Here is a 57,671-nt window from a genome sequence, read left to right as displayed (position 1 = left end):
GAAGTAGTCGGGGCAGATTTATTGACTATTTTGCCAATGGCATACCATGTCAATGGCTCGGTACGTGGCAAACTTGCGGTAACGGAAGAAGATTTGTCATGGCTCAGTGATCGTTATGATTTTTATGTAGGACATGTAAAGGAACAAATTCAAAATTTTGTTTTGCCACAAGGCACTGGGGCTGCAACTGCGCTTCACTTATGTCGGAGTGAGGCAAAAAAATCGTACCGTGTGCTACACAAAGTGTCAGAGGAAAGGGAAGTACCGGCCATTCTTTTCGACTACTTAGGATTACTAGCTAATGTATTTTTTGTTATGGCTGTTTACATGAATCAACAGGCTGGAATCGCTGAAATCCCGTTTATTAGCAAATCATATCCAATGAAGAAAAAGAAGGAGAATGAATAAAGTGAAAAAACTATTAAAAATCCAATGGCTTACTGTGTTAATGCTTGCGCTTGTATTGACAGGATGCGGCACAGCAGATAAAGCGAAAAATGACGATACATCTAAATCAGACCAACAAGTTGAGCAAAGTGGCTATAAAGTTAAGGATGATCGCGCTGTAGAAGTAGCATTTGATGCAGTACCGAAAACTGTTGTGTCATTACAACCAAGTAACACAGAAATTTTATTTGCACTAGGTGTTGGCGATAAAGTTGTCGGAGCTACAGAATATGATACGTACCCAGAAGAAGCAAAAAACATCGAACGTGTGTCAGATTCAGTGACATTTAATAGCGAACGAATTGTAGCCTTAAAGCCAGATGTTGTCATTGCGTACTCTACAGGAAATGAAGAGACACTAGATGCACTAAAAGGTCTTGAAGATGCAGGTGTGAAAGTATTTGTTATTCAATCAGCTGCATCATTTGAAGATGTTTATGGAGATATTCAACAACTTGCTGAAGTGATGGGTGTACAAGATAAAGGCGAGCAATTAAACAAAGAGATTAAAGCGAAAATTGCTGATGTTCAAGCAAAAGTAAAAAGTGTAGAAACACCAAAAAATGTTTACTTAGAAATTAGCCCAAAACCTGATATTTATACAACAGCAGCTGGTACTTTCCAACAGGAAATTTTAAATGCTGCAAATGTCAACAATGTATTTGGTGACCAAACAGGATGGGTAAAGGTTGCAGAGGAAGATGTTATTGCGAAAAATCCTCAAGTTATTTTAACAACTGTCAACTATGTAAAAGACCCAGTAGGGGAAATTCTAGGACGTGATGGATGGAATACGATTACAGCTATTCAAGATAAAGCAGTAAGTGCTATTGATACAGATATTTCAAATCGTCCAGGACCTCGTATCGGGGAAGCTGTTGAAATGGTAGCAAAAGCTGTATATCCTGAGTTATTTAAATAAGGATAAACGGTAAAAACCTTTTATATTAGCTTTAGGCAAAAGAGAAAAGAGGCTGGGACATAACCTTAAAATCTTAAATAGAGGTACATTGGTTTTGATAAATTTTTGCTAAGAAAATATATAGAACATATTTACTATTATTTCTTTTGCAATGAATAATAAATTAGAAGGGTTCCCTAGTTGTTGGTAGCGGAGGTGGTGACTCTAGCGGAAAAAGCACATTATGTTAGACGCAACAGACCGCGCGTAGCGAGGGTTGCGGCTTACGGTGTGCCCGCAGAAAGCACCGCCGAAGCGGACAATACCGGCGCAGCAAAAAAGTGTTAGATTGACTGCCATCGATCTAACACTTTTTCTCTTTTGTCCCATTATCTGTTTTTGCTATGCCGTTGTTGCCTGCTGGCATTTCTTCCTTTGTAGAAAGTATTTGCCTTAGCGGACAATAGCGTTATTCATGTTTTAAAATAAATATAGTTGAATAAATAAGGCATTGGATAATTGGTATTATCTTTGTTTGTTCTATAAAATAGAAGTAGAAATGATTGCTAACATAAGGGAGGCGTAGTGGATGACACAGTTTGACATGAAAGTTATTCCGTTTGAGGCAGTCTTGAATTTCCGCGACATGGGTGGCTATAAGACGAGGGATGGTCGTATCGTAAAGAATGGCTTGCTATATCGTTCAGCTGCACTTGGTAAGATGACACAAGCGGATAAGGTGCGCTTTGAAACATTAGGGGTAAAAACAATTTTTGATTACCGAGATGAACACGAGGCACGAAATAACCCTAATCCAACATTCAAGGATGCAAAGTATATTCAAATTCCTGCAAAGGGAAATCATGCGTTTGAGATGCCAACAAATACTGGTGGTCACAATTTTTATAAAGTTGTAAGTCCTGAGATGTTTCGAGATTTTTATGCACAAATGCCATTTAACAATATATCATTTAAAAAATTAATGGCAACAATCCAAAATCCAGATAATCTAGGTCTAGTTCATCATTGTGCAGTAGGCAAAGATCGAACAGGTATTGGAGGAGCTCTTATTTTGCTAGCATTAGATGTGCCAGAGGAAACCATTATGCAAGACTATTTAGAAACAAATATTTACTTACGCCCAATGGTAGAACGCATGGCACAGGCAATCCAAGATACTTTTAATGATCATGAATTACAGCAGTTTCACGCACTAATGTCAGCTCGCGAGGATTATTTGCAAGCCGCCTTTGATGCTATGGATAGTAAATACGGTTCAAAAAACGTATTTTTAGAGCAAGAATTTGGCTTAACAACAGAAAAACGACAGCAATTACAAGAATATTGCTTATGTTAATAAGACACCCTTTCACGCCATGCAGTGAGAGGGATTTTTTTGTAGCTATTCAATTATTTTTGTATTACCTATCCTATACAACAAGCCAATCTGTGATAAGATACAATAGATTTTTATGTAATGGATAGAGAGAAGTGAAGTAGTTGGGACATGCGATGAGAGAGAAACATTCGACCGACCAGTTTAGTTTATTTCATTTAACATGGCCGATCTTTTTGGAAGTTTTTTTATTTATGTTAATGGGATTAGCCGATACATTGATGTTAAGTGCTTTGTCGGATAATGCAGTTTCAGGTGTTGGTGCTGCCAATCAATATATTCATATTGCGATATTAATACTTGAAGTGGTGGGCAATGGTGCTGCAATTGTTGTATCGCAATATTTAGGTTCGAAACGCTATTTAGAGGCTACAAAAATTTCGGCATTAGCAGTTACGATGAACATAATTGTTGGGCTTATTATGAGTATGATTTTTTTCTTCGGCTCAAGCCATTTAATGACGATGATGAATTTAAAGGGCGATGTTTTGCAATATGCGCAAAGCTATTTAGTCATTATAGGTAGTTTTATTTTTTTACAGGCTATTATTAATGCGTTAGCAGCCATTATTCGTGTCCATGGTTGGACGAAACAGACCATGTACGTTTCGCTTGGAATGAATGTTATTCATGTCCTCTTAAATTACGGATTAATCTTTGGGAATTTTGGACTGCCACAATTGGGTGTTAAGGGCGCTGCGATTTCCTCCATTATTAGCAGGGGACTGGCGGTACTTGTTTTTTCGTGGCTGTTGTATCAGGTGATGGAGATACGTGTGAAAATAGAATACTATTTCACCTATTCAAAAGAATATGTCCGAAAAATTTTAAATATCGGTTTACCATCTGCTTTTGAGCAAGTGCTCTACCAATTTTGCCAAATTGTCTTCCTTTATTACGCAACCTATATAGGTGCTGAGACGCTTGCAGCAAGGCAATATGCCATGAATATTTCAATGTTTACATATTTATTTGCAGTTGCAATCGGTACAGGGACGGCGATTATTATAGGTCGATATGTGGGGGCAGGTAAAAAAGATGAGGCCTATCATCAATTATGGGTAAGCGTGCGCTCAGCTTTTATTTTCACGATACTTATGGTGAGTGTTGTTACAATTTTCCGTACGCAGTTCATGAGCCTATTTACAGATAATCCAGAGATTATCGCAATCGGCGGATCTGTTTTAGCATTAAGTATATTGTTAGAAACAGGTCGTACAATGAATATCGTCGTTATTAATTCATTACGTGCTTCAGGTGATGCAAGGTTTCCTGTTAAAATCGGATTTTTATCAATGGTATGTATGAGTTTGCCACTTGGCTACTTATTTGTATTTGTTTTAGATTGGGGATTAGTAGGAATTTGGTTAGCTATTTCAGCAGATGAATGGATGCGTGCTATTATCGTATACTTTAGGTGGAAAAGTAGAAAATGGGAGCGTTTTGCCATTGTTTCGCCAACAGAAAAAAGGAGGGAAATATAATGGGGGCCATTTCTAAACGAGCTGCAGGAGCGGCATTAATAAATGCAAATATTGAGCTATTTGCTTGTCCAATTTGTCAGGAGTCCATGCAAGTGTATGAGCAAGGGAGGTTGACATGTACAGCAAACCATTCTTTTGATATCGCCAAGCAAGGCTATGTCAATATGCTAACGCATGGAGCAACCTCTAAATATAGCAAGGATCTTTTTGAATCCCGTAAAAAGATAATTGATAGTGGGTTGTACGATCCTCTAGAGGAGAAAATAGCAGAATTAATAGGACAAGCAAAAACGGTGCTGGATACCGGCTGTGGAGAGGGTTCGCATTTAGCTCGCATACTGTCTGAAAGAGATAGTATCGGTGTAGGCATTGATATTGCAAAAGAGGGAATCCTTGCTGCTGCTCGCCATTACCCAGAGCAAATTTGGTGTGTAGGAGATTTAGCGAAAAGTCCCTTTGCTAAGCATAGCTTCGATGTCATATTAAATATTCTATCCCCAGCAAATTATGAAGAATTTAAACGGCTACTTACAACTGGAGGGTGCGTTGTAAAAGTGGTTCCGCAAAGTGGTTATTTGCAACAATTACGAGCGCAGCTTTACGCTGATTCGACTAAAGAAACGTACTCCAATGAGCAAACGGTCGAACGCTTTCGTGAATGTTTTACAAAGGTTACAGTAGAACGCATTACTTATACGGTTCCACTTGCTTCAATACTCGTACCAGCATTGCTAGAAATGACGCCGATGGGCTGGCACAAAGCACAGCAAGCAGAAGTGGATGTCAGTGAAATAACGATTGATGTTGATATCTTAATCGGTCAGGTATAAATCAGATCGATTTGACTTGGACAATTGCGGTATACAGCACTTTTCGATTACAATAGTAATAACTATTGAATAAGGTAGGAATAAAACAGTGTATAAATTTACGGCAAATCTTGTCAAATTAATATTAAAATTAACAGGTTCAAAGGCTCGTGTATATGATGCGCATAACTTACCAAAGGAAGGTGGGTTTATTATTGCGTGTACACATACAGGCTATGTGGATATATTAAATTTAGGTGTTGCGGTCATGCCTCGTGAAATTCACTTTATGGCGAAAAAGCAATTGTTTGATATCAAAGGGCTAGGATGGCTTATTAATCATTTAAATGCCTTTCCTGTTGATCGTGATAATCCCGGGCCAAGTGTAATCAAAATTCCCTCACAGTTGCTGAAAGAGGGAAAAATTGTTGGGATTTTCCCATCAGGTACTCGTAATTCAGAAGGAACAGATTTAAAGCAGGGTGCTATCACGATAGCACAACTGTCCAAAACTCAAATCGTTCCAGCCGCTTACGTTGGAGCGCGAAATGCTGGCGATGTCTTTAAACGAGGAAAGGGTTATCTCATCTATGGAGAGCCGTTTTATGTGACAGGGAAAGGAAAAGAAGGTCGTGAGGAATTTACACACCATCTTGAACATGAGTTAATTGCGTTAACAGAAGAATTGAATAAACGCATTGCAGCAGATAAAAAATAATACAGGAAGCACTCAGAATCTCGTTGATTTTGGGTGCTTTGTCGTAGGAGGCTCTTAACTCGATTTAGCTAAGGTCAAGTTGAATCAAGTTAAGAGCCCTGGCGGATGTCATAGATTTTTTAGAGGAGGTTTTCGAGCATGCTCGAAAAAAATCTGAACGCAATTACGCCAAGGCGTAATTGATTTTATGATTCATGTACTTTTTGTTTGCCTAGGGAATATTTGTCGCTCGCCAATGGCTGAGGCAGTCATGCGAGATTTAATAGAAAAAGCACAGTTGACCGACAAAATCGACGTAGATTCCGCTGCAACAAGCTCATGGCATATCGGTGAGCCACCCCACTGTGGAACACAAGACAAGTTACGAGAATATGGTATAGCGACAAAGGGAATGCAAGGAAGACAGCTACAAAAACATGATTTTAATCAATTTGATTATATTGTAGGAATGGATGAAAATAATGTACGTAATATTTTTACGATGCTAGGTAATCCAGATTCACCGAAGATTTTTTGTTTTTTAGATTTAACGGACCATCAAATGGATGTACCTGATCCATACTATACAGGTGATTTTCAGGAAACTTATGATCTAGTATTAGAGGGCTGTCAGGCATTATTAGAAAAAATTAAGTTTGACAACAAGTTATAGGCACTAGCTTCACGGTTATTTTTGTCTTAAAATGGTAAATATTATGTGATTTCCCCATGTGAAAAGATTACCTTAAACATTGGCATATCTAGCTTTGAAGGCATCAATATGTTATTATTTGCAGAGTAAAGATACGAAAAGTATTTAAATACCATTTGCAGATGTGTAAATGTGCATCTATGATTTTTATAAACTTTATTTTTGAAAGAGAGTGGAAACAATGGGTCGTAAGTGGAACAATATTAAAGAAAAGAAGGCGTCAAAAGACCAAAGCACAAGTCGTGTTAATGCAAAATTCGGTCGCGAAATTTATGTAGCAGCAAAATCAGGCGAACCAGATCCTGAATCAAATCGCGCTCTTAAAGTTGTTCTTGAACGTGCTAAAACTTACAGTGTTCCTAAACATATTATTGAAAAAGCGATCGAAAAAGCAAAAGGTGGCGGTGACGAAAACTTCGACGAATTACGCTACGAAGGTTTTGGACCGGCTGGCACAATGCTAATCGTGGATGCTTTAACAAACAATGTGAACCGTACTGCATCTGATGTACGTGCAGCATTTGGTAAAAACAACGGTAACATGGGCGTAAGTGGTTCTGTTGCGTATATGTTTGATTCAACAGCAGTTATTGGTTTAGAAGGTAAGACAGCAGATGAAGTACTTGAAATTTTAATGGAAGCAGATGTCGATGCTCGTGATATTCTTGAAGAAGAAGATACTGTTATCGTTTATGCTGAGCCAGATCAATTCTTTGCTGCACAAGAAGCGCTGAAGGCGGCAGGTGTTCAAGAATTTACCGTTGCAGAGCTTTCAATGCTTCCTCAAACAGAAGTGACATTAACAGGTGACGATATAGCAAAATTTGAAAAACTAATTGATGCTTTAGAAGATTTAGATGATGTACAAAACGTTTACCATAACGCAGATTTAGGTGAATAGTTTTTATTATCAGTCAGGCCAGTAGCAAACCTTTGCTACTGGTTTTTACTTGCTCCCGCAAAAAGCCTTCCAACTCTAAAAGAGTTTCGTCGCATAAAGATTAAGAACCAGTGGATAACATAGTTTTTAGAAAATGCTTTTTGCGTAGGCTTGGAAAATGGGCACATAAGCAAATGTGGAAATTTATTAAGGGGGAGAATTGTGCAAACCTTATTAGCAATCGTTATTTTTTTAGTGACGTTATTTTTAGTCATTGTGCAACCACGTAAATTATCTATTGGCTGGTCCGCCTGTATCAGTGCAGCATTTGCCTTAATGTTGGGCGTTGTAACATGGCATGATGTTGTGGCGGTAACTGACATTGTGTGGAATGCTACATTATCATTTATAGGCATTATTATTATTTCTCTGATTTTGGATGAAATCGGATTTTTTGAATGGGCTGCATTACATATGGCACGACTTGCAAGAGGTAGTGGCATTCGTTTATTCATCTATATAGGTTGCTTAGGAGCGATTGTTTCAGCACTATTTGCGAACGATGGTGCAGCATTGATATTAACGCCAATCGTATTAGCGATGGTAAGAAAGTTAAACTTAACAGAGCAAAAGGTTTTTCCGTTTATTATTGCAAGTGGATTTATAGCAGATACAACATCATTACCACTGGTGATTAGTAATTTAACAAATATTGTATCAGCGGATTTTTTTGATATTGGCTTTATAGAATATGCGGTGCATATGGTAGTGCCGAATATCGTTTCTTTAATAGCTAGTATACTCGTGCTATATGTTTTTTTCAGAAAGGCTATTCCGAAGCAGTACTCGATGGAGGCGGTGGTTCAACCAACTGTTGCCATTCGAGATAAAAAATTATTCCACATCTCGTGGTACGTTATAGCAATATTATTAATTGGGTTTTTATTTAGTGAATATTTTATTATTCCAGTGTCATTTACTTTATGTAGTGTTGCGATAATTTTTTTATGGTTGGCACAGAGAAGTAAAAACATTGATACGCAGAGGGTTATGAAAGGTGCCCCGTGGAGTATAGTGTTCTTTTCAATAGGAATGTACGTAGTCGTTTATGGTTTGAAAAATGTAGGGCTTACGGGGTTGTTAGCCGATGTGTTAGAACATGCCGTTCAGCAAGGCTTATTTGTAGCGACACTAACGATGGGATTTGTAGCAGCCATTTTGTCAGCAGTTATGAATAATTTGCCGACGGTGATGATAGATGCTTTAGCTATTGCTGAAACAAGTGCGACAGGAACAATCAAAGCAGGACTTATTTATGCTAATGTAATAGGCACAAACCTAGGGCCGAAAATAACACCGATTGGTTCCTTAGCTACATTGTTATGGCTTCATATATTGGCGCAAAAAGGCATTAAAATCAGTTGGGGTCAGTACTTTAAGATAGGTATTATCCTAACGATCCCGACACTGCTTGTTACATTACTCGCATTATGCGCTTGGCTAGCAATAATATTATAGTATTAAAGTCAAAATAGTTGAAAAAATAAATTTTTAGGTAATAATTAGTTATTATACTAGCAAAATGAAGAAGGAAAGTGTGCCAAAATATGAGCAGAGCAAATAAGTTAAGTAATAAAATTATTTTAATTTCATTAATGACATTAGTCGCTTTATTAATTGGTTTTATCGTCACGACGATTTACACAGCAAAATCATCTGTAAATAAAACAATGGGGTCACAGGCAGTAGCGGTAGCAGAAAACATTGCAAAACAGTTAAATGCGGATGATTATATTGAGCTTTCGAAAAAACCATCGGAGTCTAAACTTTACTGGGAGCTAAGAGAGCAATTAAACGATTTACGAGAAAAAAATGGCGTGCTTTATGCTTATACATTTGCGGTACCAAAGGAAGATCAGAAAGTAAGATTTTTAGTTGATGGTATGCCTAAAGATGACCAAGAAAATGCAGGTGCTATCAATTCGGAATCATCTTCTACTTACTATAAGGATCTTGAAAAAGTAATGGCTACAGGTAGCTATTATTCCGCAATATTACATAGTAGTGACTTTGGAGATTATTTATCGGGTACGGTGCCATTAAAAGATGAATCCGGTGCGATTGTTGCCTTTGTTGGTGTAGATATTGATGCAACACAAGTAAGTGGCGTAACGAATACGGTATTAACTTCAGTTTTACCAGCCCTTATTGCGATTATGTTCGTATTAACGGTGGTTGGAATGGTCATCATGTATCGTTATATTAACCGTTCATTAAAACCACTCAGTTCTTTAGGGGAAGCAGCTGAATACTTTGCACGTGGTGATATTGTTCAAGCAACGGAAGCAGTCGAGAAACTACAGTTTAAAGGTAAAAATGAAATTGCCGTTTTCGCCAATGCGTTTAAGGAATCGCTGATAAAATTAAAAGACACTTTCCAAACGATTCAACTTCGCACGGTTGCTTTACGAGAGGTTGTTGGCAAAATAGATGCTACTTCACAGCAGGTTGAAGCATCAAACTCAAAAATTGCAGACCGTATTATTGAAATTGCGGCAGGTAGTGAACAGCACCAGCAAAACAATAATGAGGTTTTGTTAACAATGAATGAAATGTCCATTGGCATCCAACGTTTAGCTGATACAACTTCCGAAATCGCTGAGTCTTCCAGTGCAATGACGGGATTAGTAGAGTCCAATGTAAACCATTCTCAAGAGGTTATTTCGCAAATCCAAAATGTTGAATCTTCTGTGTTGCGTACAGCAGGACATGTTGAAGAGATGGGCAATAAATTCCGTTCAATTGAAGATATGGTGCTAGTCATTACCAATATTGCCGATCAAACAAACCTACTTGCATTAAATGCTGCTATTGAAGCGGCGAGAGCTGGGGAAGCTGGAAAAGGCTTTGCAGTAGTAGCAGATGAAGTACGTAAGTTGGCTGAAATGTCTAAGACTTCTGCTGATGATATTCAAAAACATTTAGTAAGCTTTAAAGATATTACGGACCGTGCTCTTTCTGAAATGGCACAAAGTACGGAAGATGTGCAGGCGGGGAATGAAGCGGTGCAACAAATTGGTACAAGCCTTTCACAAATTTTACAATCGGTTGCAATGGTTAACAATAAAATTCAAGATGACTCTGCAGTAATCGAAGAAATGTCAGCCGGTTCAGAAGAAATCTTAGCGACGATAGAGCAAATGCAAAATATTGCGCAGCAAAGTGCCTTAGGTACGAAAGAAGTTGCAACTGCTTCAGATTTACAGGTGGCAATGGTTTCAGAATTAAATGAAGTAGTAGAAATTTTGGAACGCACATCTAAAGAGGTAATTGAAGCGATTAATACATTTAAATTATAAAGAATATCAAAAAACTATTTTTCTACGCATTGTATCCCTGTAGAAAGATAGTTTTTTTTCTGTGCGAAAAAATGTGTATATTAGCATATTTAAACGAAAAGGTGAGTATTCTACACATTTATTGTGAAATACATATTGTGTAAACTATAAAACCATTCCATAATATAGATTAATATTAATGCTTTAAATGAACGAAGTAAAAAGGGGTGTAAAGCATGAAATTTTTACGTTCAATACAGGGGAAATTAATTATCGTTTCAATGGCATTACTAATAGTGCCGAGCTTAATCATTGGTATAGTCAGTTATGGGAAAGCAAAGGATGGTATGGAAGGTTTAGGCGAACAAGTTATTCAAAATAGTGTTGAGTCTACTTTGCAATTAATCGAACTTGCAAATGAAAGTGTAGAAAAAGGTGACATCCCTTTGGAGGTTGCGCAGGAAAGAGTACGAGAAGCGCTGCTTGGTCCAAAGGATAGTGAGGGAAAACGACCAATTAATTATCCTGGTAATCTAGGAGAGTATGGTTATATCTATGTTTTAGACGACAAAGGAACATTAACTACACATCCTACTCGCGAAGGGGATAACTTGTGGGATGATCAAGATAGCAGTGGAAAGTATTTTATTCGTGATGTAACCGAGCGAGCATTACAAGGCGGTGGCTTTACGGAATATGAGTTTACACTTCCAGGTCAGGACGTATTAGCGGATAAAATCATCTATTCTGCAAAAGATCCACATTGGGGATGGATTGTCGCATCTGGTACATATATGCAAGATTTTAATAAGGAAGCTAATTCATTGTTATTGGTTATTGGTCTAACATTATTGGGTGCCATTATTATTGGTACCGTCATTGTAATTTTTGTGTCTAGACATTTGGCTTTACCAGTTAAAAACTTATCGAAGCGTGTCCATGAAGTGGCACAAGGTAATTTAACCGTTGAAATTGAAAACCTACAACGATCAGATGAAATTGGTCAATTGAATACTGGTTTTAATGATATGGTAGATCAATTAAAGACACTAATTACAGATGTTGAGGAGGCCATTGTCGAAATTCAATCGACTTCGTCCAATTTAACAGCCGTTGCAGAGGAAACAAATGCTTACGGTGATGAAATTGTCAAAGCGATTAATGAGGTATCAAGAGGGGCAGTGAAACAAGCATCAGACGCAGAGGATACAAATCGTACAGCGATTGCATTTGCACAGCAAATTGTAGAGCTACATGATAAAAATGAATTAATGTTGGATGCTTCTCAAAAAATGAAGCAGTCCAATGAAGAAGGGCTTGTGAATTTAAACAGTTTGAAACACAAATCACAAGAATCGTCTGCGCTTATTAACAGTGTTCAAACAGTGTTCAATAGCTTAATTGTTAAAGTAAGAGAAATTGAAGGTATTGTGGGCACAATCAATGAAATTTCCGATCAAACGAATCTTCTTGCATTAAATGCATCGATTGAAGCGGCGCGTGCTGGAGAGCATGGCAAAGGCTTTGCTGTAGTAGCGGAGGAAGTACGTAAGCTAGCAGATCAAACATCTGTTGCAACAGATTTGGTACGCACGACGTTACGAGGTATTGAAAGTGAAACGAACTTAGTAAATGATGAGATGCAAAAAACAAATATCATTGTCCGTGAGCAAAATAATTCAGTTAGTATGATGGAATCTTCATTTAATGAGATAGAAGCGTCTGTCGGAGAGATTATAGTAAATATTGGAGAGATGACGGCGGGCGTAGAATATTTAAATAGCTCTAAGGAAGATATTATGCAATCGATTGAAAGTATCGCGCTGATTAGTGAGAAAAATGCAGCTTCCTCAGAAGAAGTCACAGCATCAGTTGACGAGCAACAGAGAGCTATTCAGCTTATTAGCGAATCATCTAATGATTTAACAGACGAAATTTCAGCATTACAGGAATCTATTCAACGTTTTACAATAAGATAACCATTTAGAGGCTGGGACATAACTAAAAAAATTAAAGAAACGAGGAAAGCTGTTCATAAATTTTTGCTATATGGAGAACTAGCTAACTTAGCTATTCTTGCTTTTGCAATAAATAAAAATTTAGTAGGGTTCACTAGTAGTTAGTAGCGGAGGCGGTGACTCCTCCGGGACGCACGCAGCGTAAGACGCTGGCATTCCGCGCGTTAGCTAGGGTTGCGGCTTACGTGTGCTGAGCGGAAAGCACCGCCGAAGCGGACAACGGCGCAGCAAAAAATGTGTTAGATTGATGGCAGTCAATCTAACACATTTTCTCTTTTGTACAAGCATCTTTTTTATAGGCAAGACGTTGTTAGTATAAAGGGGTGTTGGATATGAAAAGGTGGATAGTGGGAGGCATCATAATTGTTGTTTGTATAGGTAGTGCTCTTTATATATGGTTAGGACAAGAAATGAAACGAGGCACACAGCCAGTTGCAGATGGAACAGCACCATATGTTATCGTGCTTGGAGCAAAAGTAAAGCCAGGTGGTGTGTTATCACTATCTTTAAAAAGTAGATTGGAAGAGGCTGTAACCTATCTCAATCAATACCCGCATGTTAAGGTAATCGTCTCGGGTGGACAGGGAACAGATGAGGATAGAACAGAGGCATCAGCAATGTTTACCTACCTAGAAGACAATGGCATTGAAGCTGAACGAATTTTAATGGAAGAGCAATCCACATCGACATATGAAAACTTATTATTTTCAAAAGAATTACTACCAGCAGGGACAAAGCAAATTACGATTGTCTCGAATGATTTCCATTTACAACGAGCGAAGTATTTAGCGAATAAGCTTGATTTAGAGGCAGATGTCGTTGTTGCCAAAACCCCAAAATCTGTGGAAGCGAAGTTAACACTACGGGAAAGAGCTGCATTATTAAAAACATATATCATTGGTCATTAATGATATATTTACTTTCTTTCCATTATATATTTGGCATATAATAGAAATATAATGACTAAACGACAGAAAGAGGGTACTTCTATGACAACGTTTAAAGATTATGTATACAGCCGTCCGAACGTGGAGGCGATGAAAGAGCAACAGTTAGCTTTAATCGAGCAATTTAAAGAAGCACAATCGGTTGAGGCACAAAGCGAACTAATTGAAAAATTAAATGAACTGAGTAATGAATATGCGACAATGGCAAACCTCGTCTACATTCGAGCATCGATTGATACCCACGATTCATTTTACCAAGAAGAACGTGATTATTTTGATGAAGTAGGCCCTGAGCTTGAAGAAATTACAACCGAATATTATAAAGCATTAATCGCTTCACCATTCCGCGAGCAGTTAGAAGAAAAATGGGGGCAACAGTTATTTGATTTAGCATCCTATCAAATTAAAGGATTTTCACCGAAAGTCATTGATTTAATGCAAAAGGAGAACAAACTAGTATCAGAATATAATAAACTAGTTGCTTCAGCACAGATTGACTTTAACGGTGAAACATTAACGCTAGCACAGCTAGGACCTTATACAGAATCGACAGATCGAGCAATGCGTAAGGCTGCTACAGAAGCTCGATTTGGCTTTTTTGCTGAGCATGAAGCGGAATTTGATCGCTTATATGATGAGCTAGTTAAAGTGCGTCATGAAATTGCTGTAAAATTAGGCTATAAAAATTATGTAGAGCTTGGCTATATCCGTATGAACCGAATTGATTATAATGCTGAAATGGTCAAGAAATTCCGTGACCAAGTACGTGATTTAATCGTGCCAGTTGCAACAAAACTATTTGAGCGTCAAGCAAAGCGAATCGGGATTTCAGACTTAAAATTTTATGATGAAGCTTTAAACTTCTTAACAGGTAATGCTACGCCAAAGGGTGATGCAAATTGGATAGTGGCAAACGGTAAAAAAATGTATGAAGAACTATCTCCTGAAACGGGTGAATTTTTCAACTTTATGATTGACCATGACCTAATGGATTTAGTTGCGAAAAAGGGGAAAGAAAGTGGCGGCTATTGTACGTTTATTGAAAATTATCATTCGCCGTTTATTTTCTCGAACTTTAACGGTACATCAGGTGATATTGATGTGTTAACACATGAGGCTGGACATGCCTTCCAAGTATTCTCAAGCCGTGATATTGGCATCCCAGAATATTTATGGCCAACATATGAATCATGCGAAATCCATTCAATGAGTATGGAGTTTTTCACATGGCCTTGGATGGAATTATTCTTCAAAGAAGACACCGAGAAATATAAATTTACACATTTAAGCAGTGGCTTATTATTTCTTCCTTACGGTGTTGCTGTTGATGAATTCCAACATGTTATTTACGAAAATCCAGAGATGACACCTGCTGAGCGTAAAGCTGCATGGAAAAAAATCGAGCAAACCTATTTACCACACCGTGACTATGATGGTAATAGCTATTTAGAGTCAGGTGGTATATGGCAACGTCAGGCACATATTTATGCAAGCCCGTTCTATTATATCGACTACACGTTAGCACAAATTTGTGCGTTCCAATTCTGGAAACGCTCACGTGAAGAGTTTGACGCAGCATGGAAGGATTATATCCATTTATGTGGCTTAGGCGGTTCCATGTCATTTACAAAGCTTGTGAAGGAAGCGGGCTTAATTTCTCCGTTTGAGGATGGCTGTGTAGAATCAGTAATCGGTGTGATTGAGGACTACTTAAATTCAGTGGATGATACAAAGTTGTAGATGTTAGATAGAAACTGTGCAGAGCTAATATAGTGGCTCTATAAGAAATTAGCAAGTGTTAGATTGATTGCAATCAATCTAACACTTTTTTGCTACGCCGTTATTGTCCGCGTCTTACGCTGTGTGCGTTCTGAGCAGGAGTCACCGCCTTCGCTACCAACAACTAGTGAACCCTTCTAATTTTTTATTTATTGCAAAAGCAAGAATATGTTTTCTATAAAAATTGTCCAAGATAAGTTGTTTTTTTGCTTGTTATCTATGTAATCGATACTAGGATACTTGCGAAATGGTTAATATATAAGTAGTATTTTCAGTAACTGTGATAAAAGGAAGTGAAGAAAGTGACGAGGAAGGTATGGTTCCAGGTAGGTATAGGGATTTTACTAGTTTTACTAATACTTAAATATTTTATAGAGATTCATTGGATTTTCACACCGCTTGCTATGATTTTAAAAGCGATTTTTGTGCCGTTACTACTTGGGGGTGTGTTGTATTATGTGACCGAGCCAATTCAACGTTTTTTAGAAAAGCGTAGATGGCCAAGGTGGTCGAGTATTTTAACAATTGTCGTTGGACTGATTGCCATAGTGGTCGGCTTTGGTTGGATTATTGGTAATCCGATTGCTACCCAGCTTAATAATCTGGCAAAAAATGCACCGATGATTAGTTCAAGCATTCAAGAGGCCGCTGATTATGTATTCAAAAATAAAGATAATTTCCCACCACAATTAAAAGATTTTATTGATTATCTTGCTAATTCTGTACAGGACATTGCTGTGGTAGCAAGTAAATGGCTTGTATCATTTATCCAATCACTGGTGTCAGTTTCTTTACTAGCGATTTTAATTCCATTTTTCTTCATTTTTATGTTGAAGGACCATGAGAAATTTGCGCCTTCCATTTATAAATATTTTACTGGTGAGCGTCGTGAATGGATTAAAAAGACATTGAGTGAGATAGATGATGTATTACGTAGCTATATTCAAGGGCAACTACAAATCAGTTTTTTACTAGCACTTATTATGTATGTTGGGTATTTAATAATTGGCTTAGAGTATTCATTATTGCTTGTGATTTTTGCCTTCTTTATGAATATGATTCCGTTTATTGGACCGTGGATTGCTCTTGCACCAGCAGTTATTGTAGCCGTAATTCAAGATCCGATGCTTGTTGTGTGGGTAAGCGTCGTTACACTTATTGCACAGCAGATTGATAGTAACTTTATTACACCGAATGTTATGGGGAAATCGCTTGATATCCATCCGTTAACAGTTATTACGATTATTTTAGCAGCCGGTAATATAGCAGGCTTTATTGGGATTATTATTGCCGTACCATTCTATGCGGTACTAAAGGTAATTGTTTCGAATATTTATGATGAACGAAATGCGATAAAGAAAAAGGCTACGAAGTCAGTATAGGGGTCGAATAAAAAGTGGAACAAGAAATTGTTAAAGTTTTTAATGAGCAGCATGAACAAATTGGAACGGCAACACGAGCAGAAGTACATGAGAAGGGCTTGTGGCATGAGACATTTCACTGCTGGCTTGTCAACGAGAACTATATTTATTTCCAAATCCGTAGTGGGCAAAAGAAGGATTATCCAGGGCTGCTAGATATAACAGCAGCAGGGCATTTACTAGCAGTTGAGACAGTGGAAGCAGGCATCCGCGAAGTAAAAGAAGAATTAGGGTTAACAATTAATATTCAAGACATCGTCAAAATGGGGATGACATCTTGTAGCATCGTATCTGAAAATATGATAGATAATGAATTTTGTCATGTCTATTTGTACCCGTTTGAAGATAATTGGGATGCATTTGAGCTGCAATATGAGGAAGTTTCGGGTGTTGTTCGAGCACAGCTTGATGAAGCGGAAGCATTCTTTTTAGGGAAAACTGGCACGCTAAATATTGAGGGGTATGAATATTTCCCTGATGGGCAACGAGCTCGACTCGTGCGTCCTGTCAGTACGGCACAATTTGTGCCGTATCGTGAGCTGTATGTGGCGGATGTTATTGGCTTTGCCAAAAGTGCAATGTACAATCGATAGTAAAGTCACCAGCCATGAATAACGATTAGAAAATGGCCATCGGTATGTATGGCATATAGCATGATGTATGCTTTACGCTCATAAAGATAACTTCGAAATGAATTGAAGTTATGTTTATGAGCATTTTATGTCTATCTGTTAATTTATGTAGAAAATAAGCTATACTTGTATTTACAATGAAAGAAAAGGAGCATATATATGCTAACATTTGAACAAAAACAAGCGATAATTGAATCGTTTTCCGAATTAACGAAAAAAGAAATTTCGATGAAACGAGTGAATTATCATTATATGGACAGTTTGTTTGAAAAGACGATTGTCGTAGAAAAATTGCACCCAAATGGCAATGGTTTTGTCTTTGTAGGAGATTTATTGCGCTACGAAAATGAAGCAAATGATAAAGGACTAGTCAATATTCGCGATTATGATGAGCACCAGTTGCGTGCCATTATTGAAGATGCCATTACTTATTTAGGTGAGGAACAAGAAGCGGAAGAACCTATTATTGAAACTTGGCGTAATCGTGAAGGCGATCAATTAGAGCTTGCGTTTGAGCAACGTTCTTGGAATGTTTATCATCGAGAAAATTTAGAAGAAGCCTTTGGCACATATGATGCTGCGAAAGAATACTTACTAGAAGAAGGCTTTCGTAAAAAGAACTAAGTAATATGGGGGAAACGACATGAGTGGTAAAAAATTGGTAGGTATTGTAATTGTTGTTTTAGTCATTGCATGTTTATTTTCAGTTTTTACGATTCAAAATTTTTATAAAAATAATCAAGAACAGCCAAATAGTGAGAATCGTGAAATAAATAAGTCAAAAAGTTTGAATTTAATATTACCACAGGCTACAATTATCTCGAATTCAAGATAATTGAAAGGTGATGGGTTTATGCAACATTTATTTCATAAAGGTACAGATGAAACCAAGCCAACCTTATTGTTATTACATGGTACAGGTGGGGATGAGCATTCTTTAATCAGTCTTGCAAAGGAAATTGATGCAACAGCAAATATTTTAAGTGTACGAGGTAATGTATTAGAAAACGGTATGCCTCGTTTTTTCCGTCGCTTAGCTGAAGGTGTTTTTGATATAGAAGATTTAATCTTCCGTACACAAGAGTTACAAAGTTTTTTGGTAACAGCAGCAGAGGAGTATGGTTTTGACCGTACGCGCATTGTAGCAATTGGTTATTCAAATGGGGCAAACATTGCTGCAAGTTTATTATTCCACTTTGAAGATGCATTGGCAGGGGCAATTTTACATCATCCAATGGTGCCAAGACGTGGCATCGAACTACCTGCGCTTCCTAATATTCCGGTATTTATAGCAGCAGGAACCAATGATCCGATGTGTACTGCACAAGAATCAGAAGATTTGGAGTCGCTGTTATCGAAAGCGGGTGCTCATGTAACGACAGCATGGTTTAACTACGGACATCAGCTCACAATGCCGGAAGTAGAAGCGGCAAGAGCGTGGTATCAACAAAATTTTTAAACGTAAAATCCGAGAACAATGTAACTATATGTTCTCGGATTTTTTGTGTGTATCATTACTTTTTCTTAGCAAATGGTAGCCACCAGTTCCAATCACCAAATAGCTTCATAAGGCTCGGTACCAGCATAAGGCGAATAATGGTCGCGTCAATCGCGATGGCAATCGCAATACCAACTCCGATTTGCTTTACAGGCATGACATCAGTAAAGGCAAATGCCCCTGTAATAACAATCATAATAAGTGCAGCAGATGTAATGATACGGCTAGTAGATGTTAGCCCATCCACTGTTGCACGTGTATTATCTGCACCTTTTTGATATTCTTCCTGTATGCGAGAGATTAAAAATACTTCATAGTCCATACTTAAACCGAAGACAAGGCAAAATACGATAACTGGAATAATAAGGACGATTGTTCCAGCCTCTATTCCAAAATGCCCATATTGGAAAATATAAACCAGTATGCCGAACGCTGAAGATAACCCGATTATATTCATAATGATTGCCTTGAGAGGAATTAAAATGGAACGGAAGGCAAGCATCAAAATAAAGAACGTTGACACGATAATGATTGAAACCGCAAATATTATTTTACTAGCAATTTCATCAAAAATTTCTTGATTAAATTTCCCTTGTCCACCTAGTTTGAAGTCAACATTTAAATCCTTGTCCATCCACGTTCTGGCGAATTGTTGTGCAGCGGAGGACGAACCAGCTACATTTAATGTAATCGGAATAAATAGCTGTGTATCCTTTGAAAAGGTATTAATGATTGGTTTTAATTGTTCTGCCACTTGTGGCGTTTTCAAGGAAGCTGTTAATTCCTCTGGTGATTTCATTTGGGCTGCTGTATAAATCGTTGAGACTTCATCAACGAGCGGATCGTTAAGCAGTTTTTCTTGTATATCAAAAAGTAGCTTGCGTCCTTGCTCATTCTCCCAGCCATCTTGGCGTTCAGCAAGTAAATACAAAACGGATGTATCACCAAGCCCAAACGTTTCATCCAATTTATCGTAAGCTGCTCGGGCATCGTATTTGGGTGGTAAAGAATCTACTTGAGGTATAGCAAGTTTAATATCCTTTAACGGAATCATCCCGATACCAAGTAACAATAAAGCAACAATAACAATGGATACAGGTCGCTTCATAACAAAGCCGGCAAAACTGTGCCAACGATTCGTGCCACCTGGCTTTACACGTAATATGCGCCATTTATTTAGGCGATCTCCTAACACCATCATTGTCGCAGGTAATAAAGTGAGACCTGAAAGCACGGCGAACAATACGACAATTGTGCCACCTAAGGCAATATTGCGGAAGATTTCTACATCAATGACAATCATGGCACCAAGACCAATCATGACACAAACAGCAGAAAAAATAATAGAACGACCGGCTGTTTGGATAGCAATTTGTATAGCTTCGGCAATGCTAGAATGGTTACGCTCTTCACGATAGCGATTAATAAATAGCAGAGCGAAATCAATACTAAGGGCAAGTCCAAGCATTGGTACAATATTTAACACAAAAATGGATAAATTAACGCTACCACTTAGTAACGTCAACAGCCCGAATGCTGTGACAACGGTAACAACTCCGATTAAAATTGGTAAAATCGCAGCTACAACAGTACCAAAAGCAAGTAATAGCACAACAATAGCGATTGGTAAACCAATGGCTTCAGCGGATGCTAAGTCCTTTTGGCTGGCTTCATTAATATCCTCCGAAATCACAGGGCCACCTGTCACACTGATACCTTCTTCTTCAACTAAAGCACGAACCTCTTTGACGATAGCTGGCAAATTATCAATGTTATTTTTAAAATGTACCATGGCATAGGAAATGTCATTCTTTTGTAAAGTAGAATCATCCAATGGTGACTGAATGGAATGAACTTCTTCAATGTCCTCTAGCTTTTGTAGAGTGTTTTCGATTTTTTGATTGCTTGTTTGATCAAAAACAACCATGATTTTTTCTGCAGGTAAGTCGAATGTTTTGGCTAGTTCATTTGTGACATAGGTATGATCAGCTTCAACAAAAAAGCCATCTCCATGCAGTTTGCTAGGAAGCTGTATAGCAAACACAGCCATTGTGATAAAAATACCAATCCAAATGGCAACGATAGCTTTCGCATGTGCAGTGATAAAAGCTGAAAAATTTTTCATAACGATAAAGCATCCCCCTTTTAAACTAGTGTAAAGGATGTGTCACTTTTTGTCGTGTGACAAAGTAGAAAATCCTGCTCGCAGTAAATGGCGTGAGAATTGTATGAGAATTGTGTGAGTGCCTGTCACCAAAAAACGGCACTTTCTGGGAGCAGAGAGTGCCGTGAATTCTAAAAGAATAAAGATAATATAAAGTATATAACGGATGCCATTACAGCTGATATTGGCATTGTAATAATCCAAGTGGTTACAATTTTTCGTGCCATTCCCCAGTTAACACCACGAACTCGTTGTGCTGAACCAACACCCATGATGGATGAAGAAATAACGTGTGTTGTGGATACTGGTAAGTGTACTAATGTCGCACCGAAAATAACAGTAGCAGAAGCTAAGTCAGCTGCAACGCCATTTACAGGACGGATTTTCATAATTTTACCGCCGACCGTTTTAATAATTTTATAGCCACCAATAGAAGTACCAAGACCCATAGCGGTTGCAGCCGCTGCTCGAATCCAAAAAGGAATTTCATCCCCGGTATGCAAGCCACCTGCAATTAACGCCATAGTCATAATACCCATTGCTTTTTGGGCATCATTTGTACCGTGCGTAAACGATTGGATAGCCGCTGTAAAAATTTGCATTGTCCGGAAGCCTTTATTCGTACGATATAAATTTAAGTTTTTAAACCATAGTTTAAACAGCGTCATCATAAGAAAGCCGGCACAAATTGCAATGAGTGGTGACAATACTAATGCCATAATGATTTTTGTAAAACCGCCATAATTAAGGACGCTAAAGCCTGCAGAAGCAACTGCTGCGCCGGCAATTGAACCGATTAATGTATGTGAAGAACTTGATGGGATACCAAAGTACCAAGTAAGTAGGTTCCATATAATAGCTGAAATTAATGCGGCTAATATAACGACAGAACCAGTTGTATCTCCTTCAAAAGCATTTAAAGAGAATGGATCAACAATATCTTTTGTTAGCGCTTTTGCGACACCCACGAAAGTAATAGCACCGATAAAGTTCATCGTCGCTGCCATAATAATGGCAACACGTGGGGGTAATGCTCTTGTGGAAACCGAAGTTGCGATAGCATTTGCTGTATCATGGAAACCATTAATAAAGTCAAATGTTAGGGCAAAGATGACGACCAATACGGTTAGTATAATGATTGTATTCATTGTATTTGACCCACTCCTAGTTACGCGTTACGCATGATAATTGTTTCCATTGTGTTGGCAACGTTTTGACAATAATCAGCGATATCCTCAAGTTGTTCATAAATATCTTTAAACTTAATGATGCGGATTGGATCTTTTTCATTTAAAAATAATTGCTTAATAGAAGTTCTTTGTACTTCGTCGCATTCACGCTCATAGTCTTTTATTAGAATGGCATGTGGGCGCATGCCAATAAGATTCTTTTTCTTTAACTCTTCAGTTGCTTTAACAATTTCGTCGGCACTTTTAGAAATATAGCCTAAGAAAATGCGCATTGATTCGTCAACTTCTGTTAAGGAGAACATTTCGAAGTGGGCGATACAATGCTCCGTACCATCTAACACATCGTCCATACGAATAGCGAATTCTAAAATATCTTCTCGTTCGATCGGTGTCATAAATGATTTGTTTAGCATTACGATTAGTTCATGAATGAGTTTATCGCCAGCTGTTTCGTAATTTTTCATTGTAATGCTAATCTCTTTTAAGTCAGCTACACTTGTTATACGAAAATCATTTGCGTAATGTACGGCCTCTCTCATATTTTCAGCAATTTTATGCAATGCTACAAAGAAAGGGTCTTGTTTTTTTGAGTTAAGCATGTAAATAGAATCCTCCTGGATATAGATAAAATAAACGACCTTTAAACTTTACTATCATAACAAAATCTTACGTTTATCTACATAAAATTTATCTTTCCTACACAAAACTTTACAATCCTGTAATATACATTTTGTTCACAAATATTAAGTGTTAGGGTGTGTTTGTTTATATTAATACAGTATAAATGCCTATATAACAAAGAATTTATTAATTTTAAAAATCTGTTTAGTACAGAGGAACCTCTTTTGAAGACCTCATTTTCACAAGCGATTGATTTTGAATTGTAAAGGAATTGTAAAGATAGATATCTTAACATTTCTTAGTGTTCCCTATTTTCTTAAGAATATCTTCATTTTTATCCTTCGTTAATATTAAGAATTGTTTTCTACAATAGAGAAGTAAGAGAAAGGGGCGTCAAGTCAAAAATGATTCAAGTCGAGAACTTACAACATACATTTTTAATTGGGAAAAAGGGTAAGGAAAAACATGTACCTGTATTAAAGGGTGTAAATTTTGAAGTAAAAAAAGGAGAGATTGTCGCAATTGTGGGCAAGAGTGGCTCTGGAAAATCAACATTGCTACAAATTTTAGCCGGGTTTATGAAAGCTGAACAAGGCTCTATTCGTGTGAATGGGCAACAGACAGAGAAACTCACTGAAACAGAAAGTGCAGCGTTTCGTTTGCGCCAGTTCGGATTTATCTTTCAAAACTTTCAACTTATGCCGGGTTTAACTGCATTTGAGAATATAGAGTTACCTTTGAAATTACAAGGTGCAAGCAAAGCTATTCGTAAAGAAAAAGTGAAAAAATTAATGGACAAAGTCGGATTATCGGCAGTAGCCGACCATTACCCAAATGAATTATCAGGCGGTCAGCAACAACGTGTAAGTATTGCAAGAGCGTTGATTACCAATCCTCCTATTTTGCTAGCGGACGAGCCAACAGGGAGTCTAGACTCTGAAACAGAGCAGGATATTTTACTCCTTATTCAAAGTTTAAATCGTGAGCTAGGCTTAACATTTGTCATTATTACGCACGATGAAGAAGTGGCAACAATTGCTCATCGTCGTTTCCGTATGTATGACGGCGAGCTTGTGAAGGAGGATGAATAACATGATATGGAAAGACCAATTGGATTTTGTTATCCAACATATTAAGAAAAATAAATTACGCGTATTTATGACCGTGCTGGCTGCAACAATGGGTTGTGCATTTTTAATTGTCCTTGCATCCGTAGGGTTTGGGCTACAGGATTCAATTCGTAACGAGATACTATCAGATGAAAATATAACTAAAATTCAAGTATATGATGGCTCACAATTTACAGAGCAACAGAAAGATGAAATCAAGTCTATCGAGCATGTTAAAACAGTACTTGAAACGAGTACAGTTAATGCAAGTGCGCACTCATATTTTGAAGATCGTGATACAAATTCAAGTCTAGTTATAACGACTATGTCAGATTTTAAAAGTGTAACTGGGAAACTTGCAAAAGGGAAGTTCCCAACAAAGCCAAATGAGATTATTGTAGGATACCATTTTGCTCAAACATTATTAAATGATGCAGAACGAGATGTCATTAAAGAAAAAAACAAAAAGGCTGAAATAGAAGGCACATACTATGATGGTAGTGAAGAAGGATATAAAAAATCTTTAATTGGTAAAGAAATTGAATTATCTTTAGCTTCCTATTCCAATGGAGCGTCTGAAACTGAAAAGGTGAAATATACAATAGTTGGTGTGACAAAAAAACCTTCTTATGATTGGATGATTGACAATACAGTCTATATGGATTCAGCGCAAAAAGCAGCGATAGGAAATACCCTTGCAGCATTAGATAAAGTAGCAGTAGATGAAGTATTTAATACGGAATTCAATATTTATGCGGATAGTCTAGAAAATGTTAAGCCTATTTTAGAAAAGTTAAAAGACAAGGGCTATAGCGTGTTCTCTGTGACGGAACAATTGGATCAAATGGATGTATTTTTCCTTGTGTTGAAAATTGGTTTAATTTTTGTTGGGACAATTGCAGTGTTAATCGCCTCTATTGGGATATTCAATACGATGACAATGGCGGTTACAGAGCGTACACGTGAGATTGGGGTATTGAAGGCAATTGGCGCTAGTCCAAAGTTGATTCAACGACTCTTTTTAATGGAAAGCACATTTATTGGTATTTTAGGTACCGTTATTGCAGTTATTATTTCATATGTCATTAGCTTTACAGCAAATGCAGTTTTACCGTTAATTTTAAAAGCGGCGACAGGTGAAGATGCTTTTAGTTCGTCAGATATTACATTTTCACTTATCCCATGGCAACTTGTTATCATTGCGTCTGCCATCAGTATTGGTGTGGCGATGATTTCTGGCTACCGACCAGCTCGTAAAGCAACGAAGATAGATGTTATTCAAGCATTACGACAAGAGCTATAAAAAGAACCCGAGGCACATAATGCGCCTCGGGTTTTCATAATTTACAAATAAGATGTTAATTCATTTGCTAAAAATGGCTTTGCATTCAACAGGGTTACAAAGGCATCATACTTAGCGCGTTGTTGTGCGCTCGGCTTTTTGCCAGTATAATAAGCGCGAATTAGAATGTTTTTTGGTGTGTTCTCCATATCAATAAATTCCAACAACTGTGCTTCATAACCAACAAGTGATAAAATCTCAGCGCGAATGGAATCAGTCGCGAGAGCTGCAAAACGTTCGCGGACAAGGCCGTGCTGTAACATGACATCGAGTGCCGGTGTATCAAGTTGACGGTTTAGCTCATGTTGACAACAAGGGACACTTAATATGACACTTGCGCCCCATTTCACTGCGCGTGATAATGCCATATCTGTTGCAACATCACACGCGTGTAGAGTTACGACCATGTCTACATTCGATTCATCGTTATAATCATTAATATCCCCAACTAAAAATTCAAGTTGCTCGTAGCCTAAATCTTGTGCAATACGAGAGCATTCCTCGATTACCTCTTTTTTTAAATCTAAGCCAGTAACGCGAATATCCAACCCTTTTTCAATTTTTAAGTAATGATACAAGGCAAACGTCAAATAGGATTTTCCTGAACCAAAATCTAAAATACGGACTTGGCGATTTTTGGGTAAATAGGCTAAGGCATCGTCGATAAATTCAATGAAGCGATTAATTTGCTTGAATTTATCGTATTTTTGTTTTTTACTTTTCCTTCTTCGCTTTGTACACCTAAACGAATTAAAAAAGGATAAGGCGTGGACTCATCAAGTAAATAGTTTTTCTTACGATTATGTGATAAGTTTACTTGCTTCGGAGTAGCGGCTTTATCTGATTTCCATAAAACTTTATTTTTTTTCGATAGTTGCACGTGTACTTTTTCTTCTTTAAAGTCGATATGTGCTTGACGGAAGTCAGCAAAGAATAGTTCAAGTTTAGGCGGGAAATCGGCTAATAGGACATTCTCATGTTTTAAAATACGCTCATATTGGTATTCAATTTGTATATGATAAGCTTCTTTCAACATGATGGGCTTTAGTTTTATACGCTTTATTTCATTAGATTTCATTCGTGGTTGACTAATTGTAGCCGCAACGAGTTGTTGTTGGGAAATTTGGTCTAGAAGCAGTGTTTTCATTTCTTCAAATGTCATTTGTTTCGCCTTCTTTGTTGTGTAATAGATGGCATTAGTGTAACACAATTTTCTTCACGTTGTTTTTCATTTCAAATAATCGGTAAATCGAATATTCAGAAAATGGATTTTTGTTTTTGAACATTTTACGGTATATTAATAGTGAAAAGTATTCTATGCTAAAAAATAATGTTCAAAAGGAGGAATGCTTATGTCAGATAATACTTATCAGCTAATCGCTATTATCATTTATATGATTGTCATGCTCGGAATCGGGTGGTATGCATTCGTTAAAACTTCAAATTTAACAGATTATATGCTAGGTGGTCGATCCTTAGGGCCTGCTGTTACAGCGTTGAGTGCAGGTGCGGCAGATATGTCTGGTTGGCTTTTAATGGGGCTTCCGGGGGCAATTTATGCTTCAGGACTTGTTGAAGCATGGATCGCCATCGGGTTAACAATAGGAGCTTATTTGAATTGGATGTTTGTCGCACCAAGATTACGGGTTTATACGCAAGTTTCAAATGACTCAATTACAATACCGAGTTATTTAGATAATCGCTTACGTGATCATACAAGATTAATCAGAATTGCTTCAGGACTCATTATTCTATTGTTTTTCACATTCTATGTTTCCTCAGGTATGGTAGCTGGCGGTAAGTTTTTTGACAGCTCATTTGGCTACGAATATCATACAGGTTTATTGATTGTATCAGGTGTAGTTGTTGCTTATACATTGTTTGGTGGTTTCCTAGCTGTGAGTTATACGGACTTTTTACAAGGTCTTATTATGTTTTTAGCACTGATTACAGTACCTTTATTTGGGCTATTTTTAACGGGTGGTCTTAGTGAAACAGTAGAATCCATTAAAACGGTAAACCCAGAACATTTAAGTTTATTACCAGCATCAGCGACAGCTGCAGCGATTATTTCATCGCTTGCATGGGGGTTAGGATACTTTGGGCAACCACATATAATCGTGCGTTTTATGGCGATTAGTTCTGTAAAGGAAACGAAACAGGCTCGTCGCATCGGTATTGGTTGGATGATTTTAAGTCTTATTGGTGCCCTTGCAACTGCATTAGTAGGTGTAGCGTACTATCAACAAAATGCAGGGGAATTAAAAGACGCTGAAACGGTCTTTATTGTACTTGGTCAAATTTTATTCCATCCATTTATCGCGGGTATTATGTTGGCTGCTATTCTAGCTGCAATTATGAGTACCATTTCATCGCAATTAATTGTCACTTCTTCAGCTCTCGTTGAAGATATTTACAAGGCGTTATTTAATAAAACAGCAAACGATAAACATTATGTGTTTATTGGGCGTATGGCAGTTTTAGTAGTAGCCGTAATTGCAGCAATATTAGCTTGGAACCCTGAAAATTCCATTTTAAATTTAGTAGGGTTTGCTTGGGCTGGCTTCGGGGCTGCGTTCGGTCCAATTATTTTACTATCATTATATTGGAAGAAATTGACGAATTATGGAGCGCTCAGTGGAATGGTGACAGGTGCGGCAACAGCCTTTATATGGGGTAAAATAAAGCTGCTTTCAACTACTTTATACGAAATCGTGCCAGGATTCATTGTTTGTTTAATAGTAGCCGTTGTTGTAAGTATGGTGACTTATAAGAGAAATGCAGAAATCGAGGAAGAATTCGATCGTACTGAAACATTGTTAAAAAAAGAGCGAGGATAAGTTGATAAGAGTAAGCTAAAGTTAGTTTACTTATTTCTAATTTAACATAGTTTATCTACATTAAAGCATGCGCCCAATTTTCTAGTCTAGGGCGCATTTGTTTTTTTATAATGAGCAGACTATTTTTGATGATTCGACGTTGAAGTATGTGTATAAATAACGCTGCGGTGGAAGGAATCTTTGCCGACTAAAAGACACAGTTTAGGGCATTATATGGTAAGATGAAGAAAATTTGTTGTAGCAACACCAAGGCGTTGGTGGGAGGATTGTGAATGGATAAATTGAAAGAAGTAGATGTATTGTTAGAAAAGGCCATATTAGTTGGTGTTAATTTACGTAATGATAAGCATTTTGATTATTCGATGGAGGAGCTTACAAATTTAGCTGAAGCTTTAAATGTGGAAGTGGTAGGTATCGTCACGCAAAATTTAGAGCGAGTCACACCATCTCATTATGTCGGGACAGGTAAAATCGAAGAGATAAAAAGTTTTTATGAAGAAGCACAAGCTAATCTTGTGATTTTTAATGATGAATTATCACCTTCACAAATCCGTAATTTAGAGCGCGATTTAGAGACGAAAGTCATTGATCGGACGATGTTAATTTTAGATATTTTTGGACGCCGTGCCAAAACACGTGAAGCACAAATGCAAGTTGAGCTGGCGCAACTTCAATATATGCTTCCACGTTTAGTCGGTTTACATGCTTCCCTAAGCCGACAAGGTGGTGGTACTGGTGGCGGTTTTAAAAACCGTGGAGCAGGTGAGACCAAACTTGAGTTAGATCGTCGTAAAATAGAAGATCAAATTTCTAAAATAAAAAAAGAACTCGAGCAAGTAAAGGAGCAACGAGAAACCCAACGAAAACAAAGAAGAAAAAATGCTGTACCTGTTGTATCCATTGTGGGCTATACGAATGCTGGTAAATCAACGATTATGAACCAGCTCCTTGCTAAAATTGGACAAGAGGATCATAAACAAGTATTTGAGAAGGATATGCTATTTGCTACACTCGAAACGTCTGTCCGTTATATTGAATTACACGATAAGAAATCTTTTTTATTAACAGATACAGTTGGCTTTGTTAGTAAGTTACCGCATCATCTAGTAAAAGCGTTTCGTTCTACATTAGAAGAAGCGCGGGATGCAGATTTATTGCTCCACGTTGTGGATGTTTCAAATGCAGAACATGGCTTTATGATGGATGTTACAAATGAAACGTTAAAGGCGGTTGGAGTGGAAGGAATCCCTACTATTTATGTATATAATAAAGCGGACTTAGCAAATGTGCCGTACCCTGTTATCAGTGGGGACAATATTTGGATTTCTGCTAAGCAAGGCAATGGTTTAGATGAACTTTTACAAATTATACGTCAGCATATTTTTTCCGATTATGTAACTTGTAAAATGCTTATTCCATATGAGCAAGGAAATATTGTTTCTTATTTAAATGAAAATGCGACGATTTATGAAACGGCATATGAAGAAGCGGGCACATTATTAAAGCTTGAAGTAAAAGAAGCCGATTATGCAAAATATCAACATTTTGTTGTTAAATAACATAGAGTTAAAATATAAGTAAGCCAACACATAGCTAGAAAAGTTGCCTAGCTTATTTCTATGGAAATGACACATATAACAGAATAAAGCTTGTGCGTTGAGATAAGGTCGCCATGTACCTTGCGATAACTAATAGTAATTGGAAAAAATGGGCTTTGAAAAAATTACAATCAATGGTGACTCTCGCCATTGATTTTTTTATTTGCAATAAATAAATTATTTTCTGATTATATAGTATTTTAAAATATTATATTTATATTTTATTTTTTTGATAAAGCAAAAAGTGCGAAAACGTAGATATTTCAATATATTTAAGAAAATATCAACTAATCAATCTGAATATAGAGAAAACTGATAAATTTTCAACATTTTTTAAAACTCTTGATAAAGTGATAAAAACGCTTTAGTATGATGAAACATAGTTTTTTATCCTTACTAATGGGTAATAATATTTTTAAGGAATAATAAAATGGGAGAGGATATTGTTATGTCTACTAAAGATGAAATTGTAAAATCCGTCCCTCAAAATGGTTTTGTCGGACACCCTAAGGGGCTCTTTACATTATTTTTCACAGAATTTTGGGAACGTTTTTCATACTACGGGATGCGAGCGATTCTAATTTTCTTCATGTATTATGAATTAAATGAAGGTGGATTAGGTCTTGATCGCGGTACAGCGAACTCCATTATGGCCATATATGGTTCCCTTGTTTATATGTCGGGTATTATTGGTGGCTGGATAGCCGATCGACTTTTAGGTACACGTAAAACGATTTTTTATGGTGGCGTATTAATTATGATTGGTCACTTCCTGCTAGCATTCCCTGGCGGTGTGACAATGTTATTTGCGTCGATGGCGTTTATTGTTATCGGTACTGGTTTATTAAAACCGAATGTCTCAAGTATTGTAGGGGATATTTATGCTGAAACAGATAGTCGTCGTGATGCAGGATTCTCGATTTTCTATATGGGCATTAATATGGGTGCATTCATTGCGCCGTTTATTGTCGGAACAATTGGACAAAAGTATAGCTTCCATTTAGGCTTTAGTTTAGCAGCCGTTGGTATGTTAATTGGTTTAATTGTTTTTAAAGTAACAGAGAAAAAATATCTAGGATTAGCGGGCTTACAAGTAAATAACCCGTTAAAACCAGAAGAACGTAAAAAAGTCTTTACACAAATTGTTATTGTAGCGCTAGTTATTCTTGTCTTAGGTGGTATCGGCATTAAAACTGGTGTACTAACAATGAATGTCTTTAGTTTACTTATTACTATACTTGGTGTACTTATTCCAACAGCTTTCTTTATTTATATGTACCGCAGTGAGAAAACAACGAAAGATGAGAAATCTCGTCTTCTGGCATACATTCCGTTGTTTTTAGCGGCAGTTATGTTTTGGGCTATTCAAGAGCAAGGTGCAACAATCCTTGCGACGTATGCAGATGAGCGTACACAATTAAATCTTGGTGGCTTCCAGTTGGAATCATCTTGGTTCCAATCATTAAATCCTTTATTTGTTATTACATTATCACCACTATTTGCGATGTTATGGCTAAAATGGGGCGATAAGCAACCATCCACACCACGTAAATTTTCTTATTCACTATTTTTTGCAGGACTATCATTTTTAGTGATGATGATTCCGGCACATCTATCTGGTGGACAAGCTTTAGTTAGTCCGTTGTGGTTAGTATTATCATTCTTTTTAGTAGTAGTTGGGGAATTATTATTATCTCCTGTAGGTCTGTCTGCAACAACGAAATTAGCTCCACAAGCTTTTGCTGCACAAACAATGTCACTGTGGTTTTTAACTAGTGCTGCGGCTCAAGCGATTAACGCTCAACTTGTTAAGGTATACGAGGTTGTAAGTGAATTCACATATTTCGGATTTTTAGGATCATTGTCAATTCTTATTGGCATACTCTTATTAGTACTTTCACCGATTATTTCTAAAGCGATGCGAGGCATTAATTAGTTAAATATGCTGGGATAATAGAGAAAAGTGTTAGATTGACTGCCATCAATCTAACACTTTTTTGTTATGGCGTTGTTGTCTGCTACGGTGGTGCTTTCCGCGGGCACACACGTAAGCCGCAACCCTCACTCGCGCACGGAATGCCAGCGTCTTACGCTACGTGCATTCCCGCAGGAGTCAGAGCCTTCGCTCCCAACAACTAGTACACGATTCTATTTATTGTTTACTGCAAAAGAATAAACAGCTTAGGTTTCGTTTATTTTGCATAATAGAGAAAAGTGTTGTTGTCCGCTACGGTGGTGCTTTCCATGGGCACATCGTTAGTTGTTACAAAACTAAAAGACATTACTACGCATCTTTTTTGTCTTTTGTGTAGTCTATTAGCTAGAAGATAATTTAATTTTCTGTAGAATAGGACTATTTTTCGTTATAATAATCTTACTAGTAACAATTTTAAGGGGTTGGTTGTCATGAAAGAAGCATTGGATCGTTTGAGGCCAAGATTAATGGAGATTTTCACGTATTTACATGCACACCCAGAAATAAGCTGGAAAGAGGTAGAGACAACAAATTATATTGTTGATTTGTTGACGCGTGAAGGATTTTCCCCACAACGCTTTAAAAATTGTACAGGGCTTTATGTTGATATCGGCAAGGGAAATCCAAAAGTGGGCTTACGTACGGATATAGATGCATTATGGCAAGAAGTAGATGGTGAGTTTAGAGCGAATCATTCCTGTGGGCATGATGGTCATATGACAATGGCAATTGGTGCACTCTTACTTTTGAAAGAGCAATCTCAGTTATTAAAAGGAACAGTACGTGTTATTTTTCAGCCAGCTGAAGAAAAAGGAACGGGCGCACTAGCTGTTCTAAAAGAAGGTATTATTGATGATTTAGATTATTTATTTGGCGTCCATTTAAGACCTGTCCATGAGCTTGAAGATGGTACATACTGTGCAGCGTTGTATCACGGCGCATCCCGTTTACTTGAAGGGGAAATTATAGGTGAGGACGCCCATGCAGCAAGACCGCATCTTGGTGTTAATGCAATTGAAGTTGGGGCAACGATAATAGAGGATTTACGCACTATTCATACAGATCCAATGGTGCCTGTCTCCATTAAGATGACAAAATTTCAAGCTGGAGGAGATTCGGGGAATATTATTCCGGGAAGAGCTGCCTTTACAATTGATATCAGGGCACAACGGAACGATGTCATGGAGACACTCGCTTTAGGTGTCAAGCGTGTAATCGATTCTTCAAAAATATTGCATAAAGTGCAAATTGAATTACAGACAGTTGCTAATATTGTTGCTGCTGAGGTAGATACGACGGCTCAATATATTATGGAGCAAGCTATTGTAAAGGCTGCTGGCCTGTCTAATTTACGTAAGCCTGTACATACCCCAGGAGGAGAGGATTTTCACCATTATGCGGTGCAACGTCCGCACTTAAAATCAACTATGCTTGGTCTAGGTTGCGGATTAACACCAGGGTTACATCATCCAAAAATGAAATTTAAACAGGCAAGACTTGTAACAGGAGTGGAAATTCTTACAAACGCTGTATTAGGAGCATTAAAACTAGAACCATAAAGGAGGCATCAGAACATGTTAAAAAACGTTGTTATTAAAAAAATGATGACACCTGCGGAGATTGCTGAGGTGCAATACTTAAATGCTGAAATTTGGGGGAGTCAAGCAATTCCATCGCATCAAATGTTAGCGGCTGTACAAAACGGTGGATTATTGCTTGGTGCTTTTCTTGAAAGTCGGCTAATTGGTTTTAATTACTGCTTTGTAGGCTATTTGGACGGAAAAATGTATTTACACTCACACATGATTGGTGTTGAAAAAACATATCGTGAACAAGGTGTAGGAGAACTATTGAAGCATGCTCAACAAGAGTATGCACGAGAGAATGGATTTCAACTAGTTCGTTGGTTAATTGATCCATTAGAAGCGCGCTTAGCAAATTTATCGTTTTTAAAGCTTAGTGCTTTTAGTGATCAGTATGAGGTAGATTATTACGGGCCACTACAAGACGATTTTAATGATGGACTACCTTCGGACAGGATTGCAGTCGAATGGTGGATTGAGCGCAATCATGCAGACGATAGTTTAGATGAGCTAGAAGAAGTGGCAGAACAAATAACATCGTGGACGTTGACAGTCGACGGATTGCCTGTGCTCGATAAAGAGGGTGAATTCGATAGTAAGCAACAATTTTATAAGGATGCTTATTTAGTACCAATCCCACAGCATCTGCAAAAGATGAAAATAGAGAGTCCTAAATTAGCAGAAGATTGGCGTTATAAGATGCGTACCATTTTAACAACCTTTTTTGAGCAAGAATATGCAATCGTTCGTGTGAAAAAGCATAAAGAATATGTTCATTTTTATCTGTTGGTCAGACGCTCTTTATTGGCTTTATAATGATGGATAAGGAGTGACGTTTGTGAGAATAGAAGAGATTACAATTAGACATTTAAAAATGCCAATGAAAGCACCGTTCACAACGAGCTTTGGTACTGTTGCTGAAAAAGAGCTATTGCTTTTAGAGGTGAAGGATGCAAGTGGCACGATTGGATGGGGTGAGACAGTTGCTTTTGTAGCACCTTGGTATACAGAGGAAACACTAAAAACGACGTGGCATATGTTAGAGGACTTTTTAATGCCCGCTTTGCTACATAAAGACATTGCACATCCGGATGAGGTTAGTGCCTTGTTCGCCACTATTCGGCGTAATGGTATGGCTAAAGCCTCGATTGAAGGTGCAGTGTGGGACATTTATGCTCAGCAAACAAAGCAATCTCTTGCACATGCATTAGGTGGAAGCAAGGACCTTATTGATGTAGGCATTAGTGTAGGTATTCAATCTAGTACGGATAAGCTATTAGAGCTAATAAAGGTCTATGTGGAAAAAGGCTATAAACGGGTAAAAGTAAAAATAAAACCGGGCTACGATGTCGAAGTCATTCGTGCTATTCGTGCTGTATTTCCTAATCTGCCTTTAATGGCGGATGCAAACTCAGCGTATACATTAAATGACATTGAAGTGTTACAACAGTTGGATGCATTTAATCTGCTAATGATTGAGCAACCACTTGCAGCAGACGATATTATCGATCATGCCAAGCTTCAAAAACAGTTGAAAACACCAATCTGCTTAGATGAAAGCATTACATCACTAGAGGATGCAAGGAAAGCAATTGAGCTAGGTAGCTGCGGTGTAATTAATATTAAAATTGGACGTGTAGGCGGCATAACAGAAGCCAAAAAAATACATGACTATTGCCAACAACATGCTATTCCTGTTTGGTGTGGGGGCATGTTAGAAGCGGGAATCGGACGAGCACATAATATCGCTTTAACAGCGCTTTCTAATTTTGTTCTACCGGGTGATACCGCAGGTTCTAGCCATTATTGGTACGAGGATATTGTAACACCCGAAATCGTAGTGGAAGATGGGCATATTCGTGTGCCACAGAGCATCGGAATTGGCTATCAGCCGAATTTAGAAATTATTGATAAATTAACAATTAGCAAAAAAGTCTATAAAGGGTAATAGGGCTTGGCTTATTTTCCATCATGATTGTTAGTATTGCATAAATAGTCGAGGAGAGAAGTGATTGAAAAAGAGCTTACAAATCGGCGGTGCTTATGTAGGAATTATCGTCGGTGCGGGGTTTGCATCAGGACAAGAAATCATTCAGTATTTCACGAGTTATGGCAATAAGGGGATTATAGGTGCTCTTTTAGCGACACTATGGTTTGCCTTTGTGGGAATGTGTACAGCACAAATTAGTTCGAGGTTGCAGACAACGTCCCATAAGGATTTGATTTATCAAATTTCAGGGAATACGATTGGTTTTTTAATGGACTTTGTTCTATCGCTATTTTTGTTTGGTGTATCAGTTATTATGTTTGCTGGTGCTGGCGCTACGTTTGAGCAAATGTTTGGACTACCCGTATGGCTGGGGAGCATTTGTATGATTGCCCTCACCATGATGACAGTAATGATGAATGTAAAAAGCATTATTAATATTATTGCAATTGCAACGCCTTATTTATTAGCTGTTGTTACGATTATTGCAGTCTATTCAATAGCTACGATGGATTTATCGTTTGCGGAGCAAGCAACAATAGCAGAACAGCAATTACAAACATCCTCTAAAAGCTGGTGGGTAACGGCGTTGCTGTATATGTCTTTTAATATCGGCGTATGCTTCTCGCTCCTTACAGTGATGTGTGGCGCAATCCGTAATGAACGAATTGCAGGTATGGGTGGCATTATTGGGGGACTGTTGTTAGGCGCGCTCATTCTACTTATTCATTTTTCTCTTCTAGCTAAAATGAACGTTATTGTCGGGTTGGATATTCCAATGTTAGCATTGGCGAATGAAATTCATCCAATCGTAGGTTTATTAATGTCATTTTCATTATTAGGGATGATTTACAATACGGCGGTAGGGATGTTTTATTCGTTTACGGTACGATTTTTTAAACCAACAAAGCCTAGCTTTAAAGTTGCTGTAATTTTTATGGGTGGTTTAGGATTTTTGGCAAGCTTAGTGGGCTTTACGACACTTGTATCAAAATTATATGCAGTGATGGGCTATGTAGGATTTATTTTGGTGGGGTCTATTATTTTTGCGTGGTTACGAGGCATAAGACGAGTAGTGTAAATATAAGGTAATTGAGAAGGATAAGCTATGCCATTCTCAATTACCTTTTTATTTTGGAAGAACTTGCGGGTTGGGGAGCGCGTTGAAATGCATCAAAAAATAAGTCGTTTAGCCAATATTATTGTTGAAAAATCAAAGTTTTCAAGTATTTCCAACTAAAACGAGAACAATTCTCAATAGTTGGTTGACTGATAATAGAAAGATGCTTATAATGAGAATCGTGAGTAATGATAATCATTTTCATCCGATAATTAATTACAAGCAAAAATGAATCTACCGGGGATTACAATGAAAATAAGATATCTTTTAACAGCAACTGTTGTGTTGTCTATTGTGTCGCTATTTATTGGTGTAGTAAATATTAAACCAAGTGACTTATTAGACTTCGGTTCAGAAGAAACTAGACTATTTATTATTAGTCGTGTACCAAGACTTGTAGCAATTTTGCTAGCAGGTGCAGGTATGAGTATTGCTGGTTTAATTATGCAAAGCTTAAGTAGGAATAAGTTCGTGTCACCAACTACAGCAGGAACTTTAGATGCTACGAAATTAGGTGTCCTAATTTCAATGATGTTTTTTACAAATGTCACGTACTTCCAAAAAATTTCCTTCGCTTTCATATTTGCTTTAGCCGGCACATTATTGTTTATGCAAATATTAAATCGAATAAAGTTTAAAGATGCGATTTTTATACCGCTTATTGGCTTAATGTTCGGAAATATTCTTTCGTCGATTACGACATTCTTTGCGTATAAGGCAGATATAATTCAAAACATTACTGCATGGTTACAAGGAGATTTCTCTTTAATAATGAAAGGTCGTTATGAGCTTTTATACATAAGTGTACCTGTTCTAATTTTAGCTTACATTTATGCGAATCGTTTCACAGTGGCTGGAATGGGTGAAGATTTTGCAAAAAATCTTGGTCTTTCCTATAAATTCGTTGTGAATTTAGGTCTAGTGTTAGTAGCACTCGTAACAACTACGGTGGTATTAACTGTTGGTATGATTCCTTTCCTTGGATTAATTATTCCAAATATCATATCGCTATTCAAAGGGGATAACCTTGCAAAGACATTACCACATACAGCATTACTCGGAATGTCATTCCTATTATTATGTGATATTTTAGGACGCGTCTTGATTTTCCCTTACGAAATTCCGATTAGTATGACGGTCGGCGTCATCGGAAGTGCCATCTTCCTATTTATGTTGTTTAGGGGGAGAGCATATGCGTAACCGTACCAAAATGTTGATATTACTAGGATTAGCAGTAATTGCTATGTTACTGTATGTCTTTTATGAACTAAATGGGAACTATCATTATGCGTTCCCTCGTCGCCTCATTAAAGTGGTGGCGATGGCATTAACGGGAATTGCCATTGCGTATTCCACAGTGGTATTCCAAACGATTACACATAATCGGATATTAACACCAAGTGTTATGGGACTTGATGCGTTATATATGATGGTGCAAACAATTATTTATTACTTCTTTGGCTCTATGTCCATATTCGTTATTAATGCGCAATATAATTTCATGTTAGCTGTTACAGCTATGGTAATTTTTGCACTTATTTTCTATCGGGTATTGTTCAAAGAAGGGAAACGACCGATTTACTTCCTACTGCTAGTCGGAATGATTGTCGGAACGTTTTTAGGAAGTGTCACAACATTCTTCCAAGTATTAATTGATCCTAATGAGTTCTTAAGCTTACAAAGTAAAATGTTCGCCAGCTTTAATAATGTGAATTCAGATTTAGTATGGTTAGCAGGTTTTGTGATTGTCGGAACTTTTATATACGGATGGCGCCATATGAGCCAGCTCGATGTGATGTCCCTTGGTCGTGATACAGCGATAAACCTAGGAGTACCTTATGATAAGCTTGTACAGCGCATGCTTATTCTATCTTCTATATTAATTGCCGTTTCTACAGCTCTTGTTGGGCCTATTACATTCTTTGGCTTAATCGTAGCGAATTTATCGTATCAGTTTTTCAAGACGTACAAGCACTCTGTGTTAATCGCAGGCTCTTGTGTGATGAGTATTGTTGCTTTAGTCGGTGGACAGTGGATGGTCGAGCGTATTTTTAACTTCGATACAACACTTAGCGTCATTATAAACTTTGTAGGTGGTGTGTACTTCATCTACTTATTATTGAAGGAAAGTAGGTCAGCAGGATGATCCAAGTAAAAGAGATTTCTAAGTTTTTTGGGAAAAAGCCGGTCATTCAAGATGTTAGTGTAGACGTTGCACCAGGAAAAATTACGTCTTTTATCGGACCAAATGGTGCAGGTAAATCAACATTGCTTTCAATGGTAAGCCGTTTACTGAATGCAGACACTGGAGAAGTACTACTGGATAAATCGGATGTGCGTCGCTGGAAATCCGATGACTTTGCAAAGCGCGTATCGATTTTAAAGCAATCAAACTACATGAATGTACGTCTAACAATACGCGAACTTGTATCATTTGGTCGTTTTCCTTATTCAAAAGGGAACCTAAAACCAGAGGATGAGCAAAAAATAGATGAAGCAATACAATATATGAATTTAGACGATATTCAGCATAACTACTTGGATGAATTATCGGGTGGTCAGCGTCAACGGGCATTTATTGCAATGGTCATTGCGCAGGACACCGACTATATTCTATTAGATGAGCCACTTAACAATTTGGACATGAAGCATTCCGTGCAAATCATGAAAATATTGCGTAAGTTGGTCGATGAGTTAGGGAAAACAGTTGTCATTGTTTTACATGATATTAACTTTGCATCTGTCTATTCTGATCATATCGTCGCTTTAAAAAATGGACGTGTTGTAAAAGATGGTCCAACGAATGACATTATTAACTCAGATGCATTAAAGGAAATCTATGATATGGATATCCCTGTTCAAGAGCAGAATGGCTGTCGCATTTGTGTCTATTTTAACTCATAGTAATAATAGATAGTCCTACCTATCTAAAAATATAAAAACAATTAAAGGAGCATTTCACAATGAAAAATTGGAAATTACTTACTGTGCTAATGGCAATGATGCTTTTAGTATTAGCTGCTTGTAGTTCGAAAGAAGAATCAAAAGAAGACGATAAAGGTTCAACAGATAATAAACCTGCTGAAGAGCAAAATGAAGCTGCTTCTGCTTACCCAATCACAATCCCAGGTAGTACAATGGGCGAAAATACATTTGAAGAAGTAACACTTAAAGAACAACCAAAAAATATTGTTGTATTTGACTATGGTTTCCTTGATACTTTAGATGCTTTAGGCGTTGACGTTGCAGGTGTGCCACAACAATCAGTACCTAGTTATTTAAGCAAATATGCTGACACTACGTATGTAAACGTTGGTTCTTTAAAAGAGCCTGATTTTGAAGCAATTTCTTCTATGAGCCCAGACATTATTTTTATTTCTGGTCGTCAAGCGGCTGCTTACGAAGAATTATCTAAAATTGCACCAACTGTATTCGTTGGTGTAGATAACGCGAAATTCATGGAATCATTTAAAACAAACACTGAATTAGCTGGTAAAATTTTCGGTAAAGAGAAAGAAGCTGCTGATGCATTTGCTGCATATGAAGCGAAAGTAGAAGAGATCAAAGCAAAAACTGCTTCATCTGAAGACAAAGCTTTAATCGTTTTAGGTAGTGAAGGTTCATTATCTGCATATGGTCCTGGTTCACGTTTTGGTGTTATTCATGATGTATTTGGTGTAAAAGCTGTTGATGATACAATTAAAGTTGATACACATGGTGATAACGTAAGCTTTGAGTACGTACGTGAGAAAAACCCAGATATGTTATTCGTAGTTGACCGTGATGCGGCAGTTAACCCTGAAGGTGAGTCTGGTACAAAAGCTGCTATTGAAAATGAAATCGTTAGTGCTACTAACGCTGCTAAGAACGGTAAAATTTTCTATCTAAATCCAGAATATTGGTACCTATCAGGTGGCGGTTTATTATCAGAAACTGCAAAAGCTGACGATATTTTAAAGGCGTTTAACTAATATGTTTGTTCAAATTAAGCGTATGGTCGTTACAGAAGGCAATGCCAATAAGGTTGTAGAGCGTTTTGGAGCTAAAAAGGATGGTCCATCACTACTTGAACAGCAACCAGGTTTTATCGATAAGCAAGTCCTTGTAAAAAAAGTACGTCGTGGCGATGAAGAAGTGCTTATTATGGTTCGTTGGGAATCTGAAGAAGCATGGAAAAATTGGGAGAAGAGCCCTGAGCATATTGCTGGTCATAAAGCAAATGCAGGTAAGCCTAAACCTGACTTTATCATTGAAAGCGGACAAGATGTTTACTATGTAAAAGGTTAATAAGAATGGGAGGTGTCACAAGTAATTTGTGGCACCTCTTTTTGCTTTTTAAGATATAGCAATATGTGTGAAGAAGTAGGGAAGAAAAGGATGGTAGGCAAGAGGGTGACTCTGTTTGTGTCACACCTCACCTCGCCATGAATGAAGGTTGTACTTTAATGTTTAATCGAAGTTTTATTCCAGCTATTGAAGGCTGAAGTAATATTAAAAGAAATACCGCTCTCATTAATGCATAATCCAGTAAAATTAGTCGGACAGTAATAATAAGCTTCACTTGCCTTAGTAACAGAATCGAAAGTCTTTGTAGAGGCAATATAATCTGTATTTGTAACATCAGTTGGTAAGTCTGCATTGTTAACGGTATTACTGCCGATGCTATGGTGATTAAGAGATTGTATTTGCTTCCCTCGGGCATACATAATGCTGCAATGAGGAGCTTTATAAATCATCGGGGTATGAAGATTCAAACCAGAAGTTAAAGGGCTCACTAAAGACAATAATAATAAATCGTCATCGGACACTTTTACAATCTTATATTGCGCCATATAGGCATCCATTTTTTGCTGAAAAGTATCTTCAAAACCAGATGTATCACAAATGGAGTTAGATAGAGTAGATTTAAGTTTGTATGCTGCTAAAGTTTCTTGATAAGCTCGTTGCTCTGCTTGAATAATGAGTTGTTCAATAGATTGTTGTTCGTGTGAAGGCTTTTTAATAGTGATTTCTTCTGCCGCTACATAAATCGTGCAGGAAAAAGTTTCTGTAAGTATTAGTATAGTGTTATTTACTCCATTAGCCATTTCAATCACTCCTAATTTGGAGAATTTTAAAATTAACATAAGGCAAAAACTCCAGATTGTGTCACATATATTACAGATGAATTTTACCTACCTTAAGCGTAACATCTGTCAGGACGCCATTTCAATGGTCAGTTAACGCCAAAAAATGGCGGTCACTAGTATTATCCCGCCATTTTTTATACTACTTTTTGGCAAAAAACTGGCGTGCTATTTGAAAATACCGCCATTATTTGGCGGTATATATGTTTTTATTATCAGTGATAGGTAGAAAAGGTGAATACTAATTCATTTAACTCGATAATGATAGAATTAATTACCAAAAATATATATAATATTGAATAATATAATTAAGGAGGAAGAGGGCTATTGAAGGATATAGATGGACGCATTAATGAATCTTTAGACATAATTATTGAAAATGATGCAATGCTTGGTGATGAATTAAAAACAATGCTTAAAAGCTTTAAAGAAGAAAAAGTAGTTACAGGCTATTCGTTTGGCAAACTATGTTTTTGGCATTATGAAGCATTTGTAGATTGTTTGAATGATGATATTTATAAAGTCGCTGCAGCTATTGAACTTCTAATATTGTCCTATGATATTATTGATGATTTACAGGATAAGGATTCTGATTATATTTGGAGCAAAACACCCGAACTTGCATTAAATGTTGCATTAGCCATGCTCGTTATGTCATCTAAGACTATACATAGCACTACTTTTGAACACAAAAATATGGCTCTTCGATTATTACAAGAATATGCATTGCGAAGTATTAGTGGCCAGCAGTTAGATGTACTCAATGATTGTCAAGATGAGCAATCATATTTACAAATGATTGACCAAAAATCAGGTTCCCTAACAGCGATGAGTTGTGTTATTGGTGAAGTACTTGCCAAAGGAGAAATGACTGCTGAAATAGAAGAATACGGAAAATATATAGGTATTATTCAACAAATAAAAAATGATATTCAAGGTTTAAAAACATGGGGACCTAAGAATGACCTTATAAATAAAAAATATTCGTTACCAATTATTTATCTAATGTCACAAAATAATAGTGTTTCAAAATATGTGATAAACTATTATAATAAAGATATAGTTACATTTTTGGATAAAAATGCTATAGAAAATGAGCTGAAAAATGGTGGCGCAATACGCTATGCCATTACGATGAAGAACCTCTATAAGCTAAAAGCATTGAATAATCTCGAAAATGTTGCTATAAACAAAGTAGGTAAAGAATACCTAATCAAACTAATGAGATGAGGAGAGATTTTTATGATTAATGTAATTCAGTATCTAGAACAAAACCCTGCACTAGTATCACTGTTAAAAGAACAGAAAGTCGCATTAATTGGTTTTTCAGCAACTGAACAACAGGCTATACTTGACTCATTCGAAGAAGAACTATGCCTACAACAAACAATTTGGAACTAAATATAATTATACGAAAATGGTTTATGCTTGCTATAAGTGTTTACATTCTGCTAGGTTTCTACCTACTATATGTTACTTATAGCAAGCCTTATTTGGGTATAGATATAAAAGAAATAAATGGAAACTGGATAGTGGAAAAATCATATGGACCATTATTGACTGGGCAAAGAATCTCTGCGAACGATATTATTTTAAACATAGATAATGTTCCAATCGACGCTATTCCTTATGTCAAAGATGATTTTGTTATTAGGGCGGCAAATATGTTAACTATTTTGAAGCCTGATGGTCAAATTATCGATGTTGAGGTAAGTAGTTTAGATTTTACTGACCACTTTTATTTTGTATTGGTAATCCCAGCGTGTTATTATTTTTTAACATTTTTTATTGTCCTTTATTTGTATTGTAAACAAAAAACACCTCGCTATTAAGATTGCTTATTTTATTTATGCTATCGGTCTCTATAGCCTATCTTAGTAGCGGCGCATCTGGCAGTCTAAACAGTATAGGCATTATCGTCAATCGAGGGAGTATGCTATTATGTTTAGTATTGTTTTTACATTTTTTGAGAAATTATTTTATTTTTTTAAAGGCAAATTGGATACTTTCTAACAATATTAAATTATTTTATCTACTACCGATTATAGCCATGCTATTTGGCTACATTGGTATTATTTATTATGACTTGCATGATTTCCTTTCAAATATTGTTTTAACTGTTTTCTTAATTTTCCTTATTACTATACTTGGCATTTTATTGCTAAGCTATTTTAAATATAAATCACCTCAGTTGAAAATTTTGTTAAATGGCGTAATGATTCCTTTTCTTCCATTCTTGTTTCTTTATGCAATTCCACTTATATTATTTAATCGATATATTCTTTCCGCTGAAATCAGTGCTTTATTTTTATTGTTGATTCCATTTAGCTTTATTTTTACTCAACTAGCGGAACGATTATTTGATATTGAATATCACATTACAAGACTTCGGTACTATGTAATATTCTCTTTAATATTTACTTTGTGGTTTGCTTTTGGTTTGTATTGGATCGCTGGGAAATTTTTAACGATGACTGTGATATCAGGTATTTCATTGTTTACTTTTTTATCGTTGGTTGTTCTTTTCTACATAAAAGAGAAGGTCGATTATCGCAAGCGTAAAATATTGTTTTCTACTAAAGGTGATTATATACATCAGTTATATATTGCTGTAGATAGAATTGGCAAAACGATTAAATTAGATGAGCTTCTAGAAAGGTTTGCACAAGAGGTTTCACTGCACCTTGAGCTTGAGCATGTATTTGTATTAACCTATGACTATGACACAAATCAATTTACTTCAATGGTTGAGGGAAAGATTCCTATAAATCCTATGTTAATGGAAGATTTAAGATTAGGAGAAATACGGAAACTTGACAAAGTCTATCTAGCTTTCCTCCATCAAGATGCTCATTACAAAAGAGCCTTAGTATTGGGGCATAATAATTCAATTCATTTAAAAGAAGAAGAGCTACTATGGCTCGAGTTGCTCCTGTTATATGTAAATAATTTTATAGAAAATACAAAAATGGTGGAAGAACTGTTAGAGGAACTAAAGCATATGAAGCAAGCAGATGATGGTCAATTACCTTGGCTAAACAAACTACTGTGGTTAAGGTTTGAAGAGGAAAAATATCAATTAGCTCAAGAATTGCATGATACGAACTTACAAGAGCAACTCCATATTGCTCGAGAAATAGATGTCTTAATAAATGCAAAAGATACAGTAGAAATCCAACAAAAACTTGTAAAGATTCATCAACAAATGGTTACATCTTTACACGATTTAAGAGCTTATTGTGAAAATTTGAAACCCCCGCTATTAGACACACTAGGGCTAAATGCAGCCTTAGAAAAACTCATTCGAAAAGTAACAGAAAGAGCTAGTTTTTTGCTAATCTATACAATCGATCGCCTCTATCTAGAGGATGAGCGAATGAACTTAATGATTTACCGTCTATTTCAAGAATTACTCAACAATGCTATGAAACATTCCTATGCGACAACAGTTGAAATTCATCTTAAGGAAATGGACAATGGATTTGAAATCATTTATCAGGATGATGGGGTAGGCTGTAATGTAAATGATATTATAGTGGCAGAATCGATGGGGATTCGTGGTATGCAAGAGCGTGTAAAAGCCTTTAATGGACACTTTTACATGGATACCCATATTAATAAAGGGATGTCTATTAGAATTACAGTAAAAGAAGGAAGTGACACACTTGATAACGATGCTCATAGTGGATGATCACCCAATTGTGTTAGAGGGAACAAAAAATCTATTTAAAGAAAATGAAGATATTTTAGTGGATACAGAAAGTGATGCAACTTCTGTCATTCCAAAAATTAAAAACAAGCCATATGATATTTATCTTATTGATATCAATATGCCTTTAGAAAATGGCATCCATTTAGCTCGAAATATTAAAGCTCTTCAGGTGGATGCGTCGATTATCCTTTATACAGGGGATGATATTACGGATTATTATCCACTCATTTTGGAAAGAAAGATCGAGGGGATTTTAGCGAAGACAGCATCTAAAGAGCAAATATTACGGACAGTTCGAGCCATTGCCAATGGTGAAATTGTGTTACCAAAAAATTTCTTAGATTTTCTTGATAATCGCTTTAAACTGCAGGATGCAAAGCTCGATATACATTTAAATGAAAAAGAAAAGAAAATTTTAAGATTGATTGCTAAAGGGCATACAAATAAAGCAATAGCAATCGAGTTAAATATTCCTCAGCGAACAACTGAAAGATATTTAACACAGTTATTTTCCCTACTCAATGTAGATTCAAGTACAGAAGCAGTAAACCTTGCAGAACGAATGAATTTACTCTAGTTTTAAAATATGGTAGAATGTATAAAAATATTGCTATATTTTACTATAAAAGGGTATTTTAGGTGCGCACCAAGAGGCATTGCCTATACTTAGAATAATTTTCTGTATTTATAATTCTAAATACCTATTATGTGTATTAAACACCGCCATTTTTTGGCGGTGTTTTTGTATTACCGCCAAATCACGCCAAAAAATCTAGCGAAGTCCGCCAAAAAAGTGGCGTAAACACAACATTGAAATGGTGGTATAAGTACTGGTACGCTTAACTTAATCGTGGTTAAGTTTATTTGCCATAGTGCGTAATAGTGTAAGTGTATGGTTCATTAATTAATAAATTACTAATTTGTTTATATAGTAGAAAGTGGATTTTTTTGTAATGTTACTAGCTAGACAGCATATTCAAGATAAAACTTTAATAAAGGTAGGCGTATAATTTGAAAGTAGAACTTGAAAATTTAATCTCTATAGATGAATCTAATAAAGATCAAGTCATTAAAGTTTATAATCGCTATGGTATTTTGGTAGGTGCGCCTGAAATCAGAAAAAGAAATTTGAAGGCATCTTTTAATCCTATTTTTACTTTAAATGAAGATGTGACGTATGAGCAGGTGGCAGCATTATATAAATCATTGGAACATGAATTAGGGATTGTCTCTATTGGAGAACGTTTTTACTTTGATTTTTCGGAGAGCGAGTATGAACAAGCGCCATTATTTACTTTAAATTCTACGGGGAATTCCCCAGAGATGTTTGTAGATGATAAAGGGACTTTATTTTCTATCAGTACGTATTGTAAGCAGTGTGGTCTAATGGAAAAAGAGCAACTCTCACCATTAGTCATTGATACTTCGCAAATGAAAGATCGTCATTTAGTCCATGTAAGTGGGTACTGGGTAGCTTCCGAAGAATTAGTGGCACTAATGAAGCAAGCTAAAATTGAGGGCTATGAACTATTGGAAGTAATGCATAGCGGATCAGAAGTTGGAAAACAGCCTGCATATCAAATAATCCCAACACAGATAATGCCTGGATGTAGCGCTGAAAGAATTAAACTGTATTTTGCTACTGAACAACCACCTTGCAAATGTGGGTTAAGCGGTGTCATTAATGGTCCTGATATTTATGATCGTAACGATATAATAACTTTAAGTGGTGATGTATTTTATTCTTCTGAATGGAGTCATGATGGCAGATATCTGTACAGAAAAACACTATTTAGTAGAAAGTTCAGGGAGTTAATTATTAATAATCGTATTTCTAGAGAAGTTAGAGGAGAAAAAGATCAAAACTTTGGACCGAAAGATTGGTTATTTGACCCAGTATTATTAAAATAGTCTGAAGAATGAAATATCAGAGGGTTGGAGAGTGCTGATGTTGTTTAGAAAAATACTACCTATAATAGCTATTTTATTTATTGTTGCATTAGCACTTTCAAATTACTTCAATAAATTGGATGAAGCATCTATTCGACTAGCTCGTGATATTAAGTGTTTACTGATGCTATAAATGCCGAAATATATGAATATACTCCTCTATTTCACGTAATTATGGTATGATGTGAAAAAACAATTCGTGAATGTATTTTGAGGTGACATTTTGATAAAAAAATGGGGATTTCCATTAGCAATAGTAACGCTAATCGCTTTTTTTATGTTGCGGTTAACATATCAGGGTGAGACAATTTTTAATTTTGATACAAAAGTGGCAGACATATTATTTGGTAATCCGTTTATCGAAGCTTTTCATTATATCGGTGAGCCGAGTTTTGTGATTACCGTTGCGCTTATATTAATGGTGTATTTAGCATGGAGGGTAAAAAATTACCGAGGCATGCTATTTGTTTTGTTAACATTTGCAGGAGGTAATGTACTGAATCAATTGCTAAAAAAATGGATTCAACGACCTCGACCAGAAATAGAAGATCAATTAACATCGTTTAGTTTTCCATCAGGACATGCTATGTCAGGCATTTTGTATTTGTTTACCGTTGCTTATTTGTTATCTGAAAATAACAGCAAAGCACGTCAAATACAGCTTTGGGTAGGGGCAATTGCACTGACAATACTTATTGGTCTATCACGTATAGCAGGTGCGCGCCATTTTGCTTCTGATGTACTAGCTGGCTGGTGCGTCGGTTACACATGGTTTATCATTTGTGTACTTTGGTATGAGCGACGTAAACGATTATATAAAAAGAAGACTATAAAACAATAGTACTAATGTGAGCAGTACCCTTCAAAGGGTGCTGCTCTTTTTAAGTAGTGCTAGTCGAATGACGTGCCTATGAGAAGTGAAGTGGATTTTTACGTAATAGAATAGCGTAATATGGCGTGTGCTTTTGCGGACAGTCCTTTATTGGGACTACTTCCTTTATATGAGAAAATTATTAAGTTTTTGTATAGAATATTTACCTAGTAAAAAAGAATTGCTTCTAGGAAACTTTTAAGCTAAGATGAGTACAATAAGAAAAAGAGAAAAGGAAGAAGGACTTGGAAGGATCAATATTATTCGCCTTAGGGTTAACCCTTTTTGCTGGACTTGCAACAGGAGTAGGGAGCTTAATAGCATTTTTTACATCACGCACAAATACAAAATTTTTATCGATAGCCCTTGGATTTTCCGCTGGTGTTATGATCTATGTATCACTTGTGGAAATATTCGTAAAAGCAAAAGATGCTTTAACGAATGCTTTAGGTACAACTAACGGTTATTGGTTGACGATAGCAGGTTTCTTTGGCGGAATGTTATTTATAGCATTGATTGATAAATTTATTCCAAAATCGACTAATCCCCATGAGGTTAAGCTTGTTGAAGATGTTAATGCTGTAAAACCACAGGTAGATGAAAACCATCTGATGAAGATGGGGGTTTTCACTGCTCTTGCCATTGGGATTCATAATTTCCCTGAAGGTATTGCGACGTTTATGTCCGCAATAAACGATCCGAATGTTGGTATTGCTATTGCAATTGCTGTAGCCATTCATAATATACCAGAGGGAATTGCTGTATCAGTACCTATTTTTTTTGCTACAGGCAATCGTAGAAAAGCGTTTAAACTATCTTTTTTATCAGGGTTAGCAGAGCCTGTTGGTGCGCTAGTAGCATATTTGCTATTAATGCCTTTTTTAACAGACGTCATGTTTGGGATTGTATTTGCCGGTGTTGCCGGAATTATGGTCTTTATATCATTAGATGAGCTACTCCCCGCTGCACAGCGCTACGATGAAACACATTTATCGATGTATGGATTAGTTGCAGGAATGGCTGTAATGGCTATTAGTCTAGTATTATTAGCATAATTAAATGAAAAAGGAATCTAGTCAATGGATATCGGCTAGATTCCTTTTTTTATACTTCTATTAATTTTTTAACTGTTTCCAAGCAATCATAAAAAGTGTTAAATGGCTCATAAGAAACTTGTAAATCTTTACAGTGGTCAAGTAACTGTTCTCTAGCTAATACTAAATCCGCTTGTTTAGCAGCTTCAAAATCAGAAATAGAGTCACCAATAACAATTTTGAAATGATCGGGCTGTGTCACTTTACGCATGACAGTTGGTTTACAGCAACCGCAACTTTGAGTTGTAAACTTTGCACATTGTGCATCGCAGCTATTTGGATAAACAATAGTAATCTGCTCTCCAGAAAAGTCAGCACTATTGCAATAAACCCCTGAAAATGGACCAAACTTTTCAAGCATTGGTTGTATGAAAAAATCGACCCCTCCGCTGACAATATAAAATGGAATATTGTGTTCCTGTGCATAATGAACGAATTCTCTAAAGCCTTCACGAATAACAGCAGTCTCCAGTAAATATTGAATGATGTCATCTTTTTGGTTAGTCGATAATAGTTCAAACATAGCTGTAATGCCGTCTTTAAAGCTTATTGTTTGGGCCATCATCGCCTTCGCAATTTTTTCAGATTGTTCAGGGACAAAATGCGTCATAAGTGAGACGATATTATCTGTTTCGGTTATAGTACCGTCAAAGTCGCAAAATATAATTGGTTTCAAGTTACAGCCTCCTTCAAGAAAAAACGCCTACTTTGAAGTAGACGTTGTAAATTTATATTACTTGTACACCATGCTCATCGGCCTTCGTTAGAATAATATGATGTTCTGGGAATTTTGCTTGCATTGTTGCAACAAAGCCTTCGGCAATAGCAGTAGGGATGATGGAAATTAGTGTCGGACCAGCTCCACTTAATGCTGTACCATAAGCACCATTTGCTTTTGCAGCTTCTTTAATCTCCGCATATTGTGGTATTAATGTTGAACGGAAAGGTTCATGGAACAAATCAGCTTCCATATAGTGCCCAGCACGTTCAAAATCTCGAACCATTAACGATGCAGCTAGCATATTTGCATTTGCAGAAGCACGTACTGCATAAGCCCGATCAAATTGTTTTGGTAAGACCGAGCGTGACTCACTCGTTTTCAACTCCACATCAGGGACATAAACAACAAATGAAGCATTGATATCATTGACATGGAAAGTATCTACAATACCGTTTTCATCCATTGAAGATATAGTCAAGCCTCCAAGTACTGAGGCAGTAGCATTATCAGGATGCCCTTCAATCTGAGAAGATAGATTTAACTTGTCTTGCACAGTTAACTTCAAATCGCATAATTGGTTGGCTAGTTCAATACCTGCAACAATAACGGCTGCACTACTGCCCAAACCACGAGCTAAAGGAAGTTCGCTTGCCATTTCAACACGGCAAGTAGGTAAATTCTTCTTATACTGATCAGCGATTTTTTTGGCAATAATGTATAGTAAATGTTGCTCAAGCTCAAATTCACTAGGACCGTTGTCATCGAGATGTATAATCTCCCAACTATCCTGTAGGGAAACATCTAATTTCAAGTAAAGAGACAAGCCGAGTCCAATAGAATCAAAGCCAGGGCCTAAATTGGCTGTGCTCCCAGGAACGGTGATTTGCCACTTTTTACTCATAGTACGCCCTCGATATATTTGCGGATTTCTTCTTCATCATTTTTTAGAGCAACAACGTCTACTGTTGAAACGTTCATTGCCGTGTCAGGATCTTTTAAGCCGTTACCAGTAAAGACTGTCACGACTTTTGAGCCTTTGACAATTTTACCGTTTTCAACAGATTTAATAACACCTGCTAATGATGCAGCTGAACCAGGCTCAACAAAAATGCCTTCCGTTCCTGCAATTAGCTTATAAGCTGCTAAAATTTCTTCGTCTGTTACAGAGTCAATAATGCCGCCAGACTCATCTCGTGCTGCTTCAGCATACTGCCAGCTAGCAGGGTTACCGATACGGATAGCTGTTGCAACTGTTTCTGGGTTAGCGATTGGTTCACCTTTTACAATTGCTGCGGCACCTTCTGCTTCAAAGCCGTACATTTTTGGTAAACCTGAAGCTTTGACATCATTATATTCTTTAAAGCCTTTCCAGTAAGCTGTAATATTTCCTGCGTTACCTACTGGAATGCATAAATAGTCTGGAGCAGATCCTAAAGCATCTACAATTTCAAAAGAAGCTGTTTTTTGCCCTTCAATGCGATATGGGTTAACTGAGTTAACAAGTGCTACAGGTGTTGTTTCACTCACTTGACGCACGATGTTTAATGCATCATCGAAATTACCATCAATTTCAATAATTTTTGCACCATACATTGTCGCTTGTGCTAATTTACCAAGGGCTACTTTCCCTTTAGGAATAACAACAATAGATTGGATACCTGCACGTGTTGCATAAGCTGCAGCAGCAGCTGAAGTATTGCCTGTTGAGGCACAAATAACACATTTACTACCGTCTTCAATAGCCTTGGCTACGGCAAATACCATACCGCGATCTTTGAAAGAACCAGTTGGATTTGCACCTTCTATTTTACCATACAGCTCAATACCAAGCTGTTTAGAAAGATTAACTAAATGTATAAGAGGCGTATTGCCTTCGTTTAATGTTAGAGCAGGTGTATTTTCTGTTACGGGTAAAAATTGTTTATATTCTTCAATAAGGCCTTTCCACATAACGTAACGATCTCCTTTTGTTCTTATAGAAAGAACAGTTGTTTTTGTATAAGAGACATTTTAACGCAAATGACCATCTATTTTCAATAGCAATTAATAAATTGTCTAAACAATTCGGTCATTTGAATTTTACTTGTCACTTTCTTGAAACAACTGTATAGTAAACTCGTAATGTAAAGTCAAGTGTAAAGACAGGTGGTTAAGATGACAACAATTAAGCAAGAACAATCTATATCACGTAACAAGCTTTTGGGTGTAGCAGGTGTTGGCTGGCTCTTTGATGCAATGGACGTCGGTATTTTATCTTTCGTTATTACAGCGCTCGCGGTAGATTGGGATTTAACTAAGAGCCAGATGGGTTGGATTGGCAGTGTTAATTCTATAGGAATGGCAGTTGGCGCACTCATCTTTGGTATTTTTGCAGATAAAGTCGGTCGTAAGCAAGTGTTCATGTGGACGCTTATATTATTTTCTGTGGCAAGTGGTATTTCGGCATTTACAACAACTTTAATCGCATTTATGGCATTACGCTTTTTAGTAGGGATGGGGCTCGGTGGAGAGCTACCGGTAGCATCTACTCTTGTTTCTGAAAGTGTGGAGGCAAAGGAACGTGGAAGAGTAGTGGTATTACTAGAGAGCTTTTGGGCAGCAGGCTGGCTTATTGCCGCACTGATTTCTTATTTTGTTATCCCGACATGGGGCTGGCGTGTCGCTTTGTTGTTAACAGCAATTCCAGCAGTGTACGCTATATACCTGCGTTGGCATTTACCCGATTCACCACAGTTTACTGCGAAGGCTGAATCTAAAAAACGTAGCATTTTTCTCAACATACGTGATGTATGGTCGAAAAAATATGCCCGTTCGACACTTATGCTATGGGTGCTATGGTTTACAGTAGTATTCTCGTATTACGGTATGTTTTTATGGTTACCGAGTGTAATGGTCGGAAAAGGTTTTGATATGATTACTAGCTTTAAGTATGTGTTGATTATGACTTTAGCTCAGCTTCCGGGTTACTTTACAGCGGCATGGTTTATTGAAAAATTTGGACGCAAATTTGTACTTGTTTCCTATTTAATTGGAACCGCTGTAAGTGCTTTCATTTTTGGTAATGCAGAAACAATGGCGGTGCTATTAACATCTGGGATGCTATTATCATTCTTTAATTTAGGCGCGTGGGGTGCACTCTATGCTTATACACCAGAACAGTACCCAGCCGTTATTCGGGGTACAGGTGCAGGAATGGCTGCCGCAGTTGGACGAATTGGCGGTATTTTTGGTCCATTATTGGTAGGATCATTACTAACAGCAGGCTATGATATCGGTTTTATTTTTGCAATTTTTTGTGGTGCTATCATTATAGGGGTTATTGGTGTCATATTTTTAGGCACAGAAACGAAACAAATGGAACTGGAATAGTAAACATAAGGAAAGTCTTGGGTTCAATTTGAATCCAAGACTTTTTTGAAATCTGCTTTATTAAATACATAAAAATTATGTTTTATTTATTTTTATGCACTTTTTTCTAAAATATGTTAAAATTTCAATTCGTAGATTACTTGTTATCCAACTACTAAGTTGATAAAGATACTTTGGATATGATAAATATAGAGATTTTATGTCATTTTATTATGAACTAGTGCGTTAGTGTGTTAATACATTAAAGATTTTTCTGAAAAGTCATTGTATTCAAATTGCAATCATGATACTGTATTTTTAATCGAATTTAGAGTCAGTAGGGAATAATCTCCATTCGTGATAATTTCTTTGAAAGAAAGGTTGTTAGGAATGAGTATAAATGAAAATATAAAGAAAAGATTTGTAAGACTGTCAAAAGGACAACGTAAAGTTGCGCAATTTGTTATGAGTAATCCAACGGTTGTTATTGCTAATGGGGCAGCTGAAGTAGGTAGACAGGCAAATGTTAGTGAATCAACCGTTATTCGTTTTTGTTATGCGATGGATTTGTCAGGTTATGTGGAGCTACAAGAAGAGATTAGAAGTTATTTAAACTCACAACATGAAAGTGTTCCTCTTCAACCAGCACATACGGCGAGCAAGCAAAGAACTTCAAGCTTTGCTAAAATCATGCAACGTGATATGCAAAACATACAAGATACAATACATCTTGTGAACGATAAGGTGCTTCAAAAAAGCTCTAAATGGATGCATGAAGCAGATACAGTTTATATTTTAGGTACAAGACAAGCAGCCTCTATTGCTAATTGGTTATCGTATACGTTGAAAACTTTACGACCAAATGTAAAGCAACTACGTACAGATTCAGATGATCTCGTTCAACAAATCAACAGCATGAGCGAACGTACTACGTTAATTGTTTTTTCATGTGATAAACATTCCAATGATGTGAAAACGATTGTTGAAATAGCGAAAATGAAAAAAGTGAAAATTATTGCTATTACCGGATCGGCGTTGTCGCCAATAAGAGACTATGCAAGTGCCCTATTTGCATTAGGTTTAAAAAATCAATCCTCTTTAGATATGGTACCTGTTCTATTTTCATTTATGCATGCTCTTATTGAGGAAATGGTTAGTCATGATAAAGAGCGATACACTCAATATCAACAATCATATGAACAAGTAGAAAATAACTTATTATTTTTAGATGTAGCAAGAGAAAAGCAAGTATTTTAATCAAGTATAGCGTATAGATGGAGTAATAGGCTCATCTATACGTTTTTGGTTTTAAGGTCTAGAAAAGTAAAAAGATGTCCAACTAAAATATTAGACATCCTTGAAAAAACAATTTATAAAATTTTACTTAAACTATATTCAGCCTTGAATGTATCATTCAGTTTAATAGCATTAACGCGAGTTCCTTCGTGTTCAAAGCCTAGTTTTTTAAATAGCTGTAATGCGGCATCATTATGCTCCATAACGGATAATTCGAGGCGAGAGATATTTCTTTGGTTAGCCCAGTCTTCCACTGCCTTCATAAGTGCTGAGCCAATCCCTTTTCGTTGGTGTTCTTCTTTCACGGCCAAGTGGACTGAGGCAACATGTTTGGCTTTAGAGTGCTTATAACCATGAATTACTGCATAACCTGCAAACGTGCCATTTAAAATGCAAAGCAAAATTGTGCGGTTTTTTAATTGCTTCCAATAAGCTAAGTTTTTTCTAAGTTGTTGTACAGTTAGCTCTAACTCATTTTCAACATTATACAAAAATTCAGTTTGTTGAAGGATTTCTTCTTGTAAAAGAATAAATGCTCTAGCATCTGATGCTTCAATCGCTCGGATTATGTACGCAGAAGTATTTTCGTTATTTTCAGAAATATGATCCGTCGATATTTTCTCCTGTGTGCGAGAAAATGTGACACTTGTGCCTAATTTGACATCTATGACATAATAACCTGCATTTGTCCAAGATAAAAAATGCGTAAGAGGAGGCTTTGTTTTTTTCCACCAGCTCTTATTTAAATAAGCAGCATTGGGTAAGGCTTGTCCCATAATGTTTTCTAATGCGCTAAAGGATAAAGTAATTTCACTTTGCGAAGCCACGTCAAAATAGCTTGCCAAAGGAATATACTTTTTTTCCATCTTCTTTGTCATCACAATCCCCATTCCTGTAATTCCTAAAAATTTTGACTACATGATAATAGCATAAAATTATCGTTTCTTGTATAAAAATCACAACTATCTATCTATCTAAAATAAGGAAATTTATGTTTAACAAAGGAAATAAAAAAAATCCATGGTAAAAAATAGATAAACTATTAAATGGAGTGAAATACTTTTATTATAGTATAGTGTAGCGTTAATGAACAACAACATAGTTTTCAAAAGGAGCGTATGATGAAAGTTTTACTTTATATCATGTTCTTTCATAAATTATGTTAAAATAAATGAAAATGTAGAAGTCATTTAGGAGGAAAAGTATTAATGAGCAAAGTTTTAGTTTTCGGACATAAAAATCCTGATACAGATACAATTACATCTGCAATTGTATACGCATATTTAAAGCAACAAATAGGAGTAGAGGCTGAAGCAGTACGTCTTGGCGAATTAAATAATGAAACAAAATATGCACTAGACAAATTTGGCTTTGAGGCACCGCGTGTTATTTCTTCTGTAGTAGGGGAAGCGGAAAAGGTTATCCTTGTAGACCATAATGAATTCCAACAATCGGCTGATGGCATTGAGGAAGTACAAATTACAGAGGTAATTGATCACCATCGTATTGCAAACTTCCAAACAGCTGACCCATTGTATTACCGTGCTGAACCAGTTGGTTGTACAGCGACTATTTTAAATAAAATCTTTAAAGAAAATGATGTTGTAATACCAGCAAATATTGCAGGGTTAATGTTATCAGCTATTATTTCTGACACATTACTGTTCAAATCACCAACTTGTACACAACAGGATGTCAAAGCTGCGGAGGAACTTGCAAAAATCGCAGGTGTTGATGCTTCGGACTATGGACTAGCAATGTTAAAAGCAGGCGCTGACCTTTCAGATAAATCTTTAGAGGATCTTTTATCTTTAGATGCAAAAGAGTTCCAGTTTGGTGAATATAAATCTGTCGTTGCCCAAGTGAATGCTGTTGATATTAACGATGTGCTTGGACGACAAGAAGAATTAGAAATTCTTTTAAATAAAAATGTTGCTGACAATGGTTTAGATCTATTCTTCTTCGTTGTAACAGACATTTTAAACAATGATTCAACAGCTGTTGCAATTGGACAAGTAGCAGAAGCGGCAGCAAAAGCATTTGGTGCAGAGCTGACAAACAACCGTGTTGTTTTACCAGGTGTTGTATCTCGTAAAAAACAAATCGTTCCAGTATTAACGGATGCATTAAAATAAAATAGCGTATTGTCCAAACTGAAGAACGAGGTTGAGACAAATAGAAAAAGTGTTAGATTGAATGCCATCAATCTAACACTTTTTTGCTATGCCATGATGTCTGCGTCTTGCGTTTTGTGCGTTCACGCTATCATCAACTAGTGCCTTATTAATCAAGTTTTAGTGGTTGAACTGCTGGACCTTCTAACACTTCTCCTTGGGCATTAAAACGGGAGCCATGACAGGGGCAATCCCATGTCTCATCCGCTTCATTCCACTTTGTTTTACAGCCTAAATGCGTACAAGTCGGAGCATTTCCATTTTTAATATAACCTGTGACCAGTTCCTTTGCCACGAAGCCTCCGACTTTCAGCATTTGCATAAACTGCGCACCAAATTTTGTACGTGCAGGCGAATAAAGCGTACTTGCATCGTTGTTCTTCGCAGTACCTGTAATAAGTGAAGACAGTAAATCCCCAGCGACGAATGAATTTGAAATCCCCCATTTGCGATATCCTGTTGCGATAAAGACATTTGGTAAGGACTGCGTAATTTTTCCGACATAAGGTACCATGTCGGGTGTTTCGATATCTTGAGCCGACCATCTATAAAGTGGCTCCTGCCCAAAGTGTACTTTCATTTCATTTTGAATAGCATCGTAAAAGGGCTTCGTATTGGTCGTTTCACCTGCGATATGATTAGCCCCACCGAGAAGTAAATAGTGCTCATCGTTTATAGTAGTCGTTCGAATAGAACGTGAAGGAAAATCAACTGATAGATACTGCCCTTGGTACGTTTCCGTTATTTTACTAGCAACCATATAAGATCGGTTATTTGAAAGCTTTAGGAGTTGTAATCCTTTGAAGGCTTCAATTGGGTAATGCGTGCACAAAACAAGCTTATTATATTGAACCGATATATTTTTTTCGGTATGTAAGTCATTTTGTGCTA

53 protein-coding genes and 1 pseudogene (2 of these 54 running past the window's edge) are annotated in these 57,671 nt (G+C 36.9%); 44 read left to right on the top strand and 10 right to left on the bottom strand.

Translation table 11 applies throughout. The features are described from left to right. The 18 genes from T479_RS20940 to T479_RS20855 form a co-directional block, all read left to right on the top strand. Window positions 1-408 carry the 3' portion of a cobalamin adenosyltransferase family protein gene (locus tag T479_RS20940; protein ID WP_024364575.1) on the top strand. The gene continues 135 nt to the left of window position 1, outside the view, so only the last 408 of its 543 coding nucleotides appear in the window; its start codon lies beyond the left edge, outside the window; its stop codon occupies window positions 406-408. 1 nt (window position 409) lies between these two features. Next, on the top strand, window positions 410-1,369 hold the full coding sequence (locus tag T479_RS20935) for an ABC transporter substrate-binding protein (RefSeq protein ID WP_025220747.1): 960 nt from the start codon (window positions 410-412) through the stop codon (window positions 1,367-1,369). A gap of 568 nt (window positions 1,370-1,937) precedes the next feature. Continuing rightward, complete coding sequence (locus T479_RS20930) at window positions 1,938-2,705, top strand: tyrosine-protein phosphatase (protein WP_025220746.1); 768 nt, start codon at window positions 1,938-1,940, stop codon at window positions 2,703-2,705. A gap of 155 nt (window positions 2,706-2,860) precedes the next feature. Further along, window positions 2,861-4,228, top strand: coding sequence for an MATE family efflux transporter (locus tag T479_RS20925; protein WP_038510666.1), 1,368 nt, complete (start codon window positions 2,861-2,863; stop codon window positions 4,226-4,228). Further along, entirely contained in the window at window positions 4,228-5,058 is an 831-nt protein-coding gene (locus T479_RS20920) for a putative RNA methyltransferase (RefSeq protein ID WP_025220744.1), read from the top strand. The genes T479_RS20925 and T479_RS20920 overlap by 1 nt, the downstream gene beginning before the upstream one ends. An 88-nt stretch (window positions 5,059-5,146) precedes the next feature. Next, window positions 5,147-5,755 (top strand): lysophospholipid acyltransferase family protein, encoded by a 609-nt coding sequence (locus T479_RS20915; RefSeq protein ID WP_024361396.1) that lies wholly within the window; start codon window positions 5,147-5,149, stop codon window positions 5,753-5,755. A 187-nt stretch (window positions 5,756-5,942) separates the two neighbouring features. After that, entirely contained in the window at window positions 5,943-6,407 is a 465-nt protein-coding gene (locus tag T479_RS20910) for a low molecular weight protein-tyrosine-phosphatase (RefSeq protein WP_025220743.1), read from the top strand. A gap of 220 nt (window positions 6,408-6,627) precedes the next feature. Then, window positions 6,628-7,347, top strand: coding sequence for a YebC/PmpR family DNA-binding transcriptional regulator (locus tag T479_RS20905; RefSeq protein WP_024361394.1), 720 nt, complete (start codon window positions 6,628-6,630; stop codon window positions 7,345-7,347). 201 nt (window positions 7,348-7,548) lie between these two features. Beyond that, window positions 7,549-8,844, top strand: a complete 1,296-nt coding sequence (locus T479_RS20900; protein WP_038509989.1) for an arsenic transporter — start codon at window positions 7,549-7,551, stop codon at window positions 8,842-8,844. An 89-nt stretch (window positions 8,845-8,933) separates the two neighbouring features. Continuing rightward, window positions 8,934-10,685, top strand: a complete 1,752-nt coding sequence (locus tag T479_RS20895) for a methyl-accepting chemotaxis protein (RefSeq protein ID WP_025220741.1) — start codon at window positions 8,934-8,936, stop codon at window positions 10,683-10,685. A gap of 215 nt (window positions 10,686-10,900) precedes the next feature. Then, window positions 10,901-12,643 (top strand): methyl-accepting chemotaxis protein, encoded by a 1,743-nt coding sequence (locus T479_RS20890; protein WP_024361391.1) that lies wholly within the window; start codon window positions 10,901-10,903, stop codon window positions 12,641-12,643. 371 nt (window positions 12,644-13,014) lie between these two features. Then, window positions 13,015-13,590, top strand: a complete 576-nt coding sequence (locus T479_RS20885; protein WP_025220740.1) for a YdcF family protein — start codon at window positions 13,015-13,017, stop codon at window positions 13,588-13,590. Between the two features lie 81 nt (window positions 13,591-13,671). Beyond that, window positions 13,672-15,369: a M3 family oligoendopeptidase gene (locus T479_RS20880; protein WP_024361389.1), complete on the top strand. Its 1,698-nt coding sequence runs from the start codon at window positions 13,672-13,674 to the stop codon at window positions 15,367-15,369. Between the two features lie 341 nt (window positions 15,370-15,710). Next, the gene (locus T479_RS20875) at window positions 15,711-16,790 is read left to right on the top strand and encodes an AI-2E family transporter (protein WP_024361388.1); all 1,080 of its coding nucleotides are present in this window, start codon (window positions 15,711-15,713) and stop codon (window positions 16,788-16,790) included. A gap of 14 nt (window positions 16,791-16,804) precedes the next feature. After that, entirely contained in the window at window positions 16,805-17,422 is a 618-nt protein-coding gene (locus T479_RS20870) for an NUDIX hydrolase (RefSeq protein ID WP_024361387.1), read from the top strand. A gap of 198 nt (window positions 17,423-17,620) precedes the next feature. After that, window positions 17,621-18,085 (top strand): hypothetical protein, encoded by a 465-nt coding sequence (locus T479_RS20865; protein ID WP_025220739.1) that lies wholly within the window; start codon window positions 17,621-17,623, stop codon window positions 18,083-18,085. Window positions 18,086-18,104: 19 nt separating this feature from the next. Then, window positions 18,105-18,296, top strand: coding sequence for a hypothetical protein (locus T479_RS20860; protein ID WP_024361385.1), 192 nt, complete (start codon window positions 18,105-18,107; stop codon window positions 18,294-18,296). A gap of 18 nt (window positions 18,297-18,314) precedes the next feature. Beyond that, the gene (locus T479_RS20855; protein WP_025220738.1) at window positions 18,315-18,920 is read left to right on the top strand and encodes an alpha/beta hydrolase; all 606 of its coding nucleotides are present in this window, start codon (window positions 18,315-18,317) and stop codon (window positions 18,918-18,920) included. 55 nt (window positions 18,921-18,975) lie between these two features. Here T479_RS20855 and T479_RS20850 read toward each other — a convergent pair whose 3' ends face one another. From T479_RS20850 to T479_RS20840, 3 genes are all read right to left on the bottom strand, one after another. After that, window positions 18,976-21,084 (bottom strand): MMPL family transporter, encoded by a 2,109-nt coding sequence (locus tag T479_RS20850; RefSeq protein ID WP_025220737.1) that lies wholly within the window; start codon window positions 21,082-21,084, stop codon window positions 18,976-18,978. 170 nt (window positions 21,085-21,254) lie between these two features. Continuing rightward, a complete protein-coding gene (locus T479_RS20845; RefSeq protein WP_024361382.1) occupies window positions 21,255-22,271 on the bottom strand; it encodes an inorganic phosphate transporter in 1,017 nt (338 codons plus the stop codon). Between the two features lie 20 nt (window positions 22,272-22,291). After that, complete coding sequence (locus T479_RS20840; protein ID WP_024361381.1) at window positions 22,292-22,912, bottom strand: DUF47 domain-containing protein; 621 nt, start codon at window positions 22,910-22,912, stop codon at window positions 22,292-22,294. Between the two features lie 426 nt (window positions 22,913-23,338). On the opposite strand from T479_RS20840, the gene T479_RS20835 reads away from it, so the two are divergent. Further along, complete coding sequence (locus tag T479_RS20835) at window positions 23,339-24,025, top strand: ABC transporter ATP-binding protein (protein WP_024361380.1); 687 nt, start codon at window positions 23,339-23,341, stop codon at window positions 24,023-24,025. 1 nt (window position 24,026) lies between these two features. After that, on the top strand, window positions 24,027-25,346 hold the full coding sequence (locus tag T479_RS20830; protein ID WP_025220736.1) for an ABC transporter permease: 1,320 nt from the start codon (window positions 24,027-24,029) through the stop codon (window positions 25,344-25,346). 41 nt (window positions 25,347-25,387) lie between these two features. On the opposite strand, the pseudogene T479_RS20825 reads toward T479_RS20830, so the two are convergent. Beyond that, window positions 25,388-26,547 (bottom strand): annotated as a pseudogene (locus T479_RS20825) (class I SAM-dependent methyltransferase). A 190-nt stretch (window positions 26,548-26,737) separates the two neighbouring features. On the opposite strand from T479_RS20825, the gene putP reads away from it, so the two are divergent. From putP to T479_RS20765, 13 genes are all read left to right on the top strand, one after another. Then, window positions 26,738-28,225: a sodium/proline symporter PutP gene (gene putP, locus T479_RS20820; protein WP_025220735.1), complete on the top strand. Its 1,488-nt coding sequence runs from the start codon at window positions 26,738-26,740 to the stop codon at window positions 28,223-28,225. Window positions 28,226-28,497: 272 nt separating this feature from the next. Beyond that, window positions 28,498-29,784 (top strand): GTPase HflX, encoded by a 1,287-nt coding sequence (hflX, locus tag T479_RS20815; protein WP_025220734.1) that lies wholly within the window; start codon window positions 28,498-28,500, stop codon window positions 29,782-29,784. 487 nt (window positions 29,785-30,271) lie between these two features. Continuing rightward, entirely contained in the window at window positions 30,272-31,759 is a 1,488-nt protein-coding gene (locus T479_RS20810) for a peptide MFS transporter (RefSeq protein ID WP_025220733.1), read from the top strand. A 470-nt stretch (window positions 31,760-32,229) separates the two neighbouring features. Next, window positions 32,230-33,357, top strand: a complete 1,128-nt coding sequence (locus tag T479_RS20805; protein ID WP_024361374.1) for a M20 peptidase aminoacylase family protein — start codon at window positions 32,230-32,232, stop codon at window positions 33,355-33,357. 15 nt (window positions 33,358-33,372) lie between these two features. Continuing rightward, window positions 33,373-34,197: a GNAT family N-acetyltransferase gene (locus T479_RS20800; RefSeq protein ID WP_025220732.1), complete on the top strand. Its 825-nt coding sequence runs from the start codon at window positions 33,373-33,375 to the stop codon at window positions 34,195-34,197. Between the two features lie 22 nt (window positions 34,198-34,219). After that, the gene (gene menC, locus T479_RS20795; RefSeq protein WP_025220731.1) at window positions 34,220-35,329 is read left to right on the top strand and encodes an o-succinylbenzoate synthase; all 1,110 of its coding nucleotides are present in this window, start codon (window positions 34,220-34,222) and stop codon (window positions 35,327-35,329) included. A 64-nt stretch (window positions 35,330-35,393) separates the two neighbouring features. Continuing rightward, on the top strand, window positions 35,394-36,449 hold the full coding sequence (locus T479_RS20790; protein ID WP_025220730.1) for a YkvI family membrane protein: 1,056 nt from the start codon (window positions 35,394-35,396) through the stop codon (window positions 36,447-36,449). Between the two features lie 27 nt (window positions 36,450-36,476). Further along, entirely contained in the window at window positions 36,477-36,608 is a 132-nt protein-coding gene (locus tag T479_RS24245) for a hypothetical protein (protein WP_265101553.1), read from the top strand. A gap of 129 nt (window positions 36,609-36,737) precedes the next feature. Beyond that, window positions 36,738-37,688, top strand: coding sequence for an ABC transporter permease (locus T479_RS20785; protein ID WP_024361370.1), 951 nt, complete (start codon window positions 36,738-36,740; stop codon window positions 37,686-37,688). Then, window positions 37,681-38,634 carry an iron chelate uptake ABC transporter family permease subunit gene (locus T479_RS20780; RefSeq protein ID WP_024361369.1) on the top strand — a complete coding sequence of 318 codons (954 nt, stop codon included), beginning with the start codon at window positions 37,681-37,683 and terminating at the stop codon, window positions 38,632-38,634. Before T479_RS20785 ends, T479_RS20780 begins: the two co-directional genes overlap by 8 nt. Next, the gene (locus tag T479_RS20775; protein WP_024361368.1) at window positions 38,631-39,392 is read left to right on the top strand and encodes an iron ABC transporter ATP-binding protein; all 762 of its coding nucleotides are present in this window, start codon (window positions 38,631-38,633) and stop codon (window positions 39,390-39,392) included. The genes T479_RS20780 and T479_RS20775 overlap by 4 nt, the downstream gene beginning before the upstream one ends. Window positions 39,393-39,451: 59 nt before the next feature. After that, window positions 39,452-40,459, top strand: a complete 1,008-nt coding sequence (locus T479_RS20770; RefSeq protein ID WP_024361367.1) for a siderophore ABC transporter substrate-binding protein — start codon at window positions 39,452-39,454, stop codon at window positions 40,457-40,459. A gap of 1 nt (window position 40,460) precedes the next feature. Continuing rightward, complete coding sequence (locus T479_RS20765) at window positions 40,461-40,775, top strand: antibiotic biosynthesis monooxygenase family protein (protein ID WP_024361366.1); 315 nt, start codon at window positions 40,461-40,463, stop codon at window positions 40,773-40,775. Between the two features lie 155 nt (window positions 40,776-40,930). Here the strand turns inward: T479_RS20765 and T479_RS20760 are convergent, their stop codons facing one another. Continuing rightward, window positions 40,931-41,575 (bottom strand): hypothetical protein, encoded by a 645-nt coding sequence (locus T479_RS20760; protein ID WP_029747106.1) that lies wholly within the window; start codon window positions 41,573-41,575, stop codon window positions 40,931-40,933. Window positions 41,576-41,941: 366 nt separating this feature from the next. Here T479_RS20760 and T479_RS20755 point away from each other — a divergent pair, with 366 nt between their 5' ends. The 8 genes from T479_RS20755 to zupT all read left to right on the top strand — a co-directional run bounded on the left by T479_RS20755 (window position 41,942) and on the right by zupT (window position 49,202). Then, the gene (locus T479_RS20755; RefSeq protein ID WP_025220729.1) at window positions 41,942-42,844 is read left to right on the top strand and encodes a polyprenyl synthetase family protein; all 903 of its coding nucleotides are present in this window, start codon (window positions 41,942-41,944) and stop codon (window positions 42,842-42,844) included. A 12-nt stretch (window positions 42,845-42,856) separates the two neighbouring features. Then, window positions 42,857-43,015: a competence pheromone ComX gene (gene comX / locus T479_RS20750; protein WP_024361363.1), complete on the top strand. Its 159-nt coding sequence runs from the start codon at window positions 42,857-42,859 to the stop codon at window positions 43,013-43,015. Between the two features lie 131 nt (window positions 43,016-43,146). Continuing rightward, a complete protein-coding gene (locus T479_RS24310; protein WP_320407243.1) occupies window positions 43,147-43,446 on the top strand; it encodes a hypothetical protein in 300 nt (99 codons plus the stop codon). A 101-nt stretch (window positions 43,447-43,547) separates the two neighbouring features. Further along, window positions 43,548-45,305, top strand: coding sequence for a sensor histidine kinase (locus T479_RS20745; RefSeq protein ID WP_320407242.1), 1,758 nt, complete (start codon window positions 43,548-43,550; stop codon window positions 45,303-45,305). After that, window positions 45,289-45,903: a response regulator gene (locus T479_RS20740; protein ID WP_227665477.1), complete on the top strand. Its 615-nt coding sequence runs from the start codon at window positions 45,289-45,291 to the stop codon at window positions 45,901-45,903. The genes T479_RS20745 and T479_RS20740 overlap by 17 nt, the downstream gene beginning before the upstream one ends. Before the next feature lie 434 nt (window positions 45,904-46,337). Further along, on the top strand, window positions 46,338-47,237 hold the full coding sequence (locus T479_RS20735) for a hypothetical protein (RefSeq protein WP_025220727.1): 900 nt from the start codon (window positions 46,338-46,340) through the stop codon (window positions 47,235-47,237). Between the two features lie 265 nt (window positions 47,238-47,502). Continuing rightward, on the top strand, window positions 47,503-48,117 hold the full coding sequence (locus T479_RS20730; RefSeq protein WP_025220726.1) for a phosphatase PAP2 family protein: 615 nt from the start codon (window positions 47,503-47,505) through the stop codon (window positions 48,115-48,117). Window positions 48,118-48,392: 275 nt separating this feature from the next. Beyond that, a complete protein-coding gene (gene zupT, locus T479_RS20725) occupies window positions 48,393-49,202 on the top strand; it encodes a zinc transporter ZupT (RefSeq protein WP_024361358.1) in 810 nt (269 codons plus the stop codon). Window positions 49,203-49,251: 49 nt separating this feature from the next. On the opposite strand, the gene T479_RS20720 is transcribed toward zupT, so the two are convergent. Genes T479_RS20720 through thrC form a run of 3 tightly spaced genes read right to left on the bottom strand, consistent with a single transcriptional unit; the run spans window position 49,252 to window position 51,912 of the window. Continuing rightward, window positions 49,252-49,917: a 2-hydroxy-3-keto-5-methylthiopentenyl-1-phosphate phosphatase gene (locus T479_RS20720; RefSeq protein WP_025220725.1), complete on the bottom strand. Its 666-nt coding sequence runs from the start codon at window positions 49,915-49,917 to the stop codon at window positions 49,252-49,254. Between the two features lie 52 nt (window positions 49,918-49,969). After that, window positions 49,970-50,863: a homoserine kinase gene (gene thrB, locus T479_RS20715; RefSeq protein ID WP_024361356.1), complete on the bottom strand. Its 894-nt coding sequence runs from the start codon at window positions 50,861-50,863 to the stop codon at window positions 49,970-49,972. Then, complete coding sequence (gene thrC / locus T479_RS20710; protein WP_024361355.1) at window positions 50,860-51,912, bottom strand: threonine synthase; 1,053 nt, start codon at window positions 51,910-51,912, stop codon at window positions 50,860-50,862. Before thrC ends, thrB begins: the two co-directional genes overlap by 4 nt. Before the next feature lie 204 nt (window positions 51,913-52,116). Between thrC and T479_RS20705 the strand changes: the two genes are divergently transcribed. After that, on the top strand, window positions 52,117-53,331 hold the full coding sequence (locus tag T479_RS20705) for a niacin permease NiaP (protein WP_024361354.1): 1,215 nt from the start codon (window positions 52,117-52,119) through the stop codon (window positions 53,329-53,331). 369 nt (window positions 53,332-53,700) lie between these two features. Beyond that, window positions 53,701-54,567 carry a MurR/RpiR family transcriptional regulator gene (locus T479_RS20700; protein WP_024361353.1) on the top strand — a complete coding sequence of 289 codons (867 nt, stop codon included), beginning with the start codon at window positions 53,701-53,703 and terminating at the stop codon, window positions 54,565-54,567. Window positions 54,568-54,680: 113 nt separating this feature from the next. Here T479_RS20700 and T479_RS20695 read toward each other — a convergent pair whose 3' ends face one another. Next, window positions 54,681-55,484, bottom strand: a complete 804-nt coding sequence (locus T479_RS20695) for a GNAT family N-acetyltransferase (protein WP_024361352.1) — start codon at window positions 55,482-55,484, stop codon at window positions 54,681-54,683. 330 nt (window positions 55,485-55,814) lie between these two features. Between T479_RS20695 and T479_RS20690 the strand changes: the two genes are divergently transcribed. Next, on the top strand, window positions 55,815-56,741 hold the full coding sequence (locus T479_RS20690; RefSeq protein ID WP_025220724.1) for a manganese-dependent inorganic pyrophosphatase: 927 nt from the start codon (window positions 55,815-55,817) through the stop codon (window positions 56,739-56,741). Between the two features lie 148 nt (window positions 56,742-56,889). On the opposite strand, the gene T479_RS20685 is transcribed toward T479_RS20690, so the two are convergent. Continuing rightward, window positions 56,890-57,671: the 3' portion of an FAD-dependent oxidoreductase gene (locus T479_RS20685; RefSeq protein ID WP_025220723.1), read on the bottom strand. It continues 598 nt past the right edge of the window; only the last 782 of its 1,380 coding nucleotides appear in the window; the start codon falls outside the window, past its right edge; its stop codon occupies window positions 56,890-56,892.

The organism is Lysinibacillus sphaericus (genome assembly GCF_000600105.1).
Taxonomy (GTDB): Bacteria; Bacillota; Bacilli; order Bacillales_A; family Planococcaceae; genus Lysinibacillus; species Lysinibacillus sphaericus.
The sequence above is the reverse complement of the archived record's forward strand: the minus strand, read 5'-3'. Positions and strand labels throughout refer to the sequence as shown.

Bases quoted from the DNA above. Each gene is read 5' to 3' on its own strand.
- T479_RS20930 (WP_025220746.1), top strand. From the start codon at position 1,938: ATGACACAGTTTGACATGAAAGTTATTCCGTTTGAGGCAGTCTTGAAT.
- T479_RS20925 (WP_038510666.1), top strand. From the start codon at position 2,861: ATGAGAGAGAAACATTCGACCGACCAGTTTAGTTTATTTCATTTAACA.
- T479_RS20920 (WP_025220744.1), top strand. From the start codon at position 4,228: ATGGGGGCCATTTCTAAACGAGCTGCAGGAGCGGCATTAATAAATGCA.
- T479_RS20910 (WP_025220743.1), top strand. From the start codon at position 5,943: ATGATTCATGTACTTTTTGTTTGCCTAGGGAATATTTGTCGCTCGCCA.
- T479_RS20905 (WP_024361394.1), top strand. From the start codon at position 6,628: ATGGGTCGTAAGTGGAACAATATTAAAGAAAAGAAGGCGTCAAAAGAC.
- T479_RS20895 (WP_025220741.1), top strand. From the start codon at position 8,934: ATGAGCAGAGCAAATAAGTTAAGTAATAAAATTATTTTAATTTCATTA.
- T479_RS20890 (WP_024361391.1), top strand. From the start codon at position 10,901: ATGAAATTTTTACGTTCAATACAGGGGAAATTAATTATCGTTTCAATG.
- T479_RS20885 (WP_025220740.1), top strand. From the start codon at position 13,015: ATGAAAAGGTGGATAGTGGGAGGCATCATAATTGTTGTTTGTATAGGT.
- T479_RS20880 (WP_024361389.1), top strand. From the start codon at position 13,672: ATGACAACGTTTAAAGATTATGTATACAGCCGTCCGAACGTGGAGGCG.
- T479_RS20865 (WP_025220739.1), top strand. From the start codon at position 17,621: ATGCTAACATTTGAACAAAAACAAGCGATAATTGAATCGTTTTCCGAA.
- T479_RS20860 (WP_024361385.1), top strand. From the start codon at position 18,105: ATGAGTGGTAAAAAATTGGTAGGTATTGTAATTGTTGTTTTAGTCATT.
- T479_RS20855 (WP_025220738.1), top strand. From the start codon at position 18,315: ATGCAACATTTATTTCATAAAGGTACAGATGAAACCAAGCCAACCTTA.
- T479_RS20850 (WP_025220737.1), bottom strand. From the start codon at position 21,084: ATGAAAAATTTTTCAGCTTTTATCACTGCACATGCGAAAGCTATCGTT.
- T479_RS20845 (WP_024361382.1), bottom strand. From the start codon at position 22,271: ATGAATACAATCATTATACTAACCGTATTGGTCGTCATCTTTGCCCTA.
- T479_RS20840 (WP_024361381.1), bottom strand. From the start codon at position 22,912: ATGCTTAACTCAAAAAAACAAGACCCTTTCTTTGTAGCATTGCATAAA.
- T479_RS20835 (WP_024361380.1), top strand. From the start codon at position 23,339: ATGATTCAAGTCGAGAACTTACAACATACATTTTTAATTGGGAAAAAG.
- T479_RS20830 (WP_025220736.1), top strand. From the start codon at position 24,027: ATGATATGGAAAGACCAATTGGATTTTGTTATCCAACATATTAAGAAA.
- putP (WP_025220735.1), top strand. From the start codon at position 26,738: ATGTCAGATAATACTTATCAGCTAATCGCTATTATCATTTATATGATT.
- hflX (WP_025220734.1), top strand. From the start codon at position 28,498: ATGGATAAATTGAAAGAAGTAGATGTATTGTTAGAAAAGGCCATATTA.
- T479_RS20810 (WP_025220733.1), top strand. From the start codon at position 30,272: ATGTCTACTAAAGATGAAATTGTAAAATCCGTCCCTCAAAATGGTTTT.
- T479_RS20805 (WP_024361374.1), top strand. From the start codon at position 32,230: ATGAAAGAAGCATTGGATCGTTTGAGGCCAAGATTAATGGAGATTTTC.
- T479_RS20800 (WP_025220732.1), top strand. From the start codon at position 33,373: ATGTTAAAAAACGTTGTTATTAAAAAAATGATGACACCTGCGGAGATT.
- T479_RS24245 (WP_265101553.1), top strand. From the start codon at position 36,477: ATGCCATTCTCAATTACCTTTTTATTTTGGAAGAACTTGCGGGTTGGG.
- T479_RS20785 (WP_024361370.1), top strand. From the start codon at position 36,738: ATGAAAATAAGATATCTTTTAACAGCAACTGTTGTGTTGTCTATTGTG.
- T479_RS20780 (WP_024361369.1), top strand. From the start codon at position 37,681: ATGCGTAACCGTACCAAAATGTTGATATTACTAGGATTAGCAGTAATT.
- T479_RS20775 (WP_024361368.1), top strand. From the start codon at position 38,631: ATGATCCAAGTAAAAGAGATTTCTAAGTTTTTTGGGAAAAAGCCGGTC.
- T479_RS20770 (WP_024361367.1), top strand. From the start codon at position 39,452: ATGAAAAATTGGAAATTACTTACTGTGCTAATGGCAATGATGCTTTTA.
- T479_RS20765 (WP_024361366.1), top strand. From the start codon at position 40,461: ATGTTTGTTCAAATTAAGCGTATGGTCGTTACAGAAGGCAATGCCAAT.
- T479_RS20760 (WP_029747106.1), bottom strand. From the start codon at position 41,575: ATGGCTAATGGAGTAAATAACACTATACTAATACTTACAGAAACTTTT.
- comX (WP_024361363.1), top strand. From the start codon at position 42,857: ATGATTAATGTAATTCAGTATCTAGAACAAAACCCTGCACTAGTATCA.
- T479_RS20745 (WP_320407242.1), top strand. From the start codon at position 43,548: ATGCTATTATGTTTAGTATTGTTTTTACATTTTTTGAGAAATTATTTT.
- T479_RS20740 (WP_227665477.1), top strand. From the start codon at position 45,289: ATGCTCATAGTGGATGATCACCCAATTGTGTTAGAGGGAACAAAAAAT.
- thrB (WP_024361356.1), bottom strand. From the start codon at position 50,863: ATGAGTAAAAAGTGGCAAATCACCGTTCCTGGGAGCACAGCCAATTTA.
- thrC (WP_024361355.1), bottom strand. From the start codon at position 51,912: ATGTGGAAAGGCCTTATTGAAGAATATAAACAATTTTTACCCGTAACA.
- T479_RS20705 (WP_024361354.1), top strand. From the start codon at position 52,117: ATGACAACAATTAAGCAAGAACAATCTATATCACGTAACAAGCTTTTG.
- T479_RS20700 (WP_024361353.1), top strand. From the start codon at position 53,701: ATGAGTATAAATGAAAATATAAAGAAAAGATTTGTAAGACTGTCAAAA.
- T479_RS20695 (WP_024361352.1), bottom strand. From the start codon at position 55,484: ATGACAAAGAAGATGGAAAAAAAGTATATTCCTTTGGCAAGCTATTTT.
- T479_RS20690 (WP_025220724.1), top strand. From the start codon at position 55,815: ATGAGCAAAGTTTTAGTTTTCGGACATAAAAATCCTGATACAGATACA.